This is a genomic window from Loigolactobacillus iwatensis (assembly GCF_003950295.1).
In the GTDB taxonomy this organism is placed as follows: Bacteria; Bacillota; Bacilli; order Lactobacillales; family Lactobacillaceae; genus Loigolactobacillus; species Loigolactobacillus iwatensis.
The window spans coordinates 57,672-109,375 of record NZ_RHNP01000003.1; the positions used below are offsets into that span (position 1 = coordinate 57,672).

Below are 51,704 nucleotides of genomic sequence, written 5' to 3' on the forward strand. Positions count from 1 at the left end.
TGACTCATTTAGTAGAAACGTGTTTGAAAAATACTTTTATCAGTAGTTTTCTGATCAATCTAGTGTAAACGTGTTTGAAAAAGCAGATTCCTGCGGTTGCCATGCTTCAACTTGGCGCTTTTCGCCATGCTAGTTCTTGCGGCACGTACTTTGCCACAAGAATAGACAACATTCGTAGCATCAAAAGTTATTTGCGATCTTTGCAAATAACTTACCGTAATTGCGAAGTAGTAGTTGAATGGACAACGTGTGGAGCATCAAGATTATTTGCGAACTGTGCTAATAATCCTCAATTGCGAAGTAGAATCTAACCGCTTTTTCAAACACTCTTTGTACTACGCCGATTTAAAAAGTTTTGCCACTAATTCTTTCGGTGTAAAAATCGGGTAGCGGCGTTTAATTGTTTGCATAATTTGCCAGCATTCACCATTATCACAGCAAGTCGCCGTTTTGATCCAACGTAGGGAATACAAAATGCCGAAGTGGCTCGCGCAATATTTTAATGGTGGGTAAACCGTATTATCTAGTAATTTCATTTGGCGGTGCAAGTAAGTTTCCCCGGTCAGGATGGTTGTACATGAGTAATTGCTAAAGCAACGGGCAAACTCTGTCTGTAAGTAAGTGATGAAGTGCAGTATTTTGGCAGCGTTTTGTAACTGGCGGTCAAAAAATTTCGCGGAATAATTGATTTTTAGAATTGTTTGGTCGGTGAAATACAGCAGTAGTTGTTCATCAGTGACCGCGACAAAATGGTCAAAGGCCTCTAAGGCAACGAAAGCCTTATTGTTGTCAGCGGTAGTTCCTAAAACGATGAAGCTGGCATTGCCAACAATGAACGGTACGTACTGATGAATATCAATAATACTAGCGAGGGATTTGACGACGTGTTCCGGCCAAAACCGTTTTTGCTGTTCAGTTAGTAACTTAGAAGTTGTTGCGCTAGTTAAATACAGGCGCCCCTGTTTGGTCACAATGAGACTATGACAGCGATGGCAATCGACGTTGTGTTTGAAAGTGATGGGCACACAAGCCAACGTATTGCTGGAAATGCGTGCTTCTTCGGAGTAACAAGCAGTTTGAAGCAGTGATTTTAATTCGCTAAGGTCCAATAAACGGTGGTTGCTAGGAACGTAACTTTCCCAATCATGCGTATTTTTTCCCAATAGTAACAGTCCTTTGAAAACAAATTTTTGACGTAAGTATTTTTTCCTATTTGACGTGCTTTCAAGCGCTGAATAGGACTTTTTTAATGTAACACGGCAATGGTACCGCTTTCAAATAGCTATAACTAAGAATTCAATGTGAGGAAAGCGTGAAAACGAAGGTTGGCTGCTCATTTTAAAATGAAAGCTTATGGTTGTGCGTTTCGTGGTAAAAAAAGTTCCGGAAATTCGGTAACGGCAATTTCTGGTTAAAATTCTTAATTTGCTAGGATGGGTCTGTTCCCCGGCGCTGGGGATCACAAAATAAAAGATTGCTTGATGAAGCAGGCGTTTACTAAACGTGCTAAAAGCGGCCTCCTGCAGTTGGCTACGTAAGCCATAAGACGGTTAATTCTCAGGCCCACCGCTTTTTCAGGCACTCTTGTCTGGAGTGATTCCCATGAACGAACAAGATAAGAAACTTTATAAAGCTGCCTTTACCTTATTGCAGGAAAATGAAAGTCTGATTTACGGCGCTCTCCGGCACTGTCGTGTGCGCCCAAGTTGGCAAGATTATCCGGATTTGGTTAACGAAAGTCGCTTAACCTTTGTGGACACTTATTGCCAGTTTGTTAAAAAGTTTCCTGAAAAAGAGGAGACCGATTGTTTGAACTATATTTATACCGCCATACTTTGGATGATTCGCAAGGTTCAGCGAAAAAATCGGATGCAAAGTTGCCATCTGATCCAGAATGAGTCGGCCTTAGATGAAGAATCTGATTACTTTGATTTACGCGCCGCAATTCAGGCCGCAGATGTTTTTGAAGAAGTTCAAGTGGATGAAATCTTTCGCAATCTGTTCAGTCGCTGTAGTAGTGTCGAGAAACAATTCATTGTTATGCGTTGCTTGGAAGATCAGTCAGTTACAGTTATCGCCGAACGCTTAGGTTACTCAAAGCGCCGAGTTCATCGCTTACGCAATCGAGTGGCTTTAAAGGCCTTGAAAGTGGTAGGAAGTAAATAAAGTGAAATATCAAAAAAAGAAGCAGACGTTTCGCGCACTTTATTAAGGAGAGGGGAAATAATTTATGAAAATAACGCTAGATATTACGAATGGAAATGATTTTATTTTATTGTCGCTTGACGAGGATGCAGTGGTGTTGCTGAAAAACGGAATGATTAAGCTGGAAAGAAGTTTTAAAGATAATTTTGCAGCCTTTGATTACTTTAAGGAGTTGAATGCTGAAATGATGGTGAAGAGTGAGGGCGTTGTGCGGGAATAGGAAATGCCTAGGAGAAAGACTAGATGCTTCTAGCACCATTAATTTGGAAGCTAATAGTGCTACAGTAAAAGCTTAATCTATTGAGGATTATTTATATAGAAGAAGATTGATTGCAAAGATTTCATCAAAGCCAGCATTATCTGCCTAAACGGGTAATTTTGCTGCTTTTTCAAGCACGATCTAGCTTAGGGAATGTTTGAAAAAGCAGTTAGATTCTACTTTGCAATTGAGGATTATTACTGGCCTCACTAACGATATCGATGGGACTAAGATGGACCAAAGCTCGAATTGCGGCCCAAAACGCTAATAATCTTGCTGCTACGAACGATGGCCATTCTTGTAGCAGGTCCAAGGATCACAGGTACAAAGTCTGTAACTGCTCACGATCTAATCCGTCTAGGTCACCGCTTCGGGACGATTTGCGTTTAAAATTGGTTCATTATTAGGTGCTTACAATGATTTAATTCCAGTTTTATAAAAATTGTTACACTAAAAAATTAAAATAATTGATTTTGTGCGCACAGCGACGTACAATTTAACTAAACTAAAGGAGCAACACAGATGACTGAAATCAAGGCAAAAAAAGTGGTAAAACAGCTGCTTGATGCAGGATTCTATGATTCAAGGATAAATGGCGACCACCATAGATTTAAGGACGATGAGGGTCATTATGTTACTGTTAATTACAGTAGATTAAGCGACTCAATTAAACCAGGAACTTATAGTGCAATACTAAGACAGGCGGGGCTTAAAAAGAATAGGGAGTGATCTCATGACAAAAGTTGTTGCATATCCAGCAGTTTTTGATGATACAGAAAATAAAAAAGGCGAATATACAGTTACTTTTCCAGATGTTCAAGGCGCAATCGCTGATGGAAATAACATTGCCGAAGCCATCAATAGTGCTGCTATTTCGTTAGGGCTAATTTTATTTGATGCCACGGAGTTACCTGAAGCTAGTGATATCAAGAAGGTACAAGAAGAAAATTTAGGAAAAATTGTTTCCTATGTCTCTGTTGACCTAGATAAGGCGGCCGAAGATTCATATGAGCCAATGACTAGAAAAAATACGCGCATTCCAACCGACATTGCTAAAAGAGCCGAGAAAGCCGGCATTAATTTTTCGGTAACTTTAACCGAAGCTTTAGAGAAAAAACTGGCGGCTAAGGATTAAAACCGGATTTCTACGTTCTAATTATCAGTGAATAATCAACGTTCGTTATAATCCCATTATGGCCGACAGAAGAAGTTTGATATTTCCTCTGTCAGCCATAATGGGATTTTTATACGCCGATATCAAAGCGATGCCCGATAAAATGGAATTATTAGAAGGGTTAAGGTCTTGGGTATAGTCAGCACAGCTAGTTTCTAACTAATATTGAATCGCAGAAGAAATCTGATTCGACATACAACACATAGATGGAAAAAAAGGTCATTCAATTTAATTACTAATTAAATTGAAGGCCTTTTAAATCCTCAAGAACATAACCTATTGAAAAAATAATCACAATCTATTGCCAAGCTCATTGACATCGCTTACAATGAAAACGTGCCTAAATTTATTATTTCATTAGTTTTATATTTCAACATTCATTCTGTTTTAGTAGACCACGATCACCAATTTGTTTAAAAAGGGAGAATCACAATGAAAAATTATTACGATGAAACAAAGAAATTTTCGAAAAAGCATGTAGCACCATTTTCAGTCAAGACTGATCAAGAAATCACATTCCCGACAGAAACTTTTAAAGCACTGGGAGATGCTGGTTATTTAGGCCTATTAGTGCCAGAAAAATTTGGTGGTCAAGGCAAAGGATTGCAAGAACATGCCCAGGTCGTTATGGCCTTGGCTGAAGATAATCCAAGCGCTGGATTATGTTATATGATGCATAATGTGGCACTGAAATGCATTATTGATAATGCCGATGAAACATTGGTTAAGAAAATTTGTGAAGACGTTATTAATAATCACGTCTTTTTAGCATTAGCATACAGTGAATTTGGTACAGGGGTTCATTTTTACAAACCAGAACTCAAAGCAACTAAAGAGGGCCAAGCAACGATCCTGAATGGCAAGAAGAGTATGGTTACTTCAGCCACACACGCCTCATATTATTTAGTATTAGCGCCAAGTGTTGAAAAAGCGGGTGATATTAATAATTGGGTTGTTCCCGTAGATAGTGCTGGTTTATCATTTGATATGCCAAAATGGAATGGCCTAGGGATGCACGGCAATGTCTCTTGTCCAATGATTTTAAATAATGTACATATGGATCCACTGTATCGAATTGGTGAAGAAGGAACTGGATTTGGCCAAGTATTCACGACTGTTGCTACCTTCTTCTTAACTGGATTAGCGGCCGTTTCAAGTGGTATTTGCTTAGCGTTGAGTGAACAGGCTAACGCCCACGCGCTAGAGCGTAAATATCCTGGTGGTACAAGTATTGCGGAAATTCCGGCAATTCAAGAACATTTGGCTAAGATTTATATGCACGCCGTTTCGGCCAAGGCTATGACCTTTGAAGCAGCCCGTGCCGGTGCTGAAGGTGCTGATGATGCAGTTACTAAGATCTTTGCGGCTCGAATTCAGGCGTCCGAATTTGCGATTGATTCGGCCACTCATGCAATGCGTGTTGGTGGTGGTTGGGGCTATAATAAAGGCTTACCAATTGAAAGATACCTACGTGATTCATTTGCCGGTCAAATTATGGCACCGAGTGTTGATGTGTTAAATAGCTGGTTAGGGAAAGTCGTTACTGGCCAACAAATTCCTTAAAGATCAATCTGGATTTGCAGAAGCATAACAGGTGAATAAATATTTTTATTGGAGGATTTAATCATGAGTACAGATGTAATAAGAGTTGGTGCAGTAATTTATAATCCTAAAGTCACCGTTATTTGGGGTGTCATTAGTGACTTTTTGGCGGCACATGGTGCCAAAACTGAATGTAAGTTTTATAAAAATTATGACATGCAAGTTACGGCCATGATGAACGGTGAAATCGATGTTGCCTGGAATTCACCATTGGCCTGGTTAGACACTTATCTGAGGTCCGATGGTAAGTGCCTGCACGGTGTTATGCGGGATACTGATCAAAATCGTAAATCATATTTTGTCGCACGAAAGGCCGATCATTATTCAAATACGTTAGCTTTAAAGGGCAAAAAGATTGGGTTTGGTGCGATTGATTCACCACAAGCTCGTTTAATTCCAATTCTGCATCTACATACTCGTGGATTGGAATATCAAAAAGATTATATCGAGCAACGTTTTGACGTCGGTGTTGGGCTGCAAGGTGACCACATTGGTGGTGAACTAGATGCGATCAATGCTTTAAAGGATGGCAAAGTCGATGCTGCCGTTACCCTAGATAAAAATTGGGATAATTGGTCAGTTGACGGCACTATTGATCCTGATCAACTTGAGGTCATTGAACAAACTAGGGTTTTTGATCACTGTATCTTCACTGGCCGCCCAGGACTGGATTTTGGTTTATTTGAAAAATGGAACACGATTTTAATGGAAATGGACTATAACGATCCTGAGCAAAAAAAGGTTATGGATATGGAAGGACTGCAGGAATGGGTACCAGGCCGTTTATCAGGTTATCGCCAAATCCAGCAGGCTAATAAATATTTACACTATTTTGATTAAAGAGGTAGTCGTGGATGGCTAAAGCAGATAAATTAACATCAACCTTATTTCCAACCACTTTGATGGGCAGCTTACCCCGGTCCCGGGACATAATGCGTGCACGACGCCAATCTAAACGCGGTCAAATAAATGAAGATGACTATCAAAAGCTTATTTTGAATGAAACGACGCAACGGGTTAGATGGCAAGAAAAATTGGGCCTAGATCTTATTACCAGTGGCGAAATTGGCCGTGATAATTACGTTTCATTTGTCGCCGAAAAAATTGATGGTGTTGCCATGATGAGTATGAATGAATTATTAACGCATATTGATGATAAAAAACGTTTTGAAGAAATTTTAACCACACTTGATGTTCCTTCAAGCACAATAAATAATCCAGTTTGCGTTGATAAATTGAAGTACAACAAGGGTTTGGCAACCGATGAATTATTGATGATGCGGCAGGCAACGGATAAACCAATTAAAATTACCTTACCGGGACCATATTTGATGACGCAATCAATGTGGTTTCCTGAAATTTCAAAGAAGGCTTATGCCTCAAAGGAAGCGTTAGGTCAAGATGTTATTCGTATTTTGATCAAAGAAATTGATGAGCTAACGGCCATTGGTGTTGAGGTGATTCAAATTGATGAGCCTGTTTTGACTGAAGTGGTCTTTACTCCAGGTAAAACGCGGACCTTCATGTGTGCGGCTTTGTCTGAAAAACAAGATCCTCATGACGAATTAATTTTTGCCACCTCTTTGATTCAACCAGTAATAGATTATATGAAACAAAAAAAGGTTATAGCATCGATGCATGTTTGTCGTGGTAATTGGAGTAAGGATGAGACCACCTTGCTTTCTGGTTCTTATGCACCGTTACGAACGTTATTTCACGATGTTGCTCCTGATGTACTTAGCCTAGAATTTTCGACACCACGGGCCGGTGAGATTCATTCGTTATTTGGGGATGAGCAACTTCCAGCTAATACTACTCTTGGTTTAGGAGTAATTAATCCGCGGACTGATAATGTTGAAACTGTTGAGCAAATTATTGCGGAAGTACATCTTGCTCAAGAATTTTTACCGAATGATCGAATCTGGTTAAATCCAGATTGTGGTTTCGCAACATTTTCCAATCGTCCTGTAAATAGTTACGAAGTTATTGAACGTAAAATCAACTCATTGGTTAAGGCCGCAACTGAATTGAGGCATCAATCATGAGCGATCGTATTGATGAGGCCAATTTTTATAATGTATCTTACCGGGGAATCACTGGGGAACATGATGAGGTTAAAGTGCTGACTGATAAGTTTGAAGTAACTGTTAATAAAGGTATGAGCTTCGATATTGAGAGTAATGAGATAACCAGTGTGGACCATTTTGCTAGTGCGCTCATTAGTGATTTAATGCTTGCCTTTAAAAATTATGCAAAATATAGAAGTATCGATATTGATAATTTGGAAGGATTAGCTAAATTCAAAATTGCGGCGCCCTTATCGTTGTTAATGGTTGAAGGGTATACTCAAGAACCAAATATTGCTAGTATCGAGATCACGCTATATCTGTATTTAGATGTAGCAACGCATGAGGAATTTTTGAGCTTTTGTCAGAAGGCTGTTTCTTATTCGTTAATATTTAACTTATTAAAGCGGACTGATAGGATTTTGATTAGTTTTAAACAGGTTTTTTAGGACAATTAAAATATTGTTACTTTCCAAATCAATATCAAATGATTTAGAAAATAACAATATTTTTTGGCGGAACTTAAAATTTCAATGTAACTAGAAAACGAGGTATGATTCAATCCTTGATCAGACAAGGTTGAGTCATACCTCGTTTTCTGGTTGTGTTGTTGCTAAGTTTGATTAATGCGAGCTTATTTCTTAGACTCAGGTGTTTCAAGTTTAGGTCAACTTATTTGCATAATTAACGGGTATTGCGTTTAGATTCTAAATCCGGTTAATTATTTTCTGTTAAAAAATGACTAAATTTATCTAAATATCAAAAAATTATTTCTCGCATATAGTAGCATTGGCTGTACTGCAACAGTCTAGAGAAGTAGTAGCGCATTTTAATAGTTATTTGGAAGATCAATCGGTTAAATTTATTGCTAAATGTTTATGTTGTTCACAACGGCAAGGGCTATTGTGCTGCATTGAAAGTTCCAAACGGTGGCGAATAGTGGCTCCAAAAAATTACAGCAAAAAAATAAATCATCGCTGATTTATTTATAAACATCATTTTGGCCTATTTCAACTCAAGTTGATAGGCCAATTTTTTAGTTTTTCCAGCATCTAATAACATATTACCTTGTTTAGCAAAGAGTTCCGTAATGTCACCGTATTTATCGGGTAGACCAGCAAATGGTTCAATACATAGGAATGGTGCCTGCTTTTTTTCTGGGCTCCACATTGCTAAGTAAGGAAAATCGCCAGTGGATAGCGAAACTGAGTGTGATGTCTTATTCGATTGTAACGTGACTTGAGTTATTTCCTTATTTTCTAAAATAATTAGGCCATCGTCGAGTAATTTATGGGTTAATGGGATGACATTGTTTTCCGTCGCCGCTGTAAACGGGATGATATTGCCAGTTCTGAATGGTGCGGGACCAATTTCCCATTGTTTTAGCGAAATAGTGGCTGGGTTTAATTTTAAGGAATAGTCTTCAAAACTACCTTCACCATTTAACGGAACGTTGAATCCAGGATGGACGCCAAGGGCAAATGACATTGATTTCGTATCCTGATTAATTACTTCAAATTTAACCTGAAGCTGATTCTCTTTTAGCGTATATAAGATTTTGAGGCTAAAAGCGAACGGATAGGCTTTTTTTGTGCTTTCATTAGCGGTAAATGTAAAAGTGGCCGCAGTGTCATTTGTTTGCTGAGCGATAAATGTCTGGTCACGGCCGAAACCATGTTGTGACATTGGGAAGGTTTGTTGATTGATTCGATATTGGTCTTGGTTTGATTTGCCAATGAAAGGGAACAAGATTGGTGCGTGGCGTTTCCAGATTCCTTGGTTATTATCGGACCAAATATAATTAAAATTAGCCTGTTTTTGGATGATTCGTTGGATTTCAGCGCCCTTTTCACTAATTTCTACCTGTAATTCACTATTTTCTAGTACTATCATGAATGAATTCCTCGTTTCCTAAATTTTACTGTCCAAGGGTAATTATAGACTTTTGAATTTAAAAGTGATTGGATATTATAACAAATTGAAGTGGTGCAGGCCTTGAATTATTCCTCCTTCAGTATTTTTGGTGGTAATATATTCGGCCTGTTTTTTTACTGTTTCGATACTATTACCCATTGCTATTGAATGATCTACTGCCTTAAACATAGGAAGATCATTAATGCCATCTCCAAAGGCATATGTTGGTATGTCCTTAAAATTCATGGCGTCTATTAACTTTGTTATTCCGGACTGCTTGGATTCATTTTTTAATACTGTATCCATTGAATAAGATGACGTTCGGAAAAAGTTTAGTTGATTACCATAAATATTTGAATAGTATTTGTAATTTTTATCAGCAATAATTAATAACATATAAATGATATTATTTTTATAAAATTGAGGATCTATTATCGGCAGAGGTGAATTAAAGGCGCGATAGTGCTGCCTTGCAGACTTAGTTTCGCGTGTGATGCGAAATTTATGTTCATTATAGAATCCAAGTGCATCACCATTTCTTTCGGCCCGTTCATAAATATCTTGAATTAGTTTTGTATCAATTTGGCCTCGATAAATTGGCCTATTTTTATAAGTAATATATGCGCCATTCATGAAAATACAAGTATCAATATTGGATTGCTTCAAAGCAATTTTAATTTCGGCCGGTGAACGTCCCGTGGAAATTATCGGGAGTATGTTATTCTCCCGAAGCCCAGTTAATGCATTTTGAATATTTTCTTCAACTCTTAGTCTGGTATTTAAAAGGGTATTATCTAAATCAAAAAAAACTAATGCTTGATAAGTCATAATATTTCTCCTTGATATGTTTTGAGGATATTTTATGATCATAATCATAATGAACCAGGTGATATAGTACTTCAAATAAATAATTTTCAAGAAAAAAGTGTTCAAATAAGGAATTAACCAATATTTGGACACACTTAAACTAGCTTAATGAAAGATTTGATTTACAGCATGTAAAACCGTTTGATATCAGAGAGCAAACTATTTCGTAATTGAAAAGATGTGCCAAATTACTATTTGTTAATTCCTAACTCAGCAATGATTTTATCCACTACGGCATCTTCTCCAATATTAGTTAAAAAAGGGAGACCATTGATAATTGGAACACCAACATCTTCAGTGTATTTGGCGGTTGTGATGACTAAATCATAGTCCGACGCCATAGATGGAATTTGAGGGATGGAAGTTTGGTCAAATGAAAGTTCTTTCATGTTGATCCCTTTATTCTTCAAATCTTCCTCTAAGGCACTCCGTGCAACAGTTGATGTAGCAATACCTGAACCACAAGCTACTAAAATTTTTTTCATAATTAAACACTTTCCCTTCAGTTTGAATGATTTAGTAAATAAAATCGATAATTATTTATACCTTAAACTTTGATATCCTTAAAAGTATGATGAAGGTCCTTATACAAGGAATCCTTATCTTCATATGCCAAAATTTGTTCAAGGTGTTTTTGATCTTGTACAATACCCATTAATTTTTGCAACATTGTGATTTGTCCATGAGGTTCGCCAATGGCCAACATAATAATTAAGGAAACATCAAGCTTGCTGTCGGGATCGCCCATGTTATGAAATTTGATTGGACTATCTAAGGTCATAACACCTAATGCCGACTTGATTACATGCGCTGAATCAGCATGTGGAATAGCAACACTAATCTTTCCGGTAGGTAAACCAGTAGGAAATTTTCCTTCACGATCAACCACAGCATCTTTAAAGGTAGATTTTACAAATTTATTAACGTATAATTTATCGGCCAAAAAATATAATGCGCTTTCATTATTTTCAAAGCTTTTATTCTGAAATATTAATTCAGGATGTATTAGACTCAATACCCGCATCTCCTTCTATAGATAATTTAACTTTACAATTTGATAGTACACTTTTTTTTTGCAATATTCAATACTTTGCTAAAAAAATAATGCAAACGTATTCATAAAACTATATATTTTTGGCATTGATGTTGCATTAAATCTTTTTTGTGGTATTGTAAATATGTAAATTGAGATGAGAGGTGATGACTATTTTGGATGCAACGGCTAGAAGAATTGCAATTGTGAAAATTATGGAAGAAAATCATTCTGTTAAAATTTCTGAATTAACAAGTGCGCTAAACGTTACCCGGGAAACTGTTCGGCGTGATTTGAATAATTTGGAGGAGCGAAAGCTTGTAAGAATAGTTCGAGGGGGAGCAATATTAAACGTCCCTAAAAACGAAACTTCTTATGATAAGCGCTTACGTGTAAACAGTAAGCAAAAAGAAGATATTGCAAGTGAATTTTGTAAGTATGTACAAGAGGATGACACAATATACCTTGACTTTGGTACTACGAGTCTCTCTGTTGCAAAAAAAATTAAGCAATTTAAGCATTTAACAATTGTGACTAATTCATTACCAATTATCAATGAGCTTTACAAATCCAAAAATATTCAATTGTTTGTGTTAGGGGGATTGGTAAGAAGAAATGAAGGTTCTTTTTTTGGAGAAGTAGCGCTACAAGCAATTAGTTCAATTAACATTAATGTTGGCTTTTTTAGTGGCGGTGGCATTGATGCCAAATTTGGATTATCTAATCATCATTTGGGCGAATCCAATCTAACTCGTGCCATTTTAAAACATTGTCAAACAATAGTAGTTGGTATCGATCATACAAAATTTGGGAATGTATTTGCTCAACGTATTATGCCAATTCGACAAATGGATTTATTGATAACAGATTTTATAACCGATAAAAAATTAGTAGACAACCTAAAACAGAATACGAATTTGATATTAACAGAAAAATGAGGTGAAATGAATGCAAGTTATTCAGTATATAGTTAACTTGGGCGCATCAGTAATGATTCCGATAGTCATTTTTATTGTCGGTTTACTATTTGGTAACGGAATTGGAAAGTCATTAAAATCAGGTATTTCAATTGGTATTGGTTTTACTGGGATTAATCTTGTAATTTCATTATTAACGAATAATTTAGGCAAGGCCGCAGAAGCAATGGCGCAAAATTTTCATATGGGATTAAGTGTGGTTGATATTGGCTGGCCCGGAACTTCGCCTATGGCTTGGGCCTCCAATATGGGACTCATCGCAATTCCAATCGCAATTTTAGTTAACGTAGTTATGCTTGTTACTCGTATGACAAAAGTTGTGAACGTTGATATTTGGAATATATGGCATATGGCCTTTACAGGGGCTATTGTTCAGCTAGCAACAGGAAGCTATGTTTGGGGAATTGTAGGTATTTGCGTACATGCAGCAATTGCTTATAAACTTGGTGATATTTTCAAGCCAGTGACGGATAATTTCTTCGGGCTGGAAGGAATTTCAATACCACATGGGACCTCGGCCTACATGGGTATTTTTGCAAAGCCAATTGACGACTTAATTGATAAAATTCCGGTTATTAATAAAATTAATATTACGGCGGATACAATTGAAAAACGTTTTGGTGTTTTAGGGCAACCTTCAATTCTTGGAGCTGCTTTAGGTCTAATTATTGGTTTATTAGCCAAATTTACGGTCGGTAAGTCTCTAGAATTAGCTATCCAAATGGCTACAGTTATGGTATTAATGCCAGTTGTTGTTAAGTTTATTATGGAAGGACTCATTCCTATTTCTCAGTCTGCTAAGAGAATAATGGATAAGCACTTTAAAAATAGTGAATTTACAATTGGTATGGATCCAGCCCTTTTACTAGGTAATTCGGATGTTATAGCTGCAGGATTACTCTTTGTACCTATTACTTTGTTGATTGCGATGATTGTTCCTGGCAATAAAGTTTTACCTTTTGGTGACTTGGCAACTATTGGATTCTTTGTAGCCATTGCAACCGGTGTTCATAAAGGTAACATCTTCCGTGTATTAATTTCAGGATCAGTTATTATGTTCATTACTATCTGGATTTCTAATCAAATGTATACTTTACAAGATAAGTTAGGTCGCGCCACAGGTCTACTCAAGGCCGGTAAAAAAGTGTCATCACTTGATCAGGCTGGTAGCCCAATTACTTATTTATTAACAAAGGGTATATCAAAAGAAATGTCAATTGGTTTCTTTGTAATTTTAGTCTTATTTGTAAGCGCATTCGCGTATACCTATATTGCATATAAGCGAAATAGATTATACGTTACTGACGATAAAGAAGAAACAGAGACTAAATAATATTGTAATTCACATGATTTTGTAAGCGCTATTTTTGAACTTAACTTTAGTTTTAAGGAGAGATTTTTATGAGTGAGAATAATTCAAGTTGGTTAGGTATTGATGGTAAAGTTTTCGTTGTAACAGGTGGATCATCAGGAATTGGACAGCATATTGTAAATGAATTACTAAGTGACGGTTCAAAAGTTGTTAACGCCGATTTGAAGGATGATGGCCGGAAAGACAGCAACTTTTTATATGTAAAAACTGATGTAACTAAAAAGACGGATGCGGATAACGCAGTATCTGAGGCCGTAAAGCATTTTGGAACAGTTGATGGACTAGTTAATAACGCTGGGATTAATATTCCACGTGTCCTAGTTGATCCAGTCGATCCAGATGGTAAATATGTTATTGATGAGGCAAACTACGATAAAATGTTTGCTGTTAATGTTAAAAGTGTCTTTTTAATGTCATCTGCAGTGGCCAAAGTGCTGGCTAAGCAAAAGCATGGGGTTATTGTAAATATGTCTTCTGAATCTGGGTTAGAAGGTTCGCAAGGTGCCGGTATGTATTCTGGAACAAAGGGTGCAATTAATGGCTTTACTCGTGCATGGGCCAAAGAATTAGGACAATATAATGTTCGTTGTATTGGGGTTGCACCTGGTGTATTAGAGGCGACTGGATTACGCACACTCTCATATGAAGAAGGTTTGGCTTATTCACGACATAAAACTGTTGAACAATTACGTGCCGGGTATGCTAATACTTCAACGATTCCTTTAGGACGTAGCGGTAAATTAGTTGAAGTGGCTAATTTGGTTGCTTTCTTCTTATCCGATCGAGCTGGATACATGACTGGTCAAACAGTAAATGTTTCTGGTGGTAAATCACGTGGATAGAAAGTTTTATGATCTTACCTTTGGCTCATGGAGAATTAGGGAGACTAAAAAGATATGAATAAAGAAAAATATGAACATTTAAAGAATTTATCAACTCCAGACGGTGTTATCAGTGCACTAGCAATTGATCAGCGTGGATCTCTAAAAAAAATGCTAGCGGCAAACAGTAAGGATGGCAAACAAAGCGGTTATGATATTATTAAGTTTAAAAAGGCCATCTCACAGGAACTAACACCTTATGCTTCAGCAATTTTACTTGATCCGGAATATGGTTTACCAGCGGCCGAAGTTCGTGATGAAGATGCAGGTTTACTAATGTCCTATGAAAAGACGGGCTATGATACAACGCAACCGGGTCGTTTTCCAGATTTATTAGAATACTGGTCTGTTAGACGTTTGAAGGAAAAAGGTGTAAATGCAATAAAGTTTCTTCTTTATTATGATGCTGATGAGGCCAATGATATTAATGATCGTAAGCAGGCATTTGTTGAGCGAGTTGGGGCAGAAGCAGATGAATATAACTTACCGTTTTTCTTAGAATTGGTTTCGTATGATGCTAATATTTCAGATGTAAAAAGTGCTAAATATGCAAAGGTTAAACCGCATAAAGTATTGGAGTTAACTAAAGAATTTTCTAAACCTAAATATCAAGTTACTGTTTTGAAGGTGGAAATCCCAGTAAATATGACGTTTGTTGAGGGATATACTAAAAATAGTGACCTGCCCGTGTATACACAAGATGAGGCATCTAAATATTTTAAAGAACAGAGTGATTTAACTGATTTACCGTTCATCTTTCTCAGTGCTGGTGTTAGCAATGAACTATTCCTAGATGAATTAAGATTTGCCAAAAAGGCAAACTCCAAATTTAATGGGGTACTTTGTGGACGAGCTACTTGGAAGCCAGGAGTTGAACCATTTGCCAAAAACGGTGAAGAAGCTGGTAGAGAATGGATGAGGACAGAAGGAAAAGCAAATATTGAACGATTAAATGAAGTATTAGCTGAGACGGCCTCATCGTGGAAAGAAAAAATAGAAAATAGTTAATAACATTTTCTAATAATGCTATGACATTCATATATCTAATACATTGGTATAACTTGTAGAGGAAAATGATGCATAGCATTTTTTAATAAAAGGAGAATGATTAATTTGATTTTGACTGTAACAATGAATCCTTCAATTGATATGTCTTACCCAGTTGACCATTTAAAAATTGACGATGTAAATCGAGTAACGGACGTTAGAAAAACAGCGGGCGGAAAAGGATTAAATGTAACTCGTGTTATTCATCAGTTAGGAAAAAGTGTTGTTGCAACAGGAATTATTGGTGGCTACTTTGGTAAATTTATTGAAGCGCGGTTAGATGATGATAAAATTAAACACGACTTTTTTCGGATTAACCAAGAAACACGGAATTCTATTGCAATTTTACATGATGATGGCAAACAAACCGAAATTCTGGAACCAGGTCCTCAAATAAATACAGAACAATCGCAATCATTTTTACAGTACTATCAGTCCTTGCTGAAAAATTGTTCATTAATTACAATGTCTGGTAGTTTGCCAAGAGGGTTGAATGATGATTTCTACTCTCAAATGATAAAAATTACCCATATGAACAGTACTAAAGTTTTATTGGATACTTCTGGGGCAGCACTTAAAGCAGCGCTTTTAAATGACGATAAGCCGAATCTCATTAAGCCAAATGAAGAAGAATTACAACAATTAATTAATAAAAATATTGATATTTCTGATTTGGATCAGTTAAAGCTTGCTCTTTCAAATTCAATCTTTGATGGAATAGAATGGATCTGTGTTTCATTAGGTGGTGCGGGTGCTTTTGCTAAGCATTTTAACCAATTTTATCAAATTAAAATTCCTAAAATTAGTGTTATTAATCCAGTTGGTTCTGGAGACTCAACATTAGCAGGTTTGGCTGTATCTATAGAAGAAAATAGAAATGATATTGATATATTGAAAACTGCTATGACTACTGGAATGTTAAATACTATGGAAAAACAAACTGGTTTTATAAACCCTGATTTATTTGATGAGTATTTTGAGAAAGTACAAGTTAATAAAAGATAAAAGTTCAATAATGTTCATGTTAAATTTGAATTGTTTCAAAGCAGCAACTAACCCATCTTGGTTATGAGCCTACTTGAGTTCACAAAAGATAATGAAATTGAGGTTGTTTCTTAGCCCAATGAATTCTAGTTAAAAAAATTGCGAAGAATCGTATAAAAGGTCCGCTAAAATTAGACTTAATCGTCTGAATTTAGCGGGCTTTTTTATTGAAAAATCGTGGTCATAACTTTGTGATGAAATGGAGCGCTGGCACTTTTCTGTTCAGGCGGCTGTTAGGCAGGTAAACGAAAGTATTTTAAAAATGAGTCAGCAATTAGAAAAAAATTTTGCTTATTTTTCAGCGGATTCAATACTAAACAAATTAGTTAAACAATAGTGCCTATTATAGAGCTAAAGATAATATGCTCAACTAGCTATGATACGAACTTAATAAAAATAATAAGTCATAAAAATAGAATTATTAGTATCTAAAATAGCCTAATTTAGTTTAGTTACTTTTTACAAGTGCTCACTTATTTCTGAAATTGGTTGTTCTAACTGCTATTTTGCTGGTCAAATTTGTTCAAAGTCCTTTGTTATCAGCGCTGTTATCAGCGCTTTCAGCCTGCTAACTCCTTGCGGGACTAAGGGTTCCATGTTATTGTTTTAGAGCTGCCTTGGGCCAGATGGCTCTGTCGCTACTGGCATAAATTTAAAATTGGGTGACGTTGTTGGGAGAATTTTTGGCGCATGTTCTAAGTAATGCTTTGAAATAGTAAGCGGCCATGAATTTTATCCTAGTCTCACTACAGGTCACGACACAGCAGGATCAAAACAAAAACGTTAAGGGGTTTACGAGATGAAGACGAATAAAATGAAAAAAGTGTTATTTATTGCTGCCGCGGTACTTGTAGTTGGTTTTGCCGGCTTTGGTGTTAAAACTTTTGCCGATAACTTTTGGAGTGGACACGCGGACGTTACGGCGATTAACGCTGATTTGGATAAATTGGATAGCACATTAAAGCAAAAAAATGAAGCACTAGCCACGGCCAAAAGCAATTTGACGCAGGCCCAATCTGAGCTGACTAACGCGCAACAGACTGTCAAAACAGACGAGGCCAAATTAACTGATTTGCAAAATCAATTGGACGCTAAAAATACGCAATATAATACCGACATGGCGGCTAAAGACAGTCAAATTCAACAAAAGACCAACGAGATCAACCAGAAAATTAAAGAAGGCCAGGCCAATGTTAATGCTAAGCAGGCCGAACTAGATACAGCTAACCAAAAAATTTCAACTTTAAATTCGACTATTTCTGATTTACAAAATCAATTGGCCCAAGAAAAAACTAAGTCAACTGACGCTGATGAAACAAAGAAGGAACTGCTCCAGGCGCAACAGGATGTTAAAGATACCCGCGCTAAGGCGGACAGTATCGTTAATGAGAACCAACAATAAATTAGAGAGTGTTCGAAAAAGCGGTTAGATTCTGAGGATTATTAGCACAACTCGCTAATAATCTTGATACTTCATACGTTGTCCATTCAACTACGGCGAAAATCGCCAATTTGAAACATGGCAACCGCAGGAATCTGCTTTTTCGAACACGTTTCAGAAGAGAGTGCCCAAAAAAGCGTCTAGGTTCTGAGCATCAGCCTAGATCACCGAATTATCTGTGAAACAGATGATTTGGTGATCGTAGCTGAGCGCAGGAACCTGCTTTTTTTGGCACGTTTATGTCAAGTGAGTCTGGAGAACACCAGTAAGCATATTTCCAAACACGACTTAGGTTTCTAAAATTAGTGGGTTGCTAAAAACTTTTATCGTTAAGTGAAGGTCGAGTCATTTGTTCCTAACAAAAATCGTCTGTTAATGGAGAATCTTCAATGAAGATCTTCGTTACTGGGTGATTTTTAGTCAGGAACTTTTGACACGACCTTTTTAGTTTGATTAAGCAAATTCAATTAAAAATACTGCAAAATTAGTTTCCCAGCCACTAATATTGTGCCAACAGCCGCGTTAAAAAAAGCTTGAAATCCGCAATGTAGTTGTCTGGTGCTAGTATTTTTAAATGACTGCCAAAGTTGGCTAAGTAGCGGTAACCTTCCTCATGTTGGGGAACGGTGATTTCAAGAATGTCGTGGGCCGCATCAAGTTTAGTCAATGAACTAGTACCGAAACGCTCGACAAAATGGTCACGGATGATATTATCGATCCTAATTTTGATGGTAGTCATTTTAAATTTAGGTTGGCGTCGGGCAGTTGTTGTGGCCAAGGCACCAGATCGCGGCGCAAAGTGCTTGTTCAGCGTCGTTGCTTGAATAATACGCGCCAGTTTGAAAGTACGATAATCGGCGCGGTTGAGACTATAAGCGCGTAAATACCAGCTGGCCTCCCTGGCCTGAAGTTGGTAAGGCTCAATTATTCGGGTTGTTTTCACACCTTGGCCATCAATATAAGCAAGCCGGACTAAAAAATGATCCTTGGTGGCGGCCTGCAAATTATTTAGCACCGTCGTTAACTCATTGCGGCCCTTCCAGGAATGAAAAGAAATGGAGACGCCATTGGGGGCGATATCCTGTGGCACCATGCTCTGAATCTTAGCCATTGTCGCCTTGAGGTCGTCACTAAGTAGCAGATTTTCAAAACCATTCAGTGCCGTTAAAATGTTTTCAAGGTCACTAACTGCTAATAAACGCTTGTCGAATTTATACGTGGGCATAATGCCGTAACCACCGTTTGCGCCGCGCAACGCGTAAATTGGAACGTTGGCCAAACTTAGTGTCTCCATGTCCCGAATAATGGTTCGTTTGCTGACGTGAAAAAGATCGGCCAATTTTTGTGCCGAAATTATTTTGTGTTCTAGTAAGACCATCACAAGAGCTATTAGACGTTCGATTCGCAAAAAATCATCCCCCAACAATTATTTATTAATGGTGACAGATAGTTGTCATTATTCCTAGATTATACTGCGAATGCAAAATAAAACCTAAGGAGTGTTTGGAAAAGCGGTTAGATTATGGAGTATAGCCTACTACTCCGCAATGGAAGCGGAATATTAGCAAAGAACGCTAATATTCTTTGATGCTACGGACGTTGACCATTCTTGTGGCGAGAACCTTGCCGCAAGAAACATGGCAGCCGGGCGAAAAGAGACGCGCAGCGGATCGTTTGACCGGCGTAGCTATACTCCATAATCTGCCTTTTCAAACACGTTTCCACCAAATTGGTCAGGAAAATACTAGTAAGAGTATTTTCCAAATAAAACCTAAGGAGATCTTCAAAGATGACATTTTCAATTACTACTTTACCAGAACAACGAATTGCGGGCCTTTCAACCGTTCTACCAACGCCAAAATCCTACGCCGAGATGGCGGAAATGAGTAAGGTAAAGACGGATTACCTAGAAAAATTGGCGCAAGCAGATTTGGCCGCCATTGCCACCGATCAGCATTTTTATGGGGTTAATTACAACGCTAATGGTGACCAGAATTATTTGGCCGGAGTCAAAGTGATCAAGCTTCCAGCAGGCTATACAGATTTTACAGTTGCCGCCGGACAGTACGCCAAATTCACCACTAAGGCCGCCAGCCGTAACGCGATCGATCAATTTATTGGTCAATCCTATGGCGAATTGGCCCAGTCAGCGGATTATCAGGTTGCTGGTAATTTTAATTTAGAAGTTGTCGACAGCTTTATTGATGGTAAGACGGCTGAATTCAGTATTTACATGCCGGTGACAGGTAAGTAAAAATTAAATAATGGCGTAGAAAAAGGTTGCAGTGGAACTAAATTTAGTTCTGCTGGCGGACTTTTTCTACGCTATTTTTATTTATTGCTGACGGTGGATTCGAATGCTTATAATAAAATCAATTTGTGGGATTTAGTTAATTACAAAATTTGGGTAGGCCAAATTTAATTGATAAGTATAGCAACGATAGCGTTTACTAAAATGACCATCGCTGTTAAAATGGACTTATAGTAAGATTAGGTATCTTAACGAATGTAAGGTGGAATGGATCAGCCTTTTATAATGAAATTGGCTATCCTGAAAAGATAATTTTACGAACACTTTATTGGGTTTTGGAAAAAAACGACCGCTGAATGCATTATTTTTGGGAAAATAAAGACATATTTAAGGTCAGTACTGGAAGGTGTAAAGGTTGTTTTAAAGCTAGCTGGTTACCTGAATTGTTAAAAAGGTGGATAGTTAAAGGCCATTTAAAAAGGAGTTTAACTGAAGAAAATCGTTGATATTATAAATTGGATTTACCTTGATCTAATCAGGACATCGTATTTAGAGCGGCCCCTAGCCTAATTAATTGGAGGAGTGATTATGATTAAACGTAAAAAGCTGTTTGGGCTAATCTTTTTGGCTTTTGCCAGTTTACTTTTAGCCATTGTTTACCCTAATCAATCGGTTAATGCCAATATTAGAAAATATGATAATCGCACGGTTAAAGTACAAAAAATGAAAACTTATAAGGTGGGCGTAACTGACACCGCTTGGGCTGGGACCCACGTTAAAATTAGTCGCGTGAAGGTGGTTAAATTTAAAAAATTTAAGGATCCTATCACTAAAAAAACGTACCACGGCTATGTTGCCGTCAAAATGTCCGTCAATCCGACACAACGTGATATTAGTTTTAATCCAACGTTAGGCAGTGTACTGACGTCTGATGGTCAGCAAGTAGATGCCGATGGCTTTGACAGCGGTTCTTGGGATGGAGATCTGGACAAAGGTGTCAAAAGATCTGGAACCGTTTATTTCAACCTGACCAAGTTAAAGAACCCGAAAAAGATTAAAAGTATCCGTTTAAAGTGGGACGCCGATTACGAAACCGACGATGTTAACGATAATAATGCCAATAAAACGTATGATATTACGGTTAACTTGCACTAGGAGAGTGTTTGAAAAAGGCGGTTCGAGTCTAATCCGCAATTATGGATTATTAACGGTTTCGCTGACGCTGTCGATCAGACTAAGATGTAACAAAGTCTAAATCGCTAACAATCTTGCTGTCCCGGCTTGTTGTCCGTTCAACTACGACAAAAATGGCAACGTTGAGGAATGAAATACTGGTTAATTTTTTTCGATTTCATCAACAAATAAAAAAGTGTTAATCATCCGCGCCGGAAGCACTGTTTCGGCGGAGAAATGATTAACACTTTTTAAGTTACTTAAATTATCAATCCTAGGAAAAAAGGTAAGCTAACGGTCTAACCTTGTGTCGCGTTATGGGAATGGCTTGGCGCCGTATCGGGCATAGCGTTCAGAGATGCCATATCTTGGGCACTAATTTCAAAATCAAGTTGTGCATTATTTTTGATGTGATCAGTGCCGACAGCTTTTGGTAATGGCAAAATGTCGTTTTGTAAACAGAAGCGTAAGGCTAATTGAGCCACGCTAACGTCATACTTTGCGGCTAATTGTTTCATTTCCTGGTTGTTGAGCAGGCCGCCAGTTGCCAATGGGGAGTAGGCTTCAACCAAAATATCATTTTTCTTGGCGAATTCAGTGATTTTTGGTTCAGTGTAGCCAACGTAGTACTGAATTTGATCGACCATTGGTTTAATTTTAGCGTTGGGCAAAATGTTTTCTAAGTCGTGCACGTTGAAATTAGAAACGCCAATAGCTTTAACTTTGCCAGTTGCGTAGATATCTTCCATTGCCCGCCAAACTTCTTTGTTTTCTTTGTCGCAATTTTTGCCAATTTCGGTCCATGGCCACGGCGCGTGAACCAAGTACAAATCCAAGTAGTCAACGTCTAATTGTTCCATCGTGCTATTGAAGTCCGTCATTGCGCCGTCGTAGCTCTTAGTTGCACCAGGTAATTTCGAAGTGACAAAAATATCCTCCCGCGCAATACCAGAATCGCGAATTGCCCGGCCGACATCACTTTCATTTTGATAGGCCTTGGCAGTATCAATGTGCCGGTAGCCAATTTTCAACGCCTCAGCGGCGGCATTATAAGCCGTTTCGCCAACTGGAACTTGCCACATGCCAAAGCCAACTTTAGGAATTTTGGTGCCATTAGTTAAGTTAAATGTATCTGTTAAAATTGCCATATTTCCACCTACTTTTAATTTTTAATTACACATCTATTATACGCGTATTGAAATGAAAGCGAATTAAATGAGCTTGGTTTAATCTGGCGTATATTTCAAGCACGCTTACACTGAATTAGCCGCAAAGTGATTTTCCAAACATAAGTACGGAAGGCCAATTTTTAAGCAGCTTTAGGCCAAAGTGATCTAGAAAGTACACTGATAAAATTAATTTCCACTTCAGCGTTAAATTAACACTACTTAATTATAATTAATCGACCGTGAAGTGGTAATTAGTTGTTAGTACAATTATCATTTAAACAATATTAAGTACAAACAAGTATTTGATTAACAATAGATACTTGACTATACTGTTGCTAAAGGTAACTAATTGAAAGCAGGCATAAAATTGAAAATCGATAACTCGAATAATTTATCGGAGCGACTTCATTTGGTTGTTGCCCAGGAAACTGATTTTATTCACGCCCAACTGAGCGAGTTAGGGCTAAATAATCAGCAGGCGCGCCTATTAAAATACGTTAGTGAGCACCCGGGCACAATTCAGAAGGATGTTGCCCAATACCTCAATCGCCAAAATGCCACCATCACCAACATGCTGAAGCTGATGGCCAAGCGGGGCTACATTGTCCGCAAGATTCCGGCTGACAACGAACGCCAAAAACAAATCTTCCTTGAGCCAAAAGGTGAAAAATTACTCGGCTCAATTAACACAACCTTTGCCTCACTTGAAGCAGAGGTCGAGGCTGCCATCCCCGAAAAAGAACAGGCCGCGTTTGTCCGTAATTTGGAACGAATTATGAAAAAATTAGAACAGTAAGAGTGTTTGAAAAAGCGGTTAGATTATGGAGTATAGCCTAGACGGGCGAAAAGAGACGCGCAGCGGATCGTTCGACTGGCGTAGCTATACGCAATAATCTGCTTTTTCAAACACGTTTCCGCTAAACTAAAAATAGAAGTGAGAGCGTATTCTCTAAACACACTTAGCTAGGCGAAAAGAGACGCGCAGCGGATCGTTCGACCGGCGTAGCTATACGCAATAATCTGCTTTTTCAAACACGTTTCCGCAAAACTAAACATAGAAGTGAGGGCATATTTCCAAACACACTTAGCTAGGCGAAAAGAGACGCGCAGCGGATCGTTCGACTAGCGTAGCTATACGCAATAATCTGCTTTTTCAAACACGTTTCCACCAAATCAGAGTGTCTCAAAAAGCGCCTAGGTTCCGAGCATTAGCCTAGCCTGCCGAATTATTCGCGCAGCGGATGATTTGGTGAGCGTAGCTAAGCACAGGAAGCTGCTTTTTTAGACACGTTTCCACGAAATCAGTCAGGGAAGGCCAAGTAAAGGCACTATACAACCGCGGCCTAAAAAGACGAAGTGACTGGCGTAGCTATACGCAGTAATCTGCTTTTTCAAACACGTTTCCATTAAATTGTCCAGGCAGATACAAATGAACGTATTTTCCAAAGGTAACTAAACGAAAGAAGCTGCCTTGTAGCACACATTTCATTTATACTGTAAAAAAGGCAACCACAACAAAAGCGAATTTTGTTATGGTTGCCTTTTTTTTCGTTCGAATTCTATTCACCTTGAACAGTATCATCCAGGCGCTGGCCCATGGTTTCTTTGCCAAGAAAAATAATGGCAAAAACGGCGATAATGATGGCAGCGCAGAAAATCCCGAAGATAACGGTGAAGGAGACACCCTTAGCGATCAAACTACCAACCATGATAGGGCCTAAAATGCCGCCAATCCGACCGACACCTGCGGCCATACCCGTTCCGGTGCCCCGAATGGTCAGTGGATATTGTTCTGGCGAGTAGGCGTAGAGCGTTCCCCAAGCACCCAGATTGAAAAATGAAAGTAACATGCCAAAAATTAAAATGGCCGCCAAGCCAGTGGCGTTACCGAAGCCCAGTGCGCTAACAGCCGTGCCCAGTAAAAAGAAAGATAGAACCCATTTACGACCTAGATGCTCAACTAACCAAGCCGCAACAAAATAACCAGGTAATTGGGCGAGGGTCATGATGAGTGTGTAGCCAAAGCTGTTGATTAGGCTGTAACCTTTTAGGACGAGAACGCTGGGAAGCCAGAGAAACATGCCGTAATAGGAAAAAACCACCATGAACCAAACGATCCAAAGCATTAAAGTGGATTTAAAGTAAGCAGGTTTCCATAAATCGGCCAGAGCCTTCCCTGTGGATGGCCGCTGACCAAATTCTTGGCGAACAAAGGCCTGCGATTCATGCAAACCGTAGCGCAGATAGAGTGCGTATAGTGCGGTTAAGGCCGAACCAAATAGGGCGATGCGCCAACCCCAAGTGGGAATCACAAAATATGAAACAAGTGCCGCCACTAACCAACCGCCAGCCCAAAAGCTTTCCAGTAAGACAACGGTTCGCCCGCGACTTTCTACCGGAACGTTTTCCGAAACAAGTGTTGAGGCAACTGGTAATTCGCCACCAAGCCCGGCGCCAACGAAGAAGCGTAAGACGAGAAACATAGTGTAGCCTGTGGTTAGCGCAGATAATCCGGTACCGATTGAGAAAAAGAGCAGCGTGATGATTAAAACATCTTTACGGCCATAACGATCAGCCAAGATGCCGAACAAAATTGCCCCAACCGCCATACCAATTGAGCTAACACTGCCAATCCAGCCCATTTGAACCTCGCTTAAATGCCATTCTGGTTTGAGTGCTGCGATAATAAAAGAAAGCATGCCAACATCCATTGCGTCAAATAACCAGGCCAGCCCCGCAACTGTTAATAGCCGCTTTGTTGCGGGTTTTTCATTTGTCATGATAAGTAATCCTCCCAAGTAAATTAAGATATGTAATGTTCGTTTAGGGTGTCTTGACACCTTAAACATAATCTTAGTAAACACTACTTAGGGGTGTCTTGTCAACTAGCTGGTTCGTACAAAATTCCAGCAGCGTGCAGACTTTGTTTGATTTGGGTTAGCTGAGCCTCATTTTCAAAGGTAATTGTGTGTAAATGGACACCGTCTGTGAGTTCCGCTAGGGGATGGCCTTTAAATTGATTTAATTTGCGGATGAATTGTTGAACGTCACCTAACGTTCGGATCGCTAATTGACCGCGCAACTGGCCGTAAAGTGGGTGTTCAACGAGGACATCGTTAACGCTGCCGCCGGCCTTAACAATCAGCGTTAGTTCTTGCTCAATATCGGCCGGGCGGTGACGACAAGCAATGATTGCCTGGTGACTACTATTGTGTTGGTACTCATAACCGCGGGGGGTAGCAACGATTGTTTCTCCCTGGGCGCGCATTAGGGCAATATCACCAACAATTGTTTGCCGACTGACGCCGAATTGTTTGGCAAAATGACTGGCGCTTATTGGTTGTGTTCCTGAAATTAGTGCGCCGCGAATTTGTTCTTGCCGTTTTTTTCCTGATAACATTTGGATCACCTCTGGTTGATTGTACCATGTTTGCTTGTGGACAAAGGATCAAAAAAAATCTGCTGTTTAACGACACCAGTTGCTTGTGCTATATTAAAGTTGGAAACTAAATTAGTGAGGTGTGTTGTTAGGATGACAGATAAAGAAGATAGTGTACTTGATCAAATTAATGCGCAATTGCGTCAGTTAGCGTTGGATCTGCGTAAACTTGGTGGAAAAACCAGCCATATTAGTCAATTCTTAACGCAAGAGCAGGCGATTCATGAAGTACGTGCGATTAGCCGTGAAGCGCAGCAAGTTGAACAGACCGTCCAAAAGGAACCTCTGTCTAAGAAAGAATTGGATACACTCCATTATATTGAAACTGAATTCGTTGATCTAGATGATACCTTGATTAATTTGTCGGATGACGCTGACAAATTAAAGAGCGTTATGGCCCAACACAAGGCATTGGATGCCGTTCAGAAAATATTGGCGGACGCTAAATAGATTTTTATTAGTAATGATTGAAAATAGTGATGTGAAATGGACGTTTGGTTTATTTTTAAGCGTGATCTAGGAGGCTGGGACAAAAGTTCTGGCCTTTTTTTATTTTCGATCATTATTCTAGAACCTGCGCCAAAAGTTTGTGTTCACGTGTTTAGCTGACGTTACGCAGTAAACCTAGAACCGACTTTTGGCACCCGCCATTGAATTTCTCCAAAAAAGGGCGCCAGTTTCCCACACAACTTATGCGCTAGTGAAGCCAACGCTGAGCAAACAAAGTTAAGGACACAAAAAAAGATCCTTACGGTTGGGTTGCCGTAAGGATCAAAAGGAGTAAGGGTGAGCCATCAGTTTGGGAGGACTGGTGACTCTTTTTTCATTACTTTGGAGGAGTAAAATGAAAAATTTGGGTTGTTTGGGTAAATAGGGATTACTGATCTCTATGTAAATTACTATACCGGTGAATTATGAAGAAAGTGTGACTGAATTCATAACAAATTGATAAGATGCCATTTCGAATAGTTAAGATAAAGTTAAGCTTATTTATGGCACTGGTAAAACGGACTTGCTATGCTAATAACATAATCAAAAACGTAGGGAGTGTCAGCGGTATGCCAAATGATCAAAAAGTCTGGACCTGTGCTTTATGTGGTGCAACTGAGCAGAACAAACGAACGCAACAACCAAAAAAAGATGGTTGTGAAATTTCCTATTGTGAGGAACATCGCTGGCGTTAGGCGCGGAGTGGGACAAAAGTCGGTTTTGGATTTACTGCGTAAGGTAGGCTAAGTCAATAACCAGATGATGGTTATTGACTTAGTTGTAGTCGTGTTTGAAAAAGCAGATTCCTGCGGTTGCCATGTTTCAACTTGGCGCTTTTCGCCGTAGTTGAATGGACAACGGATGAAGCAGCAAGATTATTAGCGTTTTGGGCTAATAATCCTCAATTGCGGAATAGTAGCTACAACAGTCAAATCACCTTTTTCAAAGGTAATTCGTCTGTTTAGGCTGCGACTCGGACTTTGTTTTATCCTAGTCCGATCGACAACGTCAGTAATCCTCAGAATCTAATCGCTTTTTCAAACACTTCCGTTAGGCACGTGAACCCGGACTTTTGGCGTACGTTCTAGAGTAATGTTCTGGCTAGTTTAGTTGTGTTCGGAAAATTAACTAGGAGCAGGCATAAAATCTCACCTTGAGAATTTTATGCCTGCTCCTAGTTTTTGTTCGCCACTAGATTTTAGAAATAAATGTAGCGTAGATAAAAATTTAAAATTATTTTGTACACTGGCTAACCTTATAAATAAACGCAACAAAAAATCAAGGCAACAAAAAAAGATCACTCAGTTGGGTTGCCAAGTGATCTAAAAGGAGTAAGGGTGAGTCACTGGTTGGGAAGACCAGCGGCTCTTTTTCAATTACTTTGGAGGAGTAAAATGAAAAATTGGGTTGTTAGGTATATTTGGGTAAGAGATGTATCTCATCTCTATGAAGTTCAATATACAGGCCAAGTGTGAAGAAAATATGATGGCTTTGTAATCTCTTAATGAAGAGTGAAATTACGGAACCAACTTTGGGCCTTGATAGTCAAAATGAGCAAAACGGTCAATGATAAAAAAAGACGTCTAACTTCAACATTGCAATGGTCAATAACGATTGCAATGTGAAGCCAGACGCCTTTTTAATTGAAATTAGCTTCTAAATTTATTGGCTAGCCGTCTTTTTTGCCTGTTTAAGCAACGTTTGGGCGACTTGTTGTTCTTGTTGCTGAGCCTTGACTTCAGCCTGTTTTTCAGCGGTTGCCTTGATTTGTTGTAACTGCTGTGTGGTCAAAGAAGGCTGTTTGGCCTTAGCCTGTTCAACGAGCAAGGCGATTTGCTGCTTGCTCTGCGTTTTAGCAGCGGCTTGTTTAGCCTTGGCCGCTTTTTCAAGCCAGACTGCCTGTTTGCGGCTAATAGTTGTCCAATTATTAGGTAGAACGAATTTATTCTGCCGTGAAATCAGCTCATGGTGGGCGCCCGTTCCACTAAAACACCAGCGCCAGAAGCTATTTTGGTAGCGCCAATACTTTGTGGTAACCACCAATTTAGCCTGCTTGGTTGCCTGGTAACTAATTTTGTTCGTTGTTTTAATGCTAGCCTGTGTGTGCAGTGGCTTTTTCTGATTAGCTAGTCGGTAAAGATAAACTTTTTCCGTTTTACTCTGGCGAATTGGCTGGTAGATCAATAACGGCAATTGTTTTGTTGGGCTAATGGAAGCAATTTTGGTCGTTTGTTGTTGACTAACTTGGTGCATTCCCCAGTGAGCGTTGTCGTTGCCAATCATGAGGCCGGCCGACAAGACCAGCAAAATGAGCCCTAGTCCGCCGACTAGCCATTGCTGTGCCCGTGTTTTAAGCAAAAGAACACCAGTGACAAAACAAATAACGCCAATAAAAAGGCCGATTAAAATCATATTATTTAGCCTCTTTTCGCGTATTTTTAACGAAGCAAGCAAAGATGAAGTCGATGACACCAAACGCAGTTGCGACTAAAAACGCCGCGTGAAAACCGCTCATGGCTGCTTGATAGGACTGATCCCGAAAGGCAAGCGGGGCTGTTTTCAACAAAGCATGCGCCGGATTATTTTGCGTCATAACGTTGGCCAAAACACTGCCTAAAATGGCGGTCCCAATCGACGTCATCACTTGGCGCATCGTGCTATTAACGGCAGTTCCGTGGCTTAATTGAATGCCTTTTAAATCAATTGAGCTGGCGGCCGTTAACGGCATGGTCACTAGGGCGACACCGATCATTAAGATCGTGTAGTCACAAATAATGTAGCTATATGGCGTGCTGCGCGTTAATAAAACAAACGGAATCGTGCCTAGTGTGAGTAAAAAGGTTCCCACTAGTGCCAAACGCCGGCCGCCCATTTCGTCATAAATTCGGCCACTAATCAGGCTGACAACGCCGTAAACAAGCGCGCCAGGAAGAATCATTAGGCCAGAGTGCAGTGGACTCATACCGCGGACGTTTTGCAAGTACATTGGCAGAACAACCTGAATGCCGATCATTGCCGTGTTGGACAGTGCGGTAATAATGGAAGCAACGGTAAATGATGGAATTTTCAGTAAACGAACGTTTAAAAGTGGTTCTTTTTGTGGCCACTCTCGCCAAGCAAATAGACCAATGAAAATTAAACCAATAATGATACTAACTATAACAACGGTTGACAGCCAGCCGTGTTCACCAACCTCAGAGAAACCATAGAGTAGTGTGCCGAAGCCAATTGTCGAAAGTGCGATAGCCACAGCATCAATTTTAGATTTTTTAACCGGGATGACGGGGTGAACGAAAATCAAGGTCATAATCACGACTAAAATAGCCGGGGGAATCATGATGCCAAATAGATCCCGCCAACTGTCATTGTCAAGGATCCAGCCGGAAACAGTGGGGCCAAGTGCGGGTGCTAGGCCAATGACGATTTCGCCCAGGCCCATCATTGAGCCACGTTTGTCCGCTGGAAAAATAACAAGCAAGACAGTTTGAATGGTCGGAAAAGTAACGCCAACGCCAATTGCTTGCACTAGGCGGCCAATTAAGATGAAGGAAAAACTATTAGCAGTGAAGCTGATAATTAGACCGACGAGAAAAAAGGTGAGCGCCGTTAAGTAAATTAATTTAAGACTGAAATTATTGAGCAGCCAGGCACTAATTGGAATCATAATGCCCATAATTAGCAGCGGGCCAGTAGTCAGCCACTGAACGGTTGCACTGGAGATTGAAAATTGATTCATGAGCGTTGGGTAGGCCGTTACTAACATATTCGTCGTTAAGGCAGTACAAAATGTACCTAGCAATAACGTTAACATGAGTAAAATTCGATTGTACGGCCGTCCATTAGTATCCATCATAGTAAAGACCTCGATTAATAAATTTGCTAAACTGATTGTATCAGGTTATAAAATATTATATACTGTTTTTAACAGAAAATAAACTGTTTATATAAGTTTATTTTCAAAGCAAGTTATTTTTTAGTCAAAATCTTGTTAAAAGGGACCGCGTGACGGATTCTTATGGGGGAATTCTGGTGTAAGTTAATTAAAGTGGGCTATTATGAGGTTAGATTATGATTAGGGAATGTTTTTACTAGTGGAGTGTAGCGTTCGTATTTAAATTAAATTATATCGCTACTAAAAATAATGCTTATGCCGCTTGGCCACTGAATTACATGTGGTCAGATTTGGTTAGGCTCCATTCCGGCGCTGGCGTGTGGAACGCGTGGCGCGTTGACAAGCTAATTTTCTTTCCGATTAAACCCACCGGAAAAGAAAATGGATCTTGTCAATCACGCAAGGTACTAAATGACCATAATTCGGTCATCAAGTACCTTCGACACGGCTGATACGCCAGCGCCTCCATTCCACCTTGGCAGTGGTTGGTGGCTGAGCCTTGAATATTGATTTTGAAGACACGCCCTAGTATTTTTCAAACTAATTTAATGGAAACGTGTTTGAAAAAGCAGATTCCTGCGGTTAGTTACGATCGCCAAATAATCTACTGCGTGAATTATTCGTCAATCTAGACTAATCCTCAGAATCTAACCGCTTTTTAAGGCACTCTCAATGGAAACGTGTTTGAAAAAGCAGATTATTGCGTATAGCTACGCCAGTCGAACGATCCGCTGCGCGGCTCTTTTCGCCTAGCTAGGCTATACTCCATAATCTAACCGCTTTTTCAAACACTCTGGATTAATGTGTAAGGAGCAATATAATGGTAAAGAAAAGAACGTTAACTAAAGAAAAGGTTTTAGAAATGGCCGAACAGTTAATTGAAGAAAAGGGTATCAATCAACTGACCATTCGCGATTTAGCGGCGGCCTTAGAAGTGCGCCCGCAGTCGATTTACAATTACGCCCATAGTCTAGGCGATTTACTGGATCAAGTAGGGTTGCACTTCATCAACCAAATTTCACAACAATTAACAAAACAGTTGATTGGCATCTCTGGCCGCAAAGCGTTAATGACCTTTGCTCAAGAATTTCGCCAAGCTTGTAAGCAACATCCAGGGTTAGCGCCGTTATTACTAGATTTGAACACCTTACCCCGCACATCGAAAACGCACCAAGCACTGATCGAACTTTATCGAGATGTCTTTACGCCATTGCAATTAACTGATGACACCACAAAAGTTGAGGCGACTTTGTACCGCTCAACCCTATTTGGTTTCATTGTTCAAGAAATTGGTGGTTTTCTAAATTTACCCGCCGAAGTGGTTGACGAACGCTTTGACCAAACCATGACGCTGGCAATTGATCAAGTCAGAAAAATGAAATAGGGCGTTGTGTAAAAAGCGGGCCTAATGATCCTTTTTAAAATGTGGCCAACATAAAGAAGTGCAGCAAAATAAAATTTGTTGCACTTCTTTATGTTGGCCTCTTTTATTGTCAATGTCAGTAGATCTGTCATATACAAAGATAAGTATGACGTAGTTTAAAAATAATTAGATATTAATTTGAAAATAAGATTGATTTTAATCTTAATTTAATCTAAAATGAATTTATTCTTTAAACTAGCTAAGGGGGTCATCGTAATTGTTACCCTATGAATTAATTCCCGCCAGTGACCAGGCGCTAAATGTAACCTTTCCTAACAGAATTGATCCACAGATTAATTTAATCATTAGTCGCTTGGCGGCAAAGTTAAGTAAACAAGCCGCAATTACAGCTTTATTACCAGCGTTTCGAACGTTGACGGTTTTTTATCAACCATTGGAGACAAGTTTGGAACAAATTGAGGCGTTAGTAACCACTTCGCTTCAGCAATTGGATTTACATAAAGGTAGTGAGGCGCGAGTCGTTCATATTCCTGTTTGTTACACGGCTGAATTTGGTCCTGATTTAGAAAAAGTGGCCGCCCACGCGAAATTAGATACCGCAGAATTAATTAAACGACACACAAAACCAAATTACTTGATCTACATGTTAGGCTTTCTGCCAGGATTTGCCTATCTAGGCGGACTAGATCCACAGATTGCAATGCCCCGGTTGACTTCACCACGAGCAACAATTCCGGCGGGCTCGGTTGGCATTGCCGGTGAACAAACGGGGATGTACCCAGTGGTTTCACCAGGTGGTTGGCAACTAATTGGCCGCACGCCAATTAAATTGTTTGATCCCCAACGCGATCAGCCGCTATTGTACCAAGCAGGGGACTACATTCATTTTGATGAAATTAGTCAATCAGAATTTACCCAAATTACGGATAATTCGGCAGCTTACCAGATTAAGGTAACTCGAGAGCAGGTGAAAAGCTGATGAGTATTACGGTACTAAGTGGTGGTTTACTAACCACTGTTCAAGATTTTGGCCGCACAGCCCAGCAGGCAAGTGGCTTTTGTGTTTCCGGAGTGATGGATCCGTGGGCTTTTCGCTTAGCCAATTTATTAGTTGCCAATGATCCTGAAACTGCTGGGTTAGAAATCACCAGTATTGGACCAACGTTGCAGTTTAACCAAGATTGCATTGTCGCGCTGACAGGCGCAACTGGCAAGGCAAGTTTGGATGGACAGCCGTTTCCTTTTTACCAGGCACAGTTGGTATCAGCTGGTCAATGTTTAGCGATCAAACAGCTAACCAATGGCGTTCGGAGTTATTTGGCCGTCGCTGGTGGTTTTGCCTTACCCGAAGTGATGGGCAGTTTGGCAACCAGTACGCGTTACCAGTTGGGTGGTTTTCACGGCCGAGCCTTGCAGGCCGGGGATGTTTTACCGCTGCGGCAGGCAACACCCTACGTCCCAAGTTATGGCAGTCGCAAGTTACCTGTTCCGAGTTATGCTGAAAAGCAGGTGACGGTGCGGGTGACGCCGGGCCCACAATTTAAGCAGTTTACTGAGCAAGTTCAACAAGAATTTTTAAAAACGAGCTTTACGATTAGTGATGCTTCTGATCGAATGGGCTACCGCTTAAACGGTGCGAAATTAACCGTTGCGCAGACCGGAAACTTGTTGTCGGAAGGAACCTTCTTTGGTGGCGTACAAATTCCGCAAAATGGTGAACCAATTATTTTGTTAGCCGATCGCCAAACAACTGGCGGGTACCCAGTTATTGCAGTTTTGGCCAGCGTTGATTTGCCGTTAATTGCCCAAGCACAGCCGGGGATGCAAGTTAATTTTAAATTAATCCCCATCATGGCGGCCCAGAAATTGTTACAAGAACGGCAAAAACAACTAACCCAGTTAACCCAACAAGTACAGCAACCAAGTCGGGAAGATTTAAGCCCGCGACTGCCAGCAAGCCGCGTGAGAAGATTGTTTGACGACTAGAGTGTTTGGAAAAGCGGTTAGATTCTGAGGATTACTAACGTTGTCGATCGGACTAAAATAAACCGAAGTTCGAATCGTAGCTACTATTTCGCAATTGAGAATTATTAGCTAAGTACGCTAATAATTTTGATGCTTCATACGTTGTCCATTCAACTACTACTTCGCAATTATGGTTAGTTATTTACAAAGATCGCAAATAACTCATGATGCTTCGAATGTTGTCTATTCTTGTGGCAAAAACAAGGAACACAATTATAAAGCCCATAACTGTGTTTCCTCGACTCAATTCGTCTCGGTCACCGCAAGAACTAGCACGGCGAAAACCGCCAAGTTGAAACATGGCAACCACAGGAATTTGCCTTTTTAGACACGTTTAATCTAGTTCAGCCCAAACCCAATTCCCAACACAATCTTATCGAGAAAGGATCGATAATTACATGAATGTGGATGAAATAAAAGCACTGATGGATCATATGGCGGCCAGCAATTTGACCTCATTTACCTATCAAAATGAACAAACAACATTAAAGCTAACTAAGGAACCAAGTAATTCCGCACAACCTGAGTCAACTCAGCCGACGCCAGCGTTGGAAAAGAAGCCAGCTGACACTAAGTTAACGCTGAAGTCACCTTTGGTAGGTGTTTTCTACGCTTCGGCCTCTCCCGATGAGCCACCATTTGTCAAAACTGGCGATAACGTCGAAGTCGGCCAGACGATTGGCATCATTGAAGCAATGAAAATGATGCATGATGTGAAAGCCGACAAGGCTGGTAAAGTTACCCAGATTTTAGTTGGTAATCAACAGCGCGTGGGTTACGACGATCCGCTGTTTGAACTGGACTAGAGAGTGTTTGAAAAAGCGGTCAGATTCTGAGGATTAGCCTAAACAGACGAATTACCTTTGAAAAAGGTGATTTGGCTGTTGTAGCTAACCGCAGGAATCTGCTTTTTCAAACACGTTTACACTAAATTAGTCAAAATGACTACTAACCGCTTTTTCAAACACTCTAGTTTTTAATTAGGAAGTGAGCTCGTGAAAAAAGTATTGATTGCAAATCGTGGTGAAATCGCGGTACGAATTATTCGGGCCTGTCGCGAACTTAATTTGCGGACAGTTGCCATTTATTCCGTGGCCGATAAAACGGCCTTACACGTGCAGCTTGCCGATGAGGCAGTTTGCGTTGGCGCGGCCGATCCACAAAAGAGTTACTTGAACATTAATAATATTGTTGCGGCGGCGGTTACTACTGGCGCGGACGCAGTTCATCCGGGCTATGGTTTCTTGTCAGAAAATGCCGATTTTGCCAAAAGTTGTGAAGAACAGGGGCTGACCTTTATTGGCCCAGCGGCAAAAGTGATCGCACAAATGGGTGACAAGGCCGCCGCCCGCGAAATTATGCAGGCCGCTGACGTGCCGGTTATTCCCGGCAGTCCTGGTGGTTTTACAGAACAAAAAGTTGGCTTGCGCTTAGCTGCCGATGTCGGCTACCCGGTCATGCTAAAAGCTGCGGCAGGTGGCGGTGGCAAAGGGATGCGTGTGATTGAATCGGCCAAACAATTTAATCATGACTTTCAGTTAGCTCAAAGTGAAGCCGAAAAATCATTTGCTAATGGCGAAATGTACCTTGAAAAATACATCGATCGACCGCGGCACATTGAGGTTCAGATCATTGGTGATGAAAAGGGCCACGTTTTAGTTTTAGGTGAGCGTGATTGTTCGTTGCAGCAGCACCACCAAAAAATGATTGAAGAGGCGCCTAGTGACGTGCTTGATGAGGCGACCCGGCAACAAATGTACGCAACTTCTGTTAACGCGGCCAAAACAATTCATTACGTTGGTGCCGGCACAATTGAATTTTTATACGCTGGCCCAGGCCAATTTTATTTTATGGAAATGAATACGCGAGTTCAGGTGGAGCACCCAATAACGGAGCTCATCACCGATCAGGATATTGTTGCTTTACAGTTAAAAGTTGCGGCCGGTGAAGAACTGCCAGAAAAACAGGCGTCGGTTCACGGTCACGCTTTAGAATGCCGGGTGAATGCACAAACGCCTGGTAAGATTACTGGTTTACATTTACCTGGCGGCAATGGTGTTCGCGTCGACATGGCCCTTTATCAAGGTTACGAAGTTCCGCCGGATTATGATGCGATGATCGCCAAGATAATCGTTTACGCCAGCGACCGCCCAACTGCGGTTGCCAAAATGAAAGTTGCCATTGAAGAAACCGTGATTAGTGGCATACAAACTAATCTTGATTTTTTGGACGAGCTGTTAAATGCGCCGGCCTATACTGCCGATGACATTAATATTACGTTTATTGATGATTTTGTGGCGGCCAAAGTAGGCAGTAACGCTTAGAAAACTGAGCCGTATTTGAAAAATACATTTATTAGCATTCATCTAACTAATTTAGTGTAACCGTGCTTGAAATCCGGGCGCCTTTTCAAATACTTTCTGGTTTTTGGAAACTAAGGAGATGCATGCGATAGTGGATACAGAACTAACACTGACGCCTACCAAATTGCGCCAGGCGTGTCGAACTGAGCAGTTTTGCGATCAAACAAGTGGCTTATGTCCCGGCTATACGCAGGCTAATTTAGTGATTTTACCTGAGAAAGATGCGTACGATTTTTTGCTATTTGCACAGCGTAATCCTAAACCGTGCCCCATTTTAGAAGTCACGGATAGCGGCAGTCGCCAGTTACAAAAATTTGCTCAGGATGTTGATTTGGCCCGGGATTTTCCCCAATACCGAATTTATCAAAGGGGGAAACTAGTGGCTGAACCATTAAATGTGGTTGATTATTGGCGACCTGATTTGGTTAGTTTTCTCATTGGGTGCAGTTTTTCGTTTGAAGCGGCCATGATTGCGGCGGGAATCGAAATGCGCCATATTACGGAGCACGTCAATGTGCCGATGTACAATACCAATATTCCGGCCAAGTCAGCTGGTCGTTTTCACGGCAATTACGTTGTCAGCATGCGGCCAATTCCGGAAAATCAAATTGTTCGCGCCGTAACCGTGACTGAACAGTTGCCGCAAGTCCACGGTACACCATTGCAGATTGGCGATCCGGCGACGATTGGCATTACGGATATTTCTAAACCAGATTACGGCGATGCAGTGACTATTAATCCTGGTGAGGTCCCAGTATTTTGGGCCTGTGGGGTGACACCGCAAGCAGTTGTCGTTGCAAGCAAACCAGATTTCGTTATTACCCACGCACCTGGTCACATGCTGGTAACTGACATCAAAGATACCGATTTGAAGTATCAACTGTAAGAGTGCTTCAAAAAGCGTTTAGATTCTGAGCATTAGCCTAAATTGACGAATTATTTGCGAAGCAAATGATTCGGCGATTGTAGCTAAGCGCAGGAATCTGCTTTTTTAAGCACGTTTAAGCAAGCTTCAAAAAGCGCTTAGATTCTGCTTCTTTAGGCACATTTCAAAATAGGTTTAGATGCTGAAATTAGTCCTTAGAAAACTTAGGAGGTTTTTAACGTGGCAAAAATAGATTTAAATTGTGATCTTGGTGAGAGTTTTGGTCGTTATACCTTAGGTTTGGACGCTGAGGTTTTGCCCTACGTCACTTCGGCCAATATTGCTTGTGGTTTTCACGCCGGCGATCCAACCGTGATGGCTAGTACCGTTGCGTTAGCCGAAAAAAATCACGTGGCCTTAGGTGCTCATCCTGGTCTGCCGGACTTAATGGGCTTTGGTCGCCGCAAAATGCAAATAACACCTGCTGAGGCCAAAGACTACGTTCAGTATCAGGTTGGCGCCTTGGCTGCTTTTAGCCAAACGGGAAAGTTACACCACGTTAAGCCGCACGGTGCGCTATACAACATGGCGGCTAAGGATTACGATTTGGCCCGGGGAATTTGTTTAGGCATCAAGGCAGTTGATCCAACGCTGATTTTATTCGGCTTGGCTAACAGTCAGCTGATTAAAGCGGCCCAGGACGTTAATTTACCTTACGCCCAGGAAATTTTTGCCGACCGAAATTATTTAGCTGATGGCTCATTAGTTCCACGTTCACAGCCCAACGCGATGGTAACCGATGAAGAAACGGCCGTTAAACGGACGATTGCGATGATTGAATCGCAAAGTGTCACTGCGGTTGATGGCCAAAAAATTGCTTTAAAGCCAGATTCGGTTTGTGTCCACGGTGACGGCGCAAAGGCAGTTGCTTTCGTTCAAAAAATTCACGCAGCGTTGTTGGCTGCTGGAATTGACGTAAAGGCAGTTTAGCGAGTGTTTAAAAAGGGCATTCAGGTTCCAAGCATTACTGATGATGTCGACCGTATCAGGATGAATCGAAGTCCGAAGCGCAGTACATGCTAATAATCTTGATTGGCCATCTGCTGTTGGTTCAACTATGGCAAGTGTAGAAATCTGCCTTTTTAAACACGCTCGAGCATGAAGGGAGAGAATTGAATGAAAGAGAATCAAACAGCAAAGAAACGTTCACCACTTAGTGTTGCCATGGGGGCAGCCTTTATGATGGCAATGGCCGCAGTTGGGCCAGGTTTTCTAACGCAAACGGCAACTTTCACGGGGAAGATGGGCGCCGATTTTGGATTTGCAATTTTAATTTGTATCATTGTTGATGTTATTGTTCAATTGAATATTTGGCGCATTATCGTGGTCTCAGGAAAAAGGGCACAGGTTTTGGCCAACGAAGTGGTTCCTGGACTGGGGTATTTGCTGACGGCCCTCATTGTTATTGGTGGTTTTTTCTTTAACATCGGGAACGTTGGTGGTGCAGGCCTTGGGCTAAACGTCCTCTTTGGTATTTCACCGGAAAATGGTGCCCTGATTGCCGCCGCCGCAGCAATCGTTATCTTTTTAGTTAAGAATGCCATGTTAGTTGTTGATCGTTCGGTTCAATTTTTGGCCGTTATTAAGGTTTGTATTTTGATTTACATTTTGGCAGTATCGACAGTTCCGATTCAGCCAGCGATCGTGCATACATTTATGCCGACGCACGTTAATTTCTATTCCATCGTGACCATCGTTGGTGGGACAGTTGGTGGCTATATTTCTTTCTCTGGTGGTCATCGTTTGTTAGAAGGCGGCGTTCACGGTCAAGAAAACATCAAGTACGTTAAGGAAGGCGCATTAACCGGGATTACCATTGCCTCCATTATTCGGGTGATGTTGTTCTTAGCCGGTTTAGCCGTTGTTATGGCCGGCCATAAATTGGATCCAGCTAATCCAGCCGCTTCAATCTTTAAAGATGCCGCAGGCCAGTTTGGTTATAAATTCTTTGGCCTGTTGCTATTAGCGGCCGGGATGACTTCAACTTTAGGGTCGACCTTCACCTCCGTTTCTTTCTTAGATTACACAGTCAATCAAAGTAGTGAAAATAAGTATATGCGTTTCCGTTCTTGGTTGATTGTTGCTTTTATTGTTGCTTCAACCGCAATTTTCTACTTTATTGGTAATCCAGCCAAAGTGCTCGTTTTTGTAGGGGCACTTAATGGGCTAATTTTACCAATTGCGTTGGCGATTCTGCTGGTCGCTGCAACGAAAGAGAAGATCATGGGGGCAACTTACCGCCATCCCCGGTGGTTGCTGATCACTGGTTGGATTGTCATTGCGTTTATGGCTTATGCAGGCGTGCGCGCGCTTTTGACAATGCAATTTTAGAAATAAGAAATTTTAAGAACGTTTAGATTCAGTTCTGTGATTTAGAATTACTGCAGTCGGTCAGCGGATACACATTGCTACAAAAATAAGATGAGGCTAGGGCTTTTGTCCCAACCCCATCTTATTTTTGTAGCAGTGCTACTGGTCAGTGTGTCTTTTCGACACTACTTATCGGTTAAATATCAAACCAGTCAGTTTTTAAATTAAACTACCAGCAGGCTAGTATTTTTTTCTGAGCGGTTGGGACAAAAGTTCTAGCCCCCTGACTTATTCCTGAGCATTACGCTAGAACGTGTGCCAAAAGTCTGAGTTCACGTGCCTAACGGAAGTATTTGAAAAAGTGATTAGATTCTGAGGATTAGCCTAAACAGACGAATTACCTTTGAAAAAGGTGATTTGGCTGTTGTAGCTAACCGCAGGAATCTGCTTTTTCAAACACGACTGCAGCTAATCTAATAACCACAGTGCGGTTATTAGATTAGCTTACGTTACGCAGTAAACCCAAAACCAACTTTTGGCACACTTCTTTAATTTATCGACGGATAAGAAAAATAATTCAAAAAAATGAAGCGCTTTCCTAAAATTAAAGTATAATGAAAAATGTAAACAAAATTTTCACTTTAAATTAAGAAAGAAGGATTTTAAATGGCCAAAATCTTATGTGTTTTATACCCAGATCCAATTAATGGTTACCCAACCGACTACGCCCGGGATTCAATTCCGCAAATCACGCAGTATCCTGATGGTAGTAGTGTGCCAACGCCTAAGGCAATCGACTTCACCCCAGGACAATTACTGGGTAGTGTTTCCGGTGAGCTTGGCTTACGAAAATTTCTTGAGGCCCAAGGTCATGAATTAGTTGTCACTTCTGATAAAGAGGGGCCTAATTCGGTTTTTGATCGTGAATTACCAGATGCAGATGTGGTGATTTCGCAACCATTCTGGCCGGCTTATTTAACAGCTGAACGGCTTGCAAAGGCCAAAAAATTAAAATTGGCGATTACGGCCGGAATTGGGTCTGATCACGTTGATCTTAACGCCGCTAATCAGCATAATATTACTGTGGCCGAAGTCACATATAGCAATAGTGTTAGTGTCGCCGAACATGATGTGATGCAGGTCCTTGCCTTGGTCCGCAACTTTGTGCCCGCCCACGATGTTGTTCGTTCCGGCGGTTGGAATATTGCTGACATCGTGGAACATGCCTATGATTTAGAGGGCATGACAGTTGGCGTGGTTGGTGCCGGTCGAATTGGCCAGGCAGTGCTGAAGCGCCTCAAACCATTTGATGTTAATTTGTTTTACAATAAGCGCCATCAATTATCCACCGAGTTAGAACAAGAACTTGGTACGACTTACATTAAAGACGTTCACGAGTTGGCGGCAAAAATGGACGTAGTTGTTTTATGCCCACCTTTGCACAGCGAAACCTATCATTTATTTGATACGGAAATGATCAATTCAATGAAGCGCGGTGCTTACATTGTTAACGATAGTCGCGGTGAATTAGTTGATCGTGATGCCATCGTTACCGCTCTGAAATCTGGTCAGTTGGCCGGGTATGCTGGGGACGTTTGGTACCCACAGCCTGCGCCCGCCGATCATCCATGGCGATCAATGCCTCATGAGGCCATGACGCCACATATGTCAGGCACAACGCTTTCGGCCCAGGCACGCTATGCTGCCGGAACGCGGGAGATTTTGGAGGCCTTTTTGGCGAACAAACCAATTCGCCCAGAATATTTGATCGCTGAAGGGGGTCAGCTTGCAGGGACTGGCGCCAAATCTTATACAGTTAAAAAAGGCCAAGATAGCCCGGGCAGCGGGCATAAAGAATAGTAATAAGAACTTTTTAACTGCAATTAGTTGCACATGACACACAAAAACGGCTACGACAAAATTTTATTTTTGCCGTAGCCGTTTTAGGTTATAAAATCAATTTTTTAACATTATTTAGGTCAAATCTTCAAATTGAAAATTGTTCGTTATTTGTAAGAATTCAACTATTTTCAAAGCAAGTGTTCGACTTTTTCTAAATTACCTTACTAAATAGCCGCAAAATTTCAGTAACGGAATAGGTTCATTGATTTTGAAGATACGCCCTAATCCTTTTAAATCAAAATTCACTGTTCCCAGCTGCAAATTCAGCTAACTTCGATTAAAACGTTAACGTCTCTGTTTGATTATCAGCGGTAACGTCAACTGAATTAAAGTCAACCGTAAAGAAATCATTATGTGCAGCATAAGCGGCACTATTTGGGAATTTATCAAAGTAAGCCTGCTTCATTGAGTCAGTTAACGTTACTTTTTGAATCTTAGCCTGCTTGGCGCGGGCGTACTTTTGTTCACTAACTGCTTGCGTGGTAAAGGCTGCAACGGAATGGGCGGTGATTTCCGCGACTTTCGGTGAATCGGCACCGGACATGAACAATAGTTGATGTGTTTCTGGTAGATAAACAAATAAAACGATTCTAACATCTGGCGCCTGACCATCAATCGTTAACGTTGCAATGGCTACTTGAGCGGCTTCTTGCATAATTTGGTCAAATTTATCCTGTACGTTCATAAATAATGCATCTCCTTGATAACAAAAATTAACACTGTTCATTATTTGGACAAAATCAGCAATTTTGTTGGTCATGCTTTATCCAACTTTATTATAAGGTTTTAAAAATCACTGTCCATTAAATCGCTGTTCAAATTAAAGCAAAATTACGCACATAATGAGTTGTAGTTACGGTGGTTATCCGACTTATTTGGAAAGGAACGCAGGCTCTGAGTATTACTGCCGTTGTCGCGTGGACTAAGTCAGCGTAGCGCAAAAGTCAGATTTAGCAACGTACTTTAATAGCGTCCAAAAGCCTGATCAATCACCGTAAAAGCTTGATCCAATTGTGCGCGGGTGATTACTAGTGGTGGTTGGAACCGTAAAATATGATCCAGACCAGTAATCATTAAAACGCCGTGTTCAAAGCAGTCGCGGATAATTGTTTGGGCAGCGTCAACTGCTGGCTGTTTTGTTTGTCGATCAGTAACTAGCTCAATTCCAGCATTCAGGCCAATGCAGCGCACGTCGCCAATTAAGGTGTATTTTTGTTGTAGTGCGCGCCACTTGTCGGCGGCATACTGACCATCAATTTTTGATTTAGTAACTAATTTTTCTTGATCAATCACATCCAAAGTGGCTAGGGCAGCTGCACAACAAATTGGATTGGCTGCAGTTGTTGTTGCGTTGGCCGGTGCCGGCAAACTGTCCATGATTTCAGAACGACCAATCACTGCCGACAAAGGCATGCCTGACGCCAGCGATTTACCCGTGGCCAATAAATCAGGGACGATACCGTAGTGATCAATCGACCAGTAAGTACCGCTACGACCTAATCCTTGGTTAATTTCGTCAACGGCAAACAGAACTCCATTTTGCCGACAAAAGTTAGCCAAAGACTGTAGGTAGGTCTTTGGCGGTGCAATAATTCCAGCGTCACCTTGAATCGGTTCAATGATAATTGCGGCTACCTCTTCAACGGGTAGGTCACGCTCAAATAATTGTTTGAATTCGTAAAAGCTACGGTTGGCAAAGGCCGCCGTCGTTTCGTTGGGTAATTGATCACGATAAGCGTTTGGAAAATGAACGTGGTAGACGTCAGGTAGTAAAGGGCCCATTTTTCGGTGCATGTTTGGGCTAATTGCGGACAAAGTTGCGGCACCCAAAGTCGTACCGTGCCAGCTGTTACTGAAAGAAAGGATGATTGGCCGTTTGGTATAGGCGCGGGCAAATTTAATTAAGCCCTCGGCGGCCTCGGAGCCAGAAGTACTAAAAGAGACCTTCTTCGGCGCAGTACCAGGGGCTAATTTAGCCAAACGCTCAGCCAATTCGATTTCAGGTTGGTGGTAAAAGTAGCCCGAAATATAGTGAACAAGCTGATCAGCCTGTTGTTTGATGGCCTGGACCACTTCCGGCCTGCTGTGCCCGACATTAACGGCCGATGCGCTGGCCAGCAAATCAATGTAGTGATTGCCATCAACGTCCCACAACTCGGCCCCTAAACCATGATCAACGACTAAATTAAAAAAAGGTAAACGCCCTGCGCCAGCAAAATAGCGCTGATCTAGGGCAACTAATTGTTCATCCCGTTGATGCTGTCTTGTCATAACTGCTACCTCCAAGGTTCTCTTATTACTTTTTAAGCCAAGTCATGTTTGATAAATATGCTCATTAGTATTCTCCTGACTAAGTTGGCGGAAACGTGTTTGAAAAAGCAGGTTCCTGCGTATAGCTATGCTAGTCGAACGATCCGCTGCGCGTCTCTTTTCGCCCGTCTAGGCTATATGCCATAATCTAAGCGCTTTTTCAAACACTCTTTAAGTATAGCAAAAATAAATGTGAAAACAGAAGTTACATTTCTAACGCAACTTTATTCATGCTTTACTAGGATATAAGTTTTAAAAATTTAAGCAGGTAAGGTCGATATTATTTGTAAAATGGTTGTGCTAAGAGTGAACATCGACTTCAATAACAGCTTTTTGCAATAATTTAAAAACTTTATTTTCTGAAAACGCTGCATAAGGCTTTTCCCACCGCGCATTTATCTGTATGATAAAAGTGATAACGGAGGTGCGCAATGCAAAAAATTTTGATTTTAAATGCAGGAAGTTCGTCACTTAAGTGGCAGCTATTTGAAATGCCCAGTGAAACGGTGATCGCCAAAGGTGCAGTTGATCGTTTGGCGATGGCTGATTCGATTTTTACCATTAAATATGCGGGCAATAAGAAATATACGAAAACAATTGATCATTTAGATCACGAAGACGCCGCACAATTATTGCTAGCCAAATTACAAGAGCTCAACATTATCACAAGCTTAAGTGATTTAAGTGGTGTGGGCCACCGCGTCGTTGCTGGTGGGGAAGTCTTCAAACACGCGGTAAAAGTAACGCCAGAGCGTCTAAAGCAAATTGATTCAATGAAGGCTTTTGCGCCCTTACACAACCCAATGGAAGTTAACTATATTAAAATTATGCAGCACGTCTTACCCCAAGTTGCGCAATATGCGGTTTTTGACAGTCAATTTTTTACTGATTTACCAGAAGAAAACGCGATTTACAGTATTCCCTACGAAGATACGCAGAAATTTAATATTCGGCGTTACGGCGAACACGGAATTAGCCATCAATACTTGGCCAATCGCGCCGCCGAGCTACTTGGTAAACCATTAGCCGATTTAAAAATGATCACTTTACATTTAGGCAGTGGTTCATCAGTGGCTGCCGAAAAAAACGGTAAGGCCTATGATACCTCGATGGGCTTTACGCCGCTGACTGGCTTGACGATGGGAACACGCGCGGGCGATGTTGATCCGGCGGTTGTGCCTTATTTAATGGAGAAGCTGCATCTAGACTCAGCAACGGATGTCATTAAACGTTTAAATCAGCAGTCGGGCTTACTTGGCATTTCGGGAATCTCTTCTGATATGCGTGATTTAAAGGCGGCCACCGATAATCCCCGGGCGCAGTTAGCAATTGAAATTTTTATCAACCGCGTAGTTAAATACGTTGGAGGCTACTTTGCCGAATTAGGCGGTTTGGACGTCCTTGTTTTTGCGGGTGGTATTGGTGAACATAATGCCGAACTACGGTCCGAGATTGGTAAACGGCTGGCAGCACTAGGTGTAACGATTGATTCAAAATTAAACGCGACTGGCAAGGAAGGCCTACTGTCAATGCCAGAAGCCAAGCTGCAAGTGATGCTAGTACCAACCAATGAAGAATTGGCGATGGTTCGCCAGGTGGGACAATTGCTAGAGAGTGTTTGAAAAAGCGGTTAGGTTCTGAGGATTAGCCTAGATTGACGAATTATCTGTGAAACAGATGATTTGGCGATCGTAGCTAACCGCAGGAACCTGCTTTTTCAAACACGTTTCCGCAAAACTAAACATAGAAGTGAGGGCATATTTCCAAACACACTTAGCTAGGCGAAAAGAGACGCGCAGCGGATCGTTCGACCGGCGTAGCTAACCGCAGGAATCTGCTTTTTCAAACACGTTTCCGCTAGGGGGATACTGTTAAAAACATTTTCAAAACACGATCTAAATCAATGTACGGTAAGCTGGATTTCTTTAAAATGGGCCCTAATTAACTTAATTTTAAATACCGCCAAACCATCTTTTGCTTCAAATGGCCTGACCTAAACTATAAGTGTCACATTGACCCATTAACTTAAACAGAGTCGCACGTAATCCAGATTTCTTTTCTAGATTACGTGAGGCCTCTTTTTTGCTAGAAAAGTGTTTCTATGTTAGAGTGGTCCTTTGGGTCAATTTGAAATTTTTAATGAAAAGATTGTTATAATAGTACTTTTAGTGTTGATCGTAATTGAAATTTTAATAAAATTATAAAAATGTTGTTCTAATGTAGAAACACGAATTAAGGAGGTTCATTCATTGATTACTGTTAGTAATATGAGTTTAAGTTTTTCCGACCGTAAGCTGTATGATGACGTCAATTTGAAATTTACGCCAGGTAATTGTTACGGCATTATTGGGGCCAATGGTGCTGGCAAATCGACTTTTTTGAAGATATTGGAAGGTAAAATCAAGCCGACTACGGGAACGGTATCGATTTCACCAAATGAACGGATGGCAAGTCTGAACCAGGATCACTATGCTTTTGAAGATGAAACGGTGCTAAATACGGTTATCCAGGGGCATAAGCGGTTATACGAAATCATGCAGGAAAAGGATGCCTTGTACGCTAAGGCTGATTTTAGTGACGCCGATGGGATGAAGGCTGCCGAACTAGAGGGCGAGTTTGCTGAATTAGACGGTTGGAGCGCCGAAACTGAAGCTGATCAATTACTGCAGCAATTAGGCATTGATGAAAAAATGCAGCAGTTAAAAATGAGTGAACTAACTGAAAACGATAAAGTTAAGGTTTTGCTGGGGCAAGCCTTATTTGGCAAACCTGATATTTTGTTATTGGACGAACCAACAAATGGGTTGGACACACAGACAATTCAATGGTTGGAAAACTTCTTGGGCGATTTTCCCAATACAGTCATCGTTGTCTCACATGATCGCCATTTTCTGAACACGGTTTGTACGCAAATGTGTGATGTTGATTTCGGTAAAATCCAACTATTCGTTGGTAATTACGATTTCTGGTTGGAATCTAGTCAATTAGCTGCAAAGTTGAAATCCGATGCTAATGCCAAAAAAGAAGATCAAATCAAGGAATTACAGGCATTCGTGGCTCGGTTTAGTGCCAACGCCTCAAAATCGAAACAGGCAACGTCACGGAAAAAGCAATTAGAGAAAATTACCTTAGATGATATTAAGCCATCAAGTCGCCGCTACCCATACATTAAATTTGAAAGCGAACGACCTCTGGGCAATGACTTATTACGTGTGGAAAACATCTCTAAAACCGTCGATGGCGTTAAGATTTTGGATAATATCACCTTCACCATTAAGCCAGGGGAAAAGGCGGCCTTGATCAGCCGGAGTGATTTGGCAACGACAACTTTAATGCAAATTTTGGCTGGTAAATTGCAGCCAGATCACGGCACGGTTACTTGGGGAATTACGACGCAACGTAGCTATTTGGCTAAGGATATTAACGCTGAATTTGATAATAGTGAACTTTCCATTTTGGACTGGTTACGCCAGTTTGCATCCAAGGAACAAAGCGATAATACTTTTTTACGTGGTTTCTTAGGCCAAATGCTATTTTCAAATGATGATGTGTTGAAAAAATTAAATGTACTATCTGGTGGCGAGAAAGTTCGCTGCATGTTAGCGAAGTTGATGCTAACCAAGGCCAACGTGCTCTTATTAGATGATCCAACTAATCATTTGGATCTTGAATCAATTACGGCATTAAATAATGCTTTAGTTGATTATAAGGATTCCATTATTTTAACTTCCCACGATTACGAATTTATCCAAACCATCGCTGACCATATTGTTGAAGTAACGCCAAATGGTGCGATTGATCGTGCCGAAACGACTTATACGGAGTTCTTAGATCACCAAGACGTTCAAAAAAAGGTTGCGGCACTTTACGCCGAAGCCAAATGATTGAGCTAGCGTATGATAAATGGTAAAGTGCTTCTGGAACTTGATTTTATTAGTTGAAGGGAAGTTTTAGTATGGCCGTTTTTCGTGCGTACAGTGATGAACAAAAAATTGAATATTTAAAACAAGCAGCGCCTAACGCTGATGTTTATACAGATGATGCAACCTTAGCGAAACATTTAAATGCAGCGCAGGGGATGCAAGTTGCAACTGGTAAATTATTTGCTTATGTAGCGGTCAGTGATGTCGCGGATATTCAGGGCGTTTTACAAGCTGCCCGGAAATTCCACATTGCGGTTGTTCCACAAACAACGGCAACGAGTACCGTTTCCGGCTCTGATGGCATTGATGGTGCAATTATCTTGTCGACTGCCAAAATGGCCAAGATTTTAGAGGTCAACCGTGAAGACCAAGTTGCCATTGTTCAACCTGGTGTTATTAATAAGGATTTGGACACTGCTGCTAGAAAAATTGGTATGTTTTACGCACCAGATCCAGGTTCTAAACCAATTTCCGCAGTTGGCGGCAACGTTGCGACTAACGCAGGTGGGATGAGTACTGTGAAATACGGTGCAACCAAGGATTCAGTCTTAGGGATGAAGGTCGTCTTGGCGGATGGCCGCGAGATCTCACTTGGCCACCGCACTTTAAAGCAGGCCTTTGGTTACAATTTAACCCAATTATTTGTTGGGTCAGAAGGAACTTTAGGCATCATTACTGAAATTACCGTTAAGTTGTTCCCAATTCCTTTGGGCACATCCGTTACCGGGGTTGCTTTTTTCAAGGATATGACCGAGTTATCTAAAGCAGTTACTGAAATTCGCGCCTCTGGTGTTTACCCAGCAATGCTTGAAGCTTTGGACGCGCACACGGTTGAAGCAATTGATAAGTATGAGGGAACCCACTATTCTGACAATAGTGGCGCCATGCTGATTTTACGCCTTGATACTGGTGGCGATGCGGCCTTGAAGGCTACTGAAAAAATTCTGGATCAGTTTAACGCCCAGAACTTGCAGGTTACTTCTGATCCAAAGAAAGCAGCTGCAATCGAAAAATTGCGCCAAGATATGTTACCAGCGGTTTTTGCCAATGGTAACCACGTGATGGAGGATATGGCAGTTCCCATGTCTAAGCTAGCGCCAATGATGGATTACATCAGTGAAGTTGGCAAAAAATTAGACGTTGATATTTACACGGCTGGTCACGCCGGCGATGGCAATATTCATCCAAGTTTAATTTGGCCAAAAGAAGAAAAGGAAGTCCCTGAAAAAGTTATTCAGGCCTTACAACTAATGTTCCACGAAACTTTACGCCTAGGCGGCACAATTTCCGGTGAACACGCAGTTGGCATGCTGAAAAATCAGTGGGTAAATGAAGAATTAGGTGACGATGTTGATATGCTTCAACACCAGATCAAAGATTTATTTGACCCAATGAATTTGTTGAATCCAAAACGGAAGATTGACTAGCAAGAGGTACTTAAGAATGATAGCTAGTGTTTGGTACGTTTAAACTTAATTAATCTTTTTATACGCTAATAACTAGGAGAAGCTAATCAATTTGTCATCGCTTAGTAGGTCAAGGAGTGCTTTCCTGATTAGTTTGATGGAAACGTGTTTGAAAAAGCAGATTATTACGTATAGCTACGACGGTCGAACGATCCGCTGCGCGTCTCTTTTCGCCCGCCTAGGCTATACTCCATAATCTAACCGCTTTTTCAAACACTCTCCTAGTTATTAGCGTATTTTTGTGCGCCTAAAACAATTTTCGCAAGCAAATTGATGTATAAATATTAGGCCGCTTCTGCTAAAATAGAGCTATTTAATTGAAAACGTTTCTCAATTATGAATATGAGCCAAAGGTGGATTAGCATGGCAAAATTAGTTGGAAAAGATCTGGTTATTGGTTACCGCCAGCAGGTTATTATTAAGCAGTTGAACGTTGTTTTTCCTGAACATGAGATCATTGGCCTAATTGGACCTAATGGCAGCGGCAAGTCGACCCTTTTAAATGTGCTATCTGGATTTCGGCAACCTAAAGCTGGCGTTGTGGAGCTTGATGGTCAAAAGCTTAGTGATCTAGCGCCAAAACAACGCGCGCAAAAAATTGCTAGTTTACCGCAAAATCCTAGCGCACCAATGGATACTTTAGTGCGTGACCTAGTCAGTTATGGTCGTTACGCGTACCAAAAGCCACTTCAAGGATTGCAGGAAACTGATCAAGTAGCAATAAACACAGCGCTAGAACAGGCTGGAATGGTTGGCCTGGAACAGCGAACAATTAAGAATTTATCAGGGGGTCAACGGCAGCGCGCCTTTATTGCCATGGTTTTGGCGCAAAATAGTGATATTTTATTGCTTGATGAACCGACTAGCTCACTGGATTTAATGCACCAGTTAGAAATTTTGAAATTATTACGTCAATTAAATCAGAAATTACACAAGACAATTATTTTAGTTATTCATGACCTTAATCAGGCCGCGCGTTTTTGCGATACGTTACTGTGTTTACGTGCTGGCAAGGTTCGCTATCAGGGTGCGCCGAGTAAAGTCTTTACTGAACAAATGTTGGCCGAAGTTTTTCAAATTAACGCCAAAATGGGTATTGATCCGTTAACTAACCAGCCCATGATTTTGAGTTATGATATCTAATTGCCTGCTTGTAAATTAAAGGTTATTCCGCTAATCTTAAGAAGATTGGATTACGTTTATAGGAGGATGACTATGGCTATTGAGTTAATAGCAATTGATATTGATGGGACCTTATTAAATGAGAGAAATGAGCTGGCACCGGCTACGACACAAGCGATAAAGGCTGCAACGGAAAAAGGAATCAAGGTTGTTTTATGTACCGGCCGACCAATGACTGGGGTTACTGCTTACCTTGATACATTAGGCATAAATGCCGCCACTGATCAGTACGTGGTGACGTTTAATGGTGCCTTGGCCCAGACAACTAGCGGAAAAATTATAAGCGCAAACGCGTTAAGCTACGACGATTACCTTGATCTAGAGGCGCTGGCCCAGAAGCTTTCGATTCATTTTCACGTTGAAACTAGTGATCGAATGTACACCGCCAATCGCGATATGAGTGAATACACTGTTCACGAGGCTAAATTAGTTTCACTGCCACTTTCATACCGAACAACTGGGGAAATGCGTGGTATTACAATTTCGAAGGGAATGTATATCGATCAACCTAAAGTGCTTGATGCAGCAATTGCGCACCAGGATGTTTGGCGTCCTTTTGAAGAACAATTTACCTTTGTTAAAAGCGCTCCGTTTTACCTTGAGGCCACTAAAAAGGGGACGAATAAGGGGAGTGCGTTGTCGATGTTGGCCCAAACGCTTAACTTAACGGCGGATAACGTGATGGCGATTGGTGATCAGCAAAATGATCTGAGCATGATTGAATATGCCGGTCTTGGGGTAGCTATGGGAAACGCTATTCCTAGCGTTAAGCAGGCAGCGCAAGCAGTTACTTTAGATAACGTGCACGATGGCGTTGCGGCGACAATTAATCAAATGCTAAATTAGAGCGCTGGGTTCACGATGAATTCTACTAGCTGAATTCCAGTTTAGCCTGTTTTTTACAGGTTGCTTTTGACCGTCAAATTACTGGACATTTTAGTGGTTTGCGTTATTCTTTAAGCTAGAAAGTTAAGCTATAGCAATGGACAAAATTGAGCATTTGACCAAAATTTTGTTTCATAGTGCCTGAAGATAGATTAATAAGAGGTTACAATTATCGCAACCCGAGGAGGTTCTTCCATGGAAGCTTTACCAAAAGTTACGCGAGCAGAATTATTAGAACAAATTAAGTCTGGTAAGTACATGTTATTCTTTTCCGCGGATTGGTGCCCAGATTGCCGCTTTATTAAGCCAGCAATGCCAGAAATCGAAGCTGAATATTCGGACTTCACCTTTTTGGCTGTCGATCGTGATGAAAACATTGATTTGGCGGCTGAACTAAATATTTTTGGTATCCCAAGTTTTATCGCTTACCAGGATGGCAAGGAACTCGGCCGCTTTGTTAACAAGGACCGCAAGACGAAAGTTGAAGTTGAAAAGTTTATTAACGAATTACCGGTAACCACGAAATAATATTTATTATGTGTCAAAAAAGCTAAAGATGGTTATACTGAAGTCAGAGGGTTTGGTAATCAACAATGTTGCTAACTCTGGTTCACTATAAAAGAGGCGAGACAGCATGGCAGAAAAACTCAGTAAAGCACAAAAACTGACTAACATTAGTGGTGAATCATAATTCGACGGAATTATGATTCACCACTTTTATATTCTGTTAAAGT

Annotated in this window: 47 protein-coding genes; 34 read left to right on the plus strand and 13 right to left on the minus strand. The window is 40.7% G+C overall.

The genetic code is table 11. From position 1 onward, the window contains the following. Positions 1–335: 335 nt before the first annotated feature. Positions 336–1,163, minus strand: coding sequence for a hypothetical protein (locus EKM98_RS01525; protein ID WP_125980049.1), 828 nt, complete (start codon positions 1,161–1,163; stop codon positions 336–338). Positions 1,164–1,602: 439 nt separating this feature from the next. Between EKM98_RS01525 and EKM98_RS01530 the strand changes: the two genes are divergently transcribed. The 8 genes from EKM98_RS01530 (at position 1,603) to EKM98_RS01565 (ending at position 7,755) form a co-directional block, all read left to right on the plus strand. Next, a complete protein-coding gene (locus tag EKM98_RS01530) occupies positions 1,603–2,166 on the plus strand; it encodes a sigma-70 family RNA polymerase sigma factor (RefSeq protein WP_125980051.1) in 564 nt (187 codons plus the stop codon). A gap of 64 nt (positions 2,167–2,230) precedes the next feature. Next, positions 2,231–2,425: a hypothetical protein gene (locus EKM98_RS01535; RefSeq protein ID WP_125980053.1), complete on the plus strand. Its 195-nt coding sequence runs from the start codon at positions 2,231–2,233 to the stop codon at positions 2,423–2,425. Positions 2,426–2,986: 561 nt separating this feature from the next. Further along, complete coding sequence (locus tag EKM98_RS01540; protein ID WP_125980055.1) at positions 2,987–3,193, plus strand: type II toxin-antitoxin system HicA family toxin; 207 nt, start codon at positions 2,987–2,989, stop codon at positions 3,191–3,193. 4 nt (positions 3,194–3,197) lie between these two features. Continuing rightward, complete coding sequence (locus EKM98_RS01545; RefSeq protein ID WP_125980056.1) at positions 3,198–3,599, plus strand: type II toxin-antitoxin system HicB family antitoxin; 402 nt, start codon at positions 3,198–3,200, stop codon at positions 3,597–3,599. Between the two features lie 471 nt (positions 3,600–4,070). After that, a complete protein-coding gene (locus EKM98_RS01550; RefSeq protein WP_125980058.1) occupies positions 4,071–5,201 on the plus strand; it encodes an acyl-CoA dehydrogenase family protein in 1,131 nt (376 codons plus the stop codon). A 63-nt stretch (positions 5,202–5,264) separates the two neighbouring features. Next, the gene (locus EKM98_RS01555) at positions 5,265–6,080 is read left to right on the plus strand and encodes a phosphate/phosphite/phosphonate ABC transporter substrate-binding protein (RefSeq protein WP_125980060.1); all 816 of its coding nucleotides are present in this window, start codon (positions 5,265–5,267) and stop codon (positions 6,078–6,080) included. A gap of 14 nt (positions 6,081–6,094) precedes the next feature. After that, positions 6,095–7,285: a cobalamin-independent methionine synthase II family protein gene (locus EKM98_RS01560; RefSeq protein ID WP_125980061.1), complete on the plus strand. Its 1,191-nt coding sequence runs from the start codon at positions 6,095–6,097 to the stop codon at positions 7,283–7,285. Beyond that, on the plus strand, positions 7,282–7,755 hold the full coding sequence (locus EKM98_RS01565) for an OsmC family protein (protein WP_125980063.1): 474 nt from the start codon (positions 7,282–7,284) through the stop codon (positions 7,753–7,755). The genes EKM98_RS01560 and EKM98_RS01565 overlap by 4 nt, the downstream gene beginning before the upstream one ends. A 556-nt stretch (positions 7,756–8,311) precedes the next feature. On the opposite strand, the gene EKM98_RS01570 is transcribed toward EKM98_RS01565, so the two are convergent. The 4 genes from EKM98_RS01570 to EKM98_RS01585 all read right to left on the minus strand — a co-directional run bounded on the left by EKM98_RS01570 (position 8,312) and on the right by EKM98_RS01585 (position 11,102). Next, positions 8,312–9,199, minus strand: a complete 888-nt coding sequence (locus EKM98_RS01570) for an aldose 1-epimerase family protein (RefSeq protein ID WP_125980064.1) — start codon at positions 9,197–9,199, stop codon at positions 8,312–8,314. Between the two features lie 75 nt (positions 9,200–9,274). Continuing rightward, positions 9,275–10,096 (minus strand): Cof-type HAD-IIB family hydrolase, encoded by an 822-nt coding sequence (locus tag EKM98_RS01575; RefSeq protein WP_225418505.1) that lies wholly within the window; start codon positions 10,094–10,096, stop codon positions 9,275–9,277. 182 nt (positions 10,097–10,278) lie between these two features. Then, complete coding sequence (locus tag EKM98_RS01580) at positions 10,279–10,572, minus strand: PTS sugar transporter subunit IIB (RefSeq protein WP_125980068.1); 294 nt, start codon at positions 10,570–10,572, stop codon at positions 10,279–10,281. 62 nt (positions 10,573–10,634) lie between these two features. After that, positions 10,635–11,102 carry a PTS sugar transporter subunit IIA gene (locus EKM98_RS01585; protein ID WP_125980069.1) on the minus strand — a complete coding sequence of 156 codons (468 nt, stop codon included), beginning with the start codon at positions 11,100–11,102 and terminating at the stop codon, positions 10,635–10,637. Positions 11,103–11,296: 194 nt separating this feature from the next. Here EKM98_RS01585 and EKM98_RS01590 point away from each other — a divergent pair, with 194 nt between their 5' ends. The 6 genes from EKM98_RS01590 to EKM98_RS01615 all read left to right on the plus strand — a co-directional run bounded on the left by EKM98_RS01590 (position 11,297) and on the right by EKM98_RS01615 (position 17,843). After that, on the plus strand, positions 11,297–12,058 hold the full coding sequence (locus tag EKM98_RS01590) for a DeoR/GlpR family DNA-binding transcription regulator (RefSeq protein ID WP_164512646.1): 762 nt from the start codon (positions 11,297–11,299) through the stop codon (positions 12,056–12,058). 10 nt (positions 12,059–12,068) lie between these two features. Next, complete coding sequence (locus EKM98_RS01595; RefSeq protein ID WP_125980073.1) at positions 12,069–13,430, plus strand: PTS galactitol transporter subunit IIC; 1,362 nt, start codon at positions 12,069–12,071, stop codon at positions 13,428–13,430. 68 nt (positions 13,431–13,498) lie between these two features. Beyond that, complete coding sequence (locus EKM98_RS01600; RefSeq protein WP_125980075.1) at positions 13,499–14,311, plus strand: SDR family oxidoreductase; 813 nt, start codon at positions 13,499–13,501, stop codon at positions 14,309–14,311. 54 nt (positions 14,312–14,365) lie between these two features. Continuing rightward, positions 14,366–15,358, plus strand: coding sequence for a tagatose 1,6-diphosphate aldolase (locus tag EKM98_RS01605; protein ID WP_125980077.1), 993 nt, complete (start codon positions 14,366–14,368; stop codon positions 15,356–15,358). A 105-nt stretch (positions 15,359–15,463) separates the two neighbouring features. Further along, positions 15,464–16,402 (plus strand): tagatose-6-phosphate kinase, encoded by a 939-nt coding sequence (lacC, locus tag EKM98_RS01610; RefSeq protein WP_125980136.1) that lies wholly within the window; start codon positions 15,464–15,466, stop codon positions 16,400–16,402. 838 nt (positions 16,403–17,240) lie between these two features. After that, the gene (locus EKM98_RS01615) at positions 17,241–17,843 is read left to right on the plus strand and encodes a hypothetical protein (RefSeq protein WP_125980079.1); all 603 of its coding nucleotides are present in this window, start codon (positions 17,241–17,243) and stop codon (positions 17,841–17,843) included. 538 nt (positions 17,844–18,381) lie between these two features. On the opposite strand, the gene EKM98_RS01620 is transcribed toward EKM98_RS01615, so the two are convergent. Continuing rightward, positions 18,382–19,290 carry a helix-turn-helix transcriptional regulator gene (locus EKM98_RS01620; RefSeq protein WP_125980081.1) on the minus strand — a complete coding sequence of 303 codons (909 nt, stop codon included), beginning with the start codon at positions 19,288–19,290 and terminating at the stop codon, positions 18,382–18,384. A gap of 381 nt (positions 19,291–19,671) precedes the next feature. Here EKM98_RS01620 and EKM98_RS01625 point away from each other — a divergent pair, with 381 nt between their 5' ends. Both EKM98_RS01625 and EKM98_RS01630 read left to right on the plus strand, forming a co-directional pair. Next, the gene (locus EKM98_RS01625; RefSeq protein ID WP_125980082.1) at positions 19,672–20,136 is read left to right on the plus strand and encodes a GyrI-like domain-containing protein; all 465 of its coding nucleotides are present in this window, start codon (positions 19,672–19,674) and stop codon (positions 20,134–20,136) included. A 585-nt stretch (positions 20,137–20,721) separates the two neighbouring features. Beyond that, on the plus strand, positions 20,722–21,288 hold the full coding sequence (locus EKM98_RS01630; protein WP_125980084.1) for a hypothetical protein: 567 nt from the start codon (positions 20,722–20,724) through the stop codon (positions 21,286–21,288). 317 nt (positions 21,289–21,605) lie between these two features. Here EKM98_RS01630 and EKM98_RS01635 read toward each other — a convergent pair whose 3' ends face one another. Continuing rightward, positions 21,606–22,454 carry an aldo/keto reductase gene (locus EKM98_RS01635; RefSeq protein WP_125980086.1) on the minus strand — a complete coding sequence of 283 codons (849 nt, stop codon included), beginning with the start codon at positions 22,452–22,454 and terminating at the stop codon, positions 21,606–21,608. Between the two features lie 388 nt (positions 22,455–22,842). On the opposite strand from EKM98_RS01635, the gene EKM98_RS01640 reads away from it, so the two are divergent. Next, positions 22,843–23,271, plus strand: a complete 429-nt coding sequence (locus EKM98_RS01640) for a MarR family winged helix-turn-helix transcriptional regulator (protein ID WP_164512647.1) — start codon at positions 22,843–22,845, stop codon at positions 23,269–23,271. A 763-nt stretch (positions 23,272–24,034) separates the two neighbouring features. Here the strand turns inward: EKM98_RS01640 and EKM98_RS01645 are convergent. Then, complete coding sequence (locus tag EKM98_RS01645) at positions 24,035–25,255, minus strand: MFS transporter (protein WP_125980090.1); 1,221 nt, start codon at positions 25,253–25,255, stop codon at positions 24,035–24,037. Positions 25,256–25,356: 101 nt separating this feature from the next. Continuing rightward, the gene (locus EKM98_RS01650) at positions 25,357–25,875 is read right to left on the minus strand and encodes a transcription repressor NadR (protein WP_125980091.1); all 519 of its coding nucleotides are present in this window, start codon (positions 25,873–25,875) and stop codon (positions 25,357–25,359) included. Positions 25,876–26,007: 132 nt separating this feature from the next. Here EKM98_RS01650 and EKM98_RS01655 point away from each other — a divergent pair, with 132 nt between their 5' ends. Both EKM98_RS01655 and EKM98_RS12225 read left to right on the plus strand, forming a co-directional pair. Continuing rightward, the gene (locus EKM98_RS01655) at positions 26,008–26,364 is read left to right on the plus strand and encodes a hypothetical protein (RefSeq protein WP_125980093.1); all 357 of its coding nucleotides are present in this window, start codon (positions 26,008–26,010) and stop codon (positions 26,362–26,364) included. 608 nt (positions 26,365–26,972) lie between these two features. Beyond that, positions 26,973–27,098 (plus strand): hypothetical protein, encoded by a 126-nt coding sequence (locus EKM98_RS12225; protein ID WP_263853840.1) that lies wholly within the window; start codon positions 26,973–26,975, stop codon positions 27,096–27,098. Positions 27,099–28,065: 967 nt separating this feature from the next. Here the strand turns inward: EKM98_RS12225 and EKM98_RS01660 are convergent. Both EKM98_RS01660 and EKM98_RS01665 read right to left on the minus strand, forming a co-directional pair. Continuing rightward, positions 28,066–28,815 (minus strand): DUF4811 domain-containing protein, encoded by a 750-nt coding sequence (locus EKM98_RS01660; RefSeq protein WP_125980095.1) that lies wholly within the window; start codon positions 28,813–28,815, stop codon positions 28,066–28,068. Between the two features lies 1 nt (position 28,816). Beyond that, positions 28,817–30,256 carry an MDR family MFS transporter gene (locus tag EKM98_RS01665; protein WP_125980097.1) on the minus strand — a complete coding sequence of 480 codons (1,440 nt, stop codon included), beginning with the start codon at positions 30,254–30,256 and terminating at the stop codon, positions 28,817–28,819. Positions 30,257–31,115: 859 nt separating this feature from the next. Between EKM98_RS01665 and EKM98_RS01670 the strand changes: the two genes are divergently transcribed. From EKM98_RS01670 to EKM98_RS01710, 9 genes are all read left to right on the plus strand, one after another. Further along, positions 31,116–31,679, plus strand: coding sequence for a TetR/AcrR family transcriptional regulator (locus EKM98_RS01670; protein WP_125980099.1), 564 nt, complete (start codon positions 31,116–31,118; stop codon positions 31,677–31,679). 256 nt (positions 31,680–31,935) lie between these two features. Further along, positions 31,936–32,658: a 5-oxoprolinase subunit PxpB gene (gene pxpB, locus EKM98_RS01675; protein WP_125980101.1), complete on the plus strand. Its 723-nt coding sequence runs from the start codon at positions 31,936–31,938 to the stop codon at positions 32,656–32,658. Further along, a complete protein-coding gene (locus EKM98_RS01680) occupies positions 32,658–33,665 on the plus strand; it encodes a 5-oxoprolinase subunit C family protein (RefSeq protein ID WP_125980103.1) in 1,008 nt (335 codons plus the stop codon). The genes pxpB and EKM98_RS01680 overlap by 1 nt, the downstream gene beginning before the upstream one ends. A gap of 437 nt (positions 33,666–34,102) precedes the next feature. Further along, positions 34,103–34,510 carry an acetyl-CoA carboxylase biotin carboxyl carrier protein gene (locus EKM98_RS01685; RefSeq protein WP_125980105.1) on the plus strand — a complete coding sequence of 136 codons (408 nt, stop codon included), beginning with the start codon at positions 34,103–34,105 and terminating at the stop codon, positions 34,508–34,510. Between the two features lie 189 nt (positions 34,511–34,699). Continuing rightward, on the plus strand, positions 34,700–36,028 hold the full coding sequence (locus EKM98_RS01690) for an acetyl-CoA carboxylase biotin carboxylase subunit (protein WP_125980107.1): 1,329 nt from the start codon (positions 34,700–34,702) through the stop codon (positions 36,026–36,028). 118 nt (positions 36,029–36,146) lie between these two features. Next, positions 36,147–36,953 carry a putative hydro-lyase gene (locus tag EKM98_RS01695; RefSeq protein WP_125980108.1) on the plus strand — a complete coding sequence of 269 codons (807 nt, stop codon included), beginning with the start codon at positions 36,147–36,149 and terminating at the stop codon, positions 36,951–36,953. 219 nt (positions 36,954–37,172) lie between these two features. Further along, positions 37,173–37,922 (plus strand): LamB/YcsF family protein, encoded by a 750-nt coding sequence (locus tag EKM98_RS01700; protein ID WP_068281234.1) that lies wholly within the window; start codon positions 37,173–37,175, stop codon positions 37,920–37,922. 186 nt (positions 37,923–38,108) lie between these two features. Then, positions 38,109–39,323 (plus strand): NRAMP family divalent metal transporter, encoded by a 1,215-nt coding sequence (locus tag EKM98_RS01705; RefSeq protein WP_125980110.1) that lies wholly within the window; start codon positions 38,109–38,111, stop codon positions 39,321–39,323. A gap of 645 nt (positions 39,324–39,968) precedes the next feature. Beyond that, positions 39,969–41,162, plus strand: a complete 1,194-nt coding sequence (locus EKM98_RS01710; RefSeq protein WP_125980112.1) for an NAD-dependent formate dehydrogenase — start codon at positions 39,969–39,971, stop codon at positions 41,160–41,162. 319 nt (positions 41,163–41,481) lie between these two features. Here the strand turns inward: EKM98_RS01710 and EKM98_RS01715 are convergent, their stop codons facing one another. Beyond that, the gene (locus EKM98_RS01715) at positions 41,482–41,964 is read right to left on the minus strand and encodes a pyridoxamine 5'-phosphate oxidase family protein (protein ID WP_125980114.1); all 483 of its coding nucleotides are present in this window, start codon (positions 41,962–41,964) and stop codon (positions 41,482–41,484) included. A gap of 203 nt (positions 41,965–42,167) precedes the next feature. Further along, positions 42,168–43,475: an aspartate aminotransferase family protein gene (locus EKM98_RS01720; protein WP_125980116.1), complete on the minus strand. Its 1,308-nt coding sequence runs from the start codon at positions 43,473–43,475 to the stop codon at positions 42,168–42,170. 470 nt (positions 43,476–43,945) lie between these two features. Here EKM98_RS01720 and EKM98_RS01725 point away from each other — a divergent pair, with 470 nt between their 5' ends. From EKM98_RS01725 to EKM98_RS01750, 6 genes are all read left to right on the plus strand, one after another. Then, positions 43,946–45,136: an acetate/propionate family kinase gene (locus EKM98_RS01725; RefSeq protein ID WP_125980117.1), complete on the plus strand. Its 1,191-nt coding sequence runs from the start codon at positions 43,946–43,948 to the stop codon at positions 45,134–45,136. A 627-nt stretch (positions 45,137–45,763) separates the two neighbouring features. Continuing rightward, positions 45,764–47,398: an ABC-F family ATP-binding cassette domain-containing protein gene (locus EKM98_RS01730; protein WP_125980119.1), complete on the plus strand. Its 1,635-nt coding sequence runs from the start codon at positions 45,764–45,766 to the stop codon at positions 47,396–47,398. A 71-nt stretch (positions 47,399–47,469) separates the two neighbouring features. After that, the gene (locus EKM98_RS01735) at positions 47,470–48,864 is read left to right on the plus strand and encodes an FAD-binding oxidoreductase (RefSeq protein WP_125980121.1); all 1,395 of its coding nucleotides are present in this window, start codon (positions 47,470–47,472) and stop codon (positions 48,862–48,864) included. Between the two features lie 402 nt (positions 48,865–49,266). Continuing rightward, positions 49,267–50,046 (plus strand): ABC transporter ATP-binding protein, encoded by a 780-nt coding sequence (locus tag EKM98_RS01740; protein ID WP_125980123.1) that lies wholly within the window; start codon positions 49,267–49,269, stop codon positions 50,044–50,046. Positions 50,047–50,118: 72 nt separating this feature from the next. Next, entirely contained in the window at positions 50,119–50,931 is an 813-nt protein-coding gene (gene yidA / locus EKM98_RS01745) for a sugar-phosphatase (protein ID WP_125980124.1), read from the plus strand. A gap of 234 nt (positions 50,932–51,165) precedes the next feature. Continuing rightward, positions 51,166–51,498 carry a thioredoxin family protein gene (locus EKM98_RS01750; RefSeq protein WP_125980126.1) on the plus strand — a complete coding sequence of 111 codons (333 nt, stop codon included), beginning with the start codon at positions 51,166–51,168 and terminating at the stop codon, positions 51,496–51,498. The last annotated feature ends 206 nt before the right edge of the window (positions 51,499–51,704 follow it).

Coding starts and splice junctions, on each gene's coding strand:
- EKM98_RS01530 (WP_125980051.1), top strand. CDS start 1,603: ATGAACGAACAAGATAAGAAACTTTATAAAGCTGCCTTTACCTTATTG.
- EKM98_RS01535 (WP_125980053.1), top strand. CDS start 2,231: ATGAAAATAACGCTAGATATTACGAATGGAAATGATTTTATTTTATTG.
- EKM98_RS01540 (WP_125980055.1), top strand. CDS start 2,987: ATGACTGAAATCAAGGCAAAAAAAGTGGTAAAACAGCTGCTTGATGCA.
- EKM98_RS01545 (WP_125980056.1), top strand. CDS start 3,198: ATGACAAAAGTTGTTGCATATCCAGCAGTTTTTGATGATACAGAAAAT.
- EKM98_RS01550 (WP_125980058.1), top strand. CDS start 4,071: ATGAAAAATTATTACGATGAAACAAAGAAATTTTCGAAAAAGCATGTA.
- EKM98_RS01555 (WP_125980060.1), top strand. CDS start 5,265: ATGAGTACAGATGTAATAAGAGTTGGTGCAGTAATTTATAATCCTAAA.
- EKM98_RS01560 (WP_125980061.1), top strand. CDS start 6,095: ATGGCTAAAGCAGATAAATTAACATCAACCTTATTTCCAACCACTTTG.
- EKM98_RS01565 (WP_125980063.1), top strand. CDS start 7,282: ATGAGCGATCGTATTGATGAGGCCAATTTTTATAATGTATCTTACCGG.
- EKM98_RS01570 (WP_125980064.1), bottom strand. CDS start 9,199: ATGATAGTACTAGAAAATAGTGAATTACAGGTAGAAATTAGTGAAAAG.
- EKM98_RS01575 (WP_225418505.1), bottom strand. CDS start 10,096: ATGATTATGATCATAAAATATCCTCAAAACATATCAAGGAGAAATATT.
- EKM98_RS01580 (WP_125980068.1), bottom strand. CDS start 10,572: ATGAAAAAAATTTTAGTAGCTTGTGGTTCAGGTATTGCTACATCAACT.
- EKM98_RS01595 (WP_125980073.1), top strand. CDS start 12,069: ATGCAAGTTATTCAGTATATAGTTAACTTGGGCGCATCAGTAATGATT.
- EKM98_RS01600 (WP_125980075.1), top strand. CDS start 13,499: ATGAGTGAGAATAATTCAAGTTGGTTAGGTATTGATGGTAAAGTTTTC.
- EKM98_RS01605 (WP_125980077.1), top strand. CDS start 14,366: ATGAATAAAGAAAAATATGAACATTTAAAGAATTTATCAACTCCAGAC.
- EKM98_RS01615 (WP_125980079.1), top strand. CDS start 17,241: ATGAAGACGAATAAAATGAAAAAAGTGTTATTTATTGCTGCCGCGGTA.
- EKM98_RS01625 (WP_125980082.1), top strand. CDS start 19,672: ATGACATTTTCAATTACTACTTTACCAGAACAACGAATTGCGGGCCTT.
- EKM98_RS01630 (WP_125980084.1), top strand. CDS start 20,722: ATGATTAAACGTAAAAAGCTGTTTGGGCTAATCTTTTTGGCTTTTGCC.
- EKM98_RS01635 (WP_125980086.1), bottom strand. CDS start 22,454: ATGGCAATTTTAACAGATACATTTAACTTAACTAATGGCACCAAAATT.
- EKM98_RS01645 (WP_125980090.1), bottom strand. CDS start 25,255: ATGACAAATGAAAAACCCGCAACAAAGCGGCTATTAACAGTTGCGGGG.
- EKM98_RS01650 (WP_125980091.1), bottom strand. CDS start 25,875: ATGTTATCAGGAAAAAAACGGCAAGAACAAATTCGCGGCGCACTAATT.
- EKM98_RS01655 (WP_125980093.1), top strand. CDS start 26,008: ATGACAGATAAAGAAGATAGTGTACTTGATCAAATTAATGCGCAATTG.
- EKM98_RS12225 (WP_263853840.1), top strand. CDS start 26,973: ATGCCAAATGATCAAAAAGTCTGGACCTGTGCTTTATGTGGTGCAACT.
- EKM98_RS01660 (WP_125980095.1), bottom strand. CDS start 28,815: ATGATTTTAATCGGCCTTTTTATTGGCGTTATTTGTTTTGTCACTGGT.
- EKM98_RS01665 (WP_125980097.1), bottom strand. CDS start 30,256: ATGATGGATACTAATGGACGGCCGTACAATCGAATTTTACTCATGTTA.
- EKM98_RS01670 (WP_125980099.1), top strand. CDS start 31,116: ATGGTAAAGAAAAGAACGTTAACTAAAGAAAAGGTTTTAGAAATGGCC.
- EKM98_RS01680 (WP_125980103.1), top strand. CDS start 32,658: ATGAGTATTACGGTACTAAGTGGTGGTTTACTAACCACTGTTCAAGAT.
- EKM98_RS01685 (WP_125980105.1), top strand. CDS start 34,103: ATGAATGTGGATGAAATAAAAGCACTGATGGATCATATGGCGGCCAGC.
- EKM98_RS01695 (WP_125980108.1), top strand. CDS start 36,147: ATGCATGCGATAGTGGATACAGAACTAACACTGACGCCTACCAAATTG.
- EKM98_RS01705 (WP_125980110.1), top strand. CDS start 38,109: ATGAAAGAGAATCAAACAGCAAAGAAACGTTCACCACTTAGTGTTGCC.
- EKM98_RS01710 (WP_125980112.1), top strand. CDS start 39,969: ATGGCCAAAATCTTATGTGTTTTATACCCAGATCCAATTAATGGTTAC.
- EKM98_RS01715 (WP_125980114.1), bottom strand. CDS start 41,964: ATGACCAACAAAATTGCTGATTTTGTCCAAATAATGAACAGTGTTAAT.
- EKM98_RS01720 (WP_125980116.1), bottom strand. CDS start 43,475: ATGACAAGACAGCATCAACGGGATGAACAATTAGTTGCCCTAGATCAG.
- EKM98_RS01725 (WP_125980117.1), top strand. CDS start 43,946: ATGCAAAAAATTTTGATTTTAAATGCAGGAAGTTCGTCACTTAAGTGG.
- EKM98_RS01735 (WP_125980121.1), top strand. CDS start 47,470: ATGGCCGTTTTTCGTGCGTACAGTGATGAACAAAAAATTGAATATTTA.
- EKM98_RS01740 (WP_125980123.1), top strand. CDS start 49,267: ATGGCAAAATTAGTTGGAAAAGATCTGGTTATTGGTTACCGCCAGCAG.
- yidA (WP_125980124.1), top strand. CDS start 50,119: ATGGCTATTGAGTTAATAGCAATTGATATTGATGGGACCTTATTAAAT.
- EKM98_RS01750 (WP_125980126.1), top strand. CDS start 51,166: ATGGAAGCTTTACCAAAAGTTACGCGAGCAGAATTATTAGAACAAATT.